The 57,671-nt window shown below is 70.2% G+C and carries 50 protein-coding genes; 16 read left to right on the top strand and 34 right to left on the bottom strand.

The window, feature by feature from the left end; genetic code table 11:
- Window positions 1–235 precede the first annotated feature (235 nt).
- The 8 genes from ISU10_RS07400 to dnaA all read right to left on the bottom strand — a co-directional run bounded on the left by ISU10_RS07400 (window position 236) and on the right by dnaA (window position 11,850).
- On the bottom strand, window positions 236–1,036 hold the full coding sequence (locus tag ISU10_RS07400) for a DUF3566 domain-containing protein (RefSeq protein ID WP_228500053.1): 801 nt from the start codon (window positions 1,034–1,036) through the stop codon (window positions 236–238).
- Entirely contained in the window at window positions 1,036–3,627 is a 2,592-nt protein-coding gene (gene gyrA / locus ISU10_RS07405; RefSeq protein ID WP_370864973.1) for a DNA gyrase subunit A, read from the bottom strand. The genes ISU10_RS07400 and gyrA overlap by 1 nt, the downstream gene beginning before the upstream one ends.
- A 159-nt stretch (window positions 3,628–3,786) precedes the next feature.
- Window positions 3,787–5,841: a DNA topoisomerase (ATP-hydrolyzing) subunit B gene (gyrB, locus tag ISU10_RS07410; protein WP_194695871.1), complete on the bottom strand. Its 2,055-nt coding sequence runs from the start codon at window positions 5,839–5,841 to the stop codon at window positions 3,787–3,789.
- Between the two features lie 353 nt (window positions 5,842–6,194).
- On the bottom strand, window positions 6,195–6,749 hold the full coding sequence (locus ISU10_RS07415) for a DciA family protein (RefSeq protein WP_194695747.1): 555 nt from the start codon (window positions 6,747–6,749) through the stop codon (window positions 6,195–6,197).
- On the bottom strand, window positions 6,739–7,896 hold the full coding sequence (gene recF, locus ISU10_RS07420) for a DNA replication/repair protein RecF (protein ID WP_194695748.1): 1,158 nt from the start codon (window positions 7,894–7,896) through the stop codon (window positions 6,739–6,741). The genes ISU10_RS07415 and recF overlap by 11 nt, the downstream gene beginning before the upstream one ends.
- Before the next feature lie 6 nt (window positions 7,897–7,902).
- On the bottom strand, window positions 7,903–8,796 hold the full coding sequence (gene gnd / locus ISU10_RS07425; protein ID WP_194695749.1) for a phosphogluconate dehydrogenase (NAD(+)-dependent, decarboxylating): 894 nt from the start codon (window positions 8,794–8,796) through the stop codon (window positions 7,903–7,905).
- Between the two features lie 38 nt (window positions 8,797–8,834).
- Window positions 8,835–9,974, bottom strand: a complete 1,140-nt coding sequence (gene dnaN / locus ISU10_RS07430) for a DNA polymerase III subunit beta (protein WP_194695750.1) — start codon at window positions 9,972–9,974, stop codon at window positions 8,835–8,837.
- Window positions 9,975–10,377: 403 nt separating this feature from the next.
- Window positions 10,378–11,850 carry a chromosomal replication initiator protein DnaA gene (gene dnaA / locus ISU10_RS07435; protein WP_194695751.1) on the bottom strand — a complete coding sequence of 491 codons (1,473 nt, stop codon included), beginning with the start codon at window positions 11,848–11,850 and terminating at the stop codon, window positions 10,378–10,380.
- 471 nt (window positions 11,851–12,321) lie between these two features.
- Between dnaA and rpmH the strand changes: the two genes are divergently transcribed.
- The 8 genes from rpmH to ISU10_RS07475 all read left to right on the top strand — a co-directional run bounded on the left by rpmH (window position 12,322) and on the right by ISU10_RS07475 (window position 17,600).
- Complete coding sequence (gene rpmH / locus ISU10_RS22945) at window positions 12,322–12,459, top strand: 50S ribosomal protein L34 (RefSeq protein ID WP_370864924.1); 138 nt, start codon at window positions 12,322–12,324, stop codon at window positions 12,457–12,459.
- A gap of 32 nt (window positions 12,460–12,491) precedes the next feature.
- Complete coding sequence (gene rnpA / locus ISU10_RS07445; protein WP_194695753.1) at window positions 12,492–12,866, top strand: ribonuclease P protein component; 375 nt, start codon at window positions 12,492–12,494, stop codon at window positions 12,864–12,866.
- Complete coding sequence (yidD, locus tag ISU10_RS07450; protein WP_194695754.1) at window positions 12,863–13,093, top strand: membrane protein insertion efficiency factor YidD; 231 nt, start codon at window positions 12,863–12,865, stop codon at window positions 13,091–13,093. Before rnpA ends, yidD begins: the two co-directional genes overlap by 4 nt.
- A 47-nt stretch (window positions 13,094–13,140) precedes the next feature.
- Window positions 13,141–14,130, top strand: coding sequence for a membrane protein insertase YidC (gene yidC / locus ISU10_RS07455; protein ID WP_370864974.1), 990 nt, complete (start codon window positions 13,141–13,143; stop codon window positions 14,128–14,130).
- Between the two features lie 173 nt (window positions 14,131–14,303).
- Entirely contained in the window at window positions 14,304–14,759 is a 456-nt protein-coding gene (locus tag ISU10_RS07460) for a Jag family protein (protein WP_228500107.1), read from the top strand.
- A 62-nt stretch (window positions 14,760–14,821) separates the two neighbouring features.
- Window positions 14,822–15,505: a 16S rRNA (guanine(527)-N(7))-methyltransferase RsmG gene (gene rsmG, locus ISU10_RS07465; protein WP_370864926.1), complete on the top strand. Its 684-nt coding sequence runs from the start codon at window positions 14,822–14,824 to the stop codon at window positions 15,503–15,505.
- Window positions 15,506–15,687: 182 nt separating this feature from the next.
- On the top strand, window positions 15,688–16,623 hold the full coding sequence (locus ISU10_RS07470) for a ParA family protein (RefSeq protein WP_370864927.1): 936 nt from the start codon (window positions 15,688–15,690) through the stop codon (window positions 16,621–16,623).
- Entirely contained in the window at window positions 16,620–17,600 is a 981-nt protein-coding gene (locus tag ISU10_RS07475) for a ParB/RepB/Spo0J family partition protein (RefSeq protein WP_194695757.1), read from the top strand. The genes ISU10_RS07470 and ISU10_RS07475 overlap by 4 nt, the downstream gene beginning before the upstream one ends.
- An 80-nt stretch (window positions 17,601–17,680) precedes the next feature.
- On the opposite strand, the gene ISU10_RS07480 is transcribed toward ISU10_RS07475, so the two are convergent.
- Genes ISU10_RS07480 through ISU10_RS07490 form a run of 3 tightly spaced genes read right to left on the bottom strand, consistent with a single transcriptional unit; the run spans window position 17,681 to window position 20,761 of the window.
- Window positions 17,681–18,427 (bottom strand): lysophospholipid acyltransferase family protein, encoded by a 747-nt coding sequence (locus tag ISU10_RS07480; protein WP_194695758.1) that lies wholly within the window; start codon window positions 18,425–18,427, stop codon window positions 17,681–17,683.
- 34 nt (window positions 18,428–18,461) lie between these two features.
- Window positions 18,462–19,421, bottom strand: a complete 960-nt coding sequence (locus tag ISU10_RS07485) for a D-alanine--D-alanine ligase family protein (RefSeq protein WP_194695759.1) — start codon at window positions 19,419–19,421, stop codon at window positions 18,462–18,464.
- Window positions 19,418–20,761: an aminotransferase-like domain-containing protein gene (locus tag ISU10_RS07490; protein ID WP_194695760.1), complete on the bottom strand. Its 1,344-nt coding sequence runs from the start codon at window positions 20,759–20,761 to the stop codon at window positions 19,418–19,420. Before ISU10_RS07490 ends, ISU10_RS07485 begins: the two co-directional genes overlap by 4 nt.
- Before the next feature lie 65 nt (window positions 20,762–20,826).
- On the opposite strand from ISU10_RS07490, the gene ISU10_RS07495 reads away from it, so the two are divergent.
- A complete protein-coding gene (locus tag ISU10_RS07495; RefSeq protein ID WP_194695761.1) occupies window positions 20,827–21,513 on the top strand; it encodes a GNAT family N-acetyltransferase in 687 nt (228 codons plus the stop codon).
- Window positions 21,514–21,554: 41 nt separating this feature from the next.
- Here ISU10_RS07495 and trxA read toward each other — a convergent pair whose 3' ends face one another.
- The 7 genes from trxA to ISU10_RS07525 all read right to left on the bottom strand — a co-directional run bounded on the left by trxA (window position 21,555) and on the right by ISU10_RS07525 (window position 30,704).
- A complete protein-coding gene (gene trxA / locus ISU10_RS07500; protein WP_370864929.1) occupies window positions 21,555–21,887 on the bottom strand; it encodes a thioredoxin in 333 nt (110 codons plus the stop codon).
- 69 nt (window positions 21,888–21,956) lie between these two features.
- Window positions 21,957–22,967: a thioredoxin-disulfide reductase gene (trxB, locus tag ISU10_RS07505; RefSeq protein WP_194695762.1), complete on the bottom strand. Its 1,011-nt coding sequence runs from the start codon at window positions 22,965–22,967 to the stop codon at window positions 21,957–21,959.
- Window positions 22,968–23,173: 206 nt separating this feature from the next.
- Window positions 23,174–23,887: a hypothetical protein gene (locus ISU10_RS07510; protein ID WP_194695763.1), complete on the bottom strand. Its 714-nt coding sequence runs from the start codon at window positions 23,885–23,887 to the stop codon at window positions 23,174–23,176.
- Between the two features lie 80 nt (window positions 23,888–23,967).
- Window positions 23,968–24,642, bottom strand: coding sequence for an RNA polymerase sigma factor SigM (gene sigM, locus ISU10_RS07515; protein WP_228500055.1), 675 nt, complete (start codon window positions 24,640–24,642; stop codon window positions 23,968–23,970).
- Window positions 24,639–26,639, bottom strand: coding sequence for a protein kinase family protein (locus ISU10_RS22950; RefSeq protein WP_370864931.1), 2,001 nt, complete (start codon window positions 26,637–26,639; stop codon window positions 24,639–24,641). Before ISU10_RS22950 ends, sigM begins: the two co-directional genes overlap by 4 nt.
- Window positions 26,640–26,688: 49 nt before the next feature.
- Window positions 26,689–28,389, bottom strand: coding sequence for a murein biosynthesis integral membrane protein MurJ (gene murJ / locus ISU10_RS07520; RefSeq protein WP_194695765.1), 1,701 nt, complete (start codon window positions 28,387–28,389; stop codon window positions 26,689–26,691).
- Between the two features lie 8 nt (window positions 28,390–28,397).
- Window positions 28,398–30,704: a DUF6049 family protein gene (locus ISU10_RS07525; protein ID WP_194695766.1), complete on the bottom strand. Its 2,307-nt coding sequence runs from the start codon at window positions 30,702–30,704 to the stop codon at window positions 28,398–28,400.
- Window positions 30,705–30,843: 139 nt separating this feature from the next.
- Here ISU10_RS07525 and ISU10_RS07530 point away from each other — a divergent pair, with 139 nt between their 5' ends.
- The 3 genes from ISU10_RS07530 to ISU10_RS07540 all read left to right on the top strand — a co-directional run bounded on the left by ISU10_RS07530 (window position 30,844) and on the right by ISU10_RS07540 (window position 35,001).
- Window positions 30,844–32,280 carry a CCA tRNA nucleotidyltransferase gene (locus ISU10_RS07530; protein ID WP_194695875.1) on the top strand — a complete coding sequence of 479 codons (1,437 nt, stop codon included), beginning with the start codon at window positions 30,844–30,846 and terminating at the stop codon, window positions 32,278–32,280.
- An 89-nt stretch (window positions 32,281–32,369) separates the two neighbouring features.
- On the top strand, window positions 32,370–33,959 hold the full coding sequence (gene aceB, locus ISU10_RS07535) for a malate synthase A (protein WP_194695767.1): 1,590 nt from the start codon (window positions 32,370–32,372) through the stop codon (window positions 33,957–33,959).
- A gap of 136 nt (window positions 33,960–34,095) precedes the next feature.
- Window positions 34,096–35,001, top strand: a complete 906-nt coding sequence (locus ISU10_RS07540; protein WP_370864933.1) for an alpha/beta fold hydrolase — start codon at window positions 34,096–34,098, stop codon at window positions 34,999–35,001.
- Window positions 35,002–35,090: 89 nt separating this feature from the next.
- Here the strand turns inward: ISU10_RS07540 and ISU10_RS07545 are convergent, their stop codons facing one another.
- The 5 genes from ISU10_RS07545 to ISU10_RS07565 form a co-directional block, all read right to left on the bottom strand.
- Window positions 35,091–35,768, bottom strand: a complete 678-nt coding sequence (locus ISU10_RS07545; RefSeq protein ID WP_194695768.1) for a phosphatase PAP2 family protein — start codon at window positions 35,766–35,768, stop codon at window positions 35,091–35,093.
- Window positions 35,769–35,838: 70 nt separating this feature from the next.
- Window positions 35,839–37,152 carry a guanine deaminase gene (locus tag ISU10_RS07550; RefSeq protein WP_194695769.1) on the bottom strand — a complete coding sequence of 438 codons (1,314 nt, stop codon included), beginning with the start codon at window positions 37,150–37,152 and terminating at the stop codon, window positions 35,839–35,841.
- Between the two features lie 7 nt (window positions 37,153–37,159).
- A complete protein-coding gene (gene xdhC, locus ISU10_RS07555; RefSeq protein WP_194695770.1) occupies window positions 37,160–37,978 on the bottom strand; it encodes a xanthine dehydrogenase accessory protein XdhC in 819 nt (272 codons plus the stop codon).
- Window positions 37,975–40,236, bottom strand: coding sequence for a xanthine dehydrogenase molybdopterin binding subunit (locus ISU10_RS07560; RefSeq protein ID WP_194695771.1), 2,262 nt, complete (start codon window positions 40,234–40,236; stop codon window positions 37,975–37,977). The genes xdhC and ISU10_RS07560 overlap by 4 nt, the downstream gene beginning before the upstream one ends.
- Window positions 40,233–41,654, bottom strand: coding sequence for a xanthine dehydrogenase small subunit (locus ISU10_RS07565; protein ID WP_194695772.1), 1,422 nt, complete (start codon window positions 41,652–41,654; stop codon window positions 40,233–40,235). Before ISU10_RS07565 ends, ISU10_RS07560 begins: the two co-directional genes overlap by 4 nt.
- 152 nt (window positions 41,655–41,806) lie before the next feature.
- On the opposite strand from ISU10_RS07565, the gene ISU10_RS07570 reads away from it, so the two are divergent.
- Window positions 41,807–42,745 (top strand): hypothetical protein, encoded by a 939-nt coding sequence (locus tag ISU10_RS07570; protein ID WP_194695773.1) that lies wholly within the window; start codon window positions 41,807–41,809, stop codon window positions 42,743–42,745.
- Between the two features lie 33 nt (window positions 42,746–42,778).
- Here the strand turns inward: ISU10_RS07570 and ISU10_RS07575 are convergent, their stop codons facing one another.
- The 6 genes from ISU10_RS07575 to ISU10_RS07595 all read right to left on the bottom strand — a co-directional run bounded on the left by ISU10_RS07575 (window position 42,779) and on the right by ISU10_RS07595 (window position 47,956).
- Window positions 42,779–43,600 (bottom strand): bifunctional allantoicase/(S)-ureidoglycine aminohydrolase, encoded by an 822-nt coding sequence (locus ISU10_RS07575; RefSeq protein WP_194695774.1) that lies wholly within the window; start codon window positions 43,598–43,600, stop codon window positions 42,779–42,781.
- Window positions 43,597–44,934, bottom strand: coding sequence for an allantoinase AllB (allB, locus tag ISU10_RS07580; protein ID WP_370864936.1), 1,338 nt, complete (start codon window positions 44,932–44,934; stop codon window positions 43,597–43,599). Before allB ends, ISU10_RS07575 begins: the two co-directional genes overlap by 4 nt.
- Window positions 44,924–45,220 (bottom strand): hydroxyisourate hydrolase, encoded by a 297-nt coding sequence (gene uraH, locus ISU10_RS22955; protein WP_228500061.1) that lies wholly within the window; start codon window positions 45,218–45,220, stop codon window positions 44,924–44,926. The genes allB and uraH overlap by 11 nt, the downstream gene beginning before the upstream one ends.
- Window positions 45,221–45,222: 2 nt before the next feature.
- Window positions 45,223–45,657, bottom strand: coding sequence for a 2-oxo-4-hydroxy-4-carboxy-5-ureidoimidazoline decarboxylase (locus ISU10_RS07585; protein ID WP_194695776.1), 435 nt, complete (start codon window positions 45,655–45,657; stop codon window positions 45,223–45,225).
- Window positions 45,654–46,526 carry a factor-independent urate hydroxylase gene (gene pucL, locus ISU10_RS07590; protein ID WP_194695777.1) on the bottom strand — a complete coding sequence of 291 codons (873 nt, stop codon included), beginning with the start codon at window positions 46,524–46,526 and terminating at the stop codon, window positions 45,654–45,656. Before pucL ends, ISU10_RS07585 begins: the two co-directional genes overlap by 4 nt.
- Before the next feature lie 191 nt (window positions 46,527–46,717).
- Complete coding sequence (locus ISU10_RS07595; RefSeq protein WP_194695778.1) at window positions 46,718–47,956, bottom strand: DUF6986 family protein; 1,239 nt, start codon at window positions 47,954–47,956, stop codon at window positions 46,718–46,720.
- Between the two features lie 41 nt (window positions 47,957–47,997).
- Here ISU10_RS07595 and ISU10_RS07600 point away from each other — a divergent pair, with 41 nt between their 5' ends.
- Window positions 47,998–48,708 carry an AIM24 family protein gene (locus ISU10_RS07600; protein WP_194695779.1) on the top strand — a complete coding sequence of 237 codons (711 nt, stop codon included), beginning with the start codon at window positions 47,998–48,000 and terminating at the stop codon, window positions 48,706–48,708.
- Window positions 48,709–48,761: 53 nt separating this feature from the next.
- Here ISU10_RS07600 and ISU10_RS07605 read toward each other — a convergent pair whose 3' ends face one another.
- The 3 genes from ISU10_RS07605 to ISU10_RS07615 all read right to left on the bottom strand — a co-directional run bounded on the left by ISU10_RS07605 (window position 48,762) and on the right by ISU10_RS07615 (window position 51,231).
- Window positions 48,762–49,409, bottom strand: a complete 648-nt coding sequence (locus ISU10_RS07605) for an RDD family protein (protein ID WP_194695780.1) — start codon at window positions 49,407–49,409, stop codon at window positions 48,762–48,764.
- A 116-nt stretch (window positions 49,410–49,525) separates the two neighbouring features.
- Window positions 49,526–50,611 (bottom strand): inositol-3-phosphate synthase, encoded by a 1,086-nt coding sequence (locus tag ISU10_RS07610; RefSeq protein ID WP_194695781.1) that lies wholly within the window; start codon window positions 50,609–50,611, stop codon window positions 49,526–49,528.
- A 26-nt stretch (window positions 50,612–50,637) separates the two neighbouring features.
- Window positions 50,638–51,231 carry a PadR family transcriptional regulator gene (locus ISU10_RS07615; protein ID WP_194695782.1) on the bottom strand — a complete coding sequence of 198 codons (594 nt, stop codon included), beginning with the start codon at window positions 51,229–51,231 and terminating at the stop codon, window positions 50,638–50,640.
- A gap of 272 nt (window positions 51,232–51,503) precedes the next feature.
- Here ISU10_RS07615 and ISU10_RS07620 point away from each other — a divergent pair, with 272 nt between their 5' ends.
- Window positions 51,504–53,816 carry a transglycosylase domain-containing protein gene (locus ISU10_RS07620; RefSeq protein WP_228500064.1) on the top strand — a complete coding sequence of 771 codons (2,313 nt, stop codon included), beginning with the start codon at window positions 51,504–51,506 and terminating at the stop codon, window positions 53,814–53,816.
- A gap of 12 nt (window positions 53,817–53,828) precedes the next feature.
- A complete protein-coding gene (locus tag ISU10_RS07625) occupies window positions 53,829–55,274 on the top strand; it encodes a glycosyltransferase family 87 protein (RefSeq protein ID WP_370864940.1) in 1,446 nt (481 codons plus the stop codon).
- On the opposite strand, the gene ISU10_RS07630 is transcribed toward ISU10_RS07625, so the two are convergent.
- Both ISU10_RS07630 and ISU10_RS07635 read right to left on the bottom strand, forming a co-directional pair.
- Complete coding sequence (locus tag ISU10_RS07630; RefSeq protein ID WP_194695783.1) at window positions 55,235–56,314, bottom strand: alanine racemase; 1,080 nt, start codon at window positions 56,312–56,314, stop codon at window positions 55,235–55,237. The genes ISU10_RS07625 and ISU10_RS07630 overlap by 40 nt on opposite strands.
- Window positions 56,311–57,516 (bottom strand): lipid II:glycine glycyltransferase FemX, encoded by a 1,206-nt coding sequence (locus tag ISU10_RS07635; RefSeq protein WP_370864941.1) that lies wholly within the window; start codon window positions 57,514–57,516, stop codon window positions 56,311–56,313. The genes ISU10_RS07630 and ISU10_RS07635 overlap by 4 nt, the downstream gene beginning before the upstream one ends.
- Between the last annotated feature and the right edge of the window lie 155 nt (window positions 57,517–57,671).

Raw genomic sequence — 57,671 nt, forward strand, 5'->3', positions numbered from 1 at the left:
GACTCGCGGCGCAACCCTCCTCAACCAGCGGGACTCGATCACCGACGTACGGGGCGCTGGGTTTCGAGACGGTTGCTAGCGCAACCTCCTCAACCAGCGGGACTCGCGGCGCAACCTCCTCAACCAGCGGGACTCGCGGCGCAACCCTCCTCAACCAGCGGGACTCGATCACCGACGTACGGGGCGCTGGGTTTCGAGACGGTTGCTAGCGCAACCTCCTCAACCAGCGAGGCGACTAGTGCTCGTCTTCGACCAGGGTGATGTCGATGCCGCCGAGGAGGGCGGCGGCCATGTTGTAGAGGAAGGCGGCCAGGGTGGCGATCGCGGTCAGGAGTACGACGTCGATCACGGCGACGAGCATCGTGAAGCCGATGACGCGGTCGGTGCCGAGGTAGTCCTGGATGGTGAAGGGGTTGGTGGCCTGTTCGCCGACGACGTCGCGCACCGTGGAGTTGATGGAGTCCCAGACTCCGGCGGCGCCGAGCACCGACCAGACCATCAGCACGGACACGATCGTCACGACACCCAGCGCGATCGACAACAGGAACGCTGTCTTCATCACCGACCACGGGTCGATGCGGGTCAACCGGAGACGGGCGCGCCGCGGTGGGCGCTTGACCTTGGCGGCACGCGTCTGGCGTGGGGCAGCGGCCCGCTTGGCGGGCTCGGCAGGCGACTCGTCGACGGCGGCGGGCGGCAGCACCGCGCCCTGCTGGGTCGAGACCGGGGGCGCCTCAGGCGCGGCCGTCGAGGCCTGGATCGGCGGACGAACGGCGGTCTGGTCGTGGCTGCCGTTGAGCCGCTCGGCCGGAGGATTCGACTGGCGGACCGAGGTCAGCTTCTCCTGGAGCCGGTCGGCCAGCGAGGGCTTCGTCGAAGCAGTGTCCGTGGAGGCGGTCGCCTGCGGTCGGTATTCGGGTCGAGCCTCCGCCGGCATCGGCGGGAGCACCGGAGCACTCGCGGGGCCGGTCGACTGACTGGGTGCGTCCAGTCCGGTCAGTCGCCGCTGCGTCTGCTCGGTCGGTCGCTCCGTCATCAGGCCTCACTCTCGGGTGGGGAATCGGCCTCCATCTCATCGATTGTTGCATCCGGACCCTGATCGTGCGATTCCTGACCAGCCTCAATCGGGGCGTTCTCGTCCGCATCGGTCTCGCCTGTGATAGGGGCGTCCTGGTCGTCGGACTCGGGCGTCTCGACAGACCTCGCTACGACCGCGACCGCGTCCCCGTCCTTGGGCGTCACGAACTTCACGCCCATCGTCGAACGACCGGTCGCCCTGAAGTCGTCGTTGATCGGGCTGCGCACGACCTGGCCGCCCGCGGTGATCGAGAGCACCTCGTCACCGTCGACCACGATGAACGCGCCGACCAGGTTGCCGCGCTCCTCGTTGGCCAGCGACATCGTCTTGATGCCGATGCCGCCACGCGACTGCAGTCGGTAGTCGGTGATGCGTGAGCGCTTGGCAAAGCCGCCGTCGGTGATGGTGAAGACGTACTGCGGGCGGGCCGCCGCGCGCTCCTCGAGCGCGACCTGCTCGGCCCGGATCACCGACATCGACAGCAGCGAGTCGCCGGCGCGGAACTTCATGCCGCCCACACCGGAGGTGGCGCGACCCATCGGGCGCAGCTGGGTGTCGTCGGCGCGGAACCGGATCGCCTGACCCTTGCGCGAGACCAGCAGGATGTCGTCGTCGGGCTCGACCAGCTCGGCACCGATGAGCTCGTCGTCCGCCTCGCGGAAGTTGATCGCGATCACGCCGGCCTGGCGCGGGCTGTTGTAGTCGCCCAGGCGGGTCTTCTTGACCAGGCCGCTGCGAGTCGCCAGCACCAGGTAGGGAGCCTGCTCGTAGTCGCGGATCGCGAGCACCTGCGCGATGTCCTCGTCGGGCTGGAAGGACAACAACCCCGCGACGTGACCACCGCGAGCGTCGCGCGCGGCCTCGGGCAGGTTGTAGGCCTTGGTGCGGTAGACGCGGCCGGCCGTGGTGAAGAACAGCAGCCAGTGGTGGTTGGTGGTCGCGATGAAGTGCTGGACGACGTCGTCGCCGCGCAGTACGGCGCCGCGCACACCCTTGCCACCACGGCGCTGTGAGCGGTAGGCGTCGGCGCGGGTGCGCTTGGCGTAACCGCCGCGGGTGATCGAGACGACCAGCTCCTCGTCGGGGATCAGATCTTCCATCGAGAGGTCGCCGTCGGCGGCGATGATCTGGGTACGGCGGTCGTCGCCGTACTTCTCCACGATCTCGGCCAGCTCCTCGCTGATGATGGAGCGCTGGCGCTCCGGCCTGGCGAGGATGTCTTGGTAGTCGGCGATCTCGAGCTCGATCTTGGCCAGCTCGTCGACGATCTTCTGCCGCTCGAGGGCGGCCAACCGGCGCAGCTGCATGTCGAGGATGGCGTTGGCCTGGAGCTCGTCGATGTCGAGCAGCTCGATCAGGCCCTGCCGCGCATCGTCGACCGCGGGGCTGTTGCGGATCAGCGTGATGACCTCGTCGAGCATGTCGAGAGCCTTGACCAGGCCGCGGAAGATGTGGGCGCGCGCCTCGGCCTCGCGGAGCAGGAACGCCGTGCGGCGACGGATCACGTCGACCTGGTGCTCGACCCAGTGACTGATGAACTGGTCGATGGTCAGCGTGCGCGGCACGCCGTCGACCAGAGCCAGCATGTTGGCCGAGAAGTTGGTCTGCAGCTCGGTGTGCTTGAGCAGGTTGTTGAGGACCACGCGGGCCACGGCGTCGCGCTTGAGCACCACGACCAGGCGCTGGCCGGTGCGCGAGGAGGTGTCGTCGCGCACGTCGGCGATGCCCTGCACGCGGCCGGTGTCGGCGAGCTCGGCGATCTTGAGCGCGAGGTTGTCGGGGTTGACCATGTAGGGCAGCTCGGTGATCACCAGGCAGGTACGGCCCCTGGCGTCCTCGTCGATCTCGATGACGGCGCGCTGGGTGACCGAGCCACGACCGGTGCGGTAGGCCTGCTCGATGCCCTGGCGGCCCACGATCAGTGCTGCGTTGGGGAAGTCGGGACCCTTGATCCGCTCGATCAGCGCGTCCTGGAGCTCCTCGCGCGTGGCGTCGGGGTGCTCCAGCGCCCACTGGGCACCGTCGGCGACCTCACGCAGGTTGTGGGGCGGGATGTTGGTGGCCATGCCGACCGCGATGCCGGCCGACCCGTTGACCAGCAGGTTGGGGAAGCGCGCCGGCAGGATCGTGGGCTCCGAGCTGCGCCCGTCGTAGTTGGGCTGGAACTCGACGGTGTCCTTGTCGATGTCGCGGACCATCTCCATGGCCAGCGGCGCCATCCGGCACTCGGTGTAGCGCATCGCGGCCGCGGGGTCGTTGCCCGGCGAACCGAAGTTGCCCTGGCCGTGGATCAGCGGGTTGCGCATCACCCACGGCTGCGCCAGGCGCACCAAGGTGTCGTAGATCGCGGTGTCCCCGTGGGGGTGGTACTGCCCCATCACGTCGCCGACGACGCGCGAGCACTTGCTGAACCCGCGGTCGGGCCGGTAGCCGCCGTCGTACATCGCGTAGAGGACGCGGCGGTGCACCGGCTTGAGCCCGTCGCGTACGTCGGGCAGCGCGCGCCCGACGATCACCGCCATCGCGTAGTCGATGTAGGCGCGCTCCATGGAGGTGCGCAGCTCGACCTCGTCGATGCGACCGCCAGGCGGTGGCGGCCCTGCTGGTCCCGTGGGCGTTTCAGTCACGATTGCGGCCTCTCGGCTTGTCTAGCGAAATTCGAAGAGAGTCGGATAGTGGTCTCGCGACAGCTCGACCACCCATGGACGTCAGATGTCGAGGAACCTGACGTCCTTGGCGTTGCGCTGGATGAAGGAGCGCCGCGGCTCGACGGCCTCACCCATCAGGATCGAGAACGTCTCGTCAGCCAGGGCGGCGTTCTCCAGGGTCACCTGCAGCAGCAGCCGCTGGTCGGGGTCCATCGTGGTCTCCCACAGCTCGTCGGCGTTCATCTCGCCGAGGCCCTTGTAGCGCTGGACGGGGTTCTCCTTGGGGAGCTTCTTGCCGGCCTCGAGGCCGGCCCGCTGCAGGGCATCGCGCTCGGCGTCGGAGTAGACGAACTCGTGCTCGTGGGGCTTGTTCCAGCGCAGGCGGTAGAGCGGCGGCTGGGCCATGTAGACGAAGCCGTGCTCGATGAGCTTGGGCATGAACCTGAACAGCAGCGTCAGCAGCAAGGTGTTGATGTGGTGACCGTCGACGTCGGCGTCGGCCATCAGCACGACCTTGTGGTAGCGGAGCTTGTCGATGTCGAAGTCGTCGTGGACGCCGGTGCCGAGCGCGTTGATGATCGCCTGGACCTCGTTGTTGGCCAGCACCTTGTCGATGCGGGCCTTCTCGACGTTGAGGATCTTGCCGCGGATCGGCAGGATCGCCTGGATGCGCGGGTCACGGCCCGACTTGGCCGACCCGCCCGCCGAGTCACCCTCGACGATGAAGACCTCGCACTCCTCGGGGTTGGTCGACTGGCAGTCCGACAGCTTGCCGGGCAGGTTGCCGCCGCCGAGCAGTCCCTTGCGCGAGCGGGCGAGCTCGCGCGCCTTGCGGGCGGCCAGTCGAGCGGACGCCGCGGCCTGGGACTTGCGGACGATGTCCTTGCCCTCGGCCGGGTTCTGCTCGAACCACGCGCCGAGCTCGTCGTTGACGGTGCGCTGGACGAAGCCCTTGGCCTCGGTGTTGCCGAGCTTGGTCTTGGTCTGGCCCTCGAACTGGGGCTCGCCGAGCTTGATCGAGACGATCGCGGTCAGGCCCTCGCGGATGTCGTCGCCGGAGACGCGGTCCTCGGCCTTCTTGATCAGGCCCCACTCCTCGCCCCACTTGTTGACCAGGCTGGTCAGCGCGGAGCGGAAGCCTTCCTCGTGGGTGCCGCCCTCGTGGGTGTTGATGGTGTTGGCGAAGGTGTGGACCGACTCGCTGTAGGAGACGTTCCACTGCATCGCCACCTCGAGGCTCATGTGCTGGCCCGACGACTCCGGGGCCTCGGCCTCGAAGGAGATGATGGTCGGGTTGGCGGCTTGCTTGGAGCGGTTGAGGTGCTCGACGTAGTCGACTAGGCCGCGGTCGTACTTGAAGACCTGCTCGCTGCCGCCGCCCTCGGCGCGATGCATGGCGGCGCTGTCGGGAGCGTCGACGTCGTTGGGAACGGTGTCGTCTTGTACGGCGTCGGCGATCTCGGCTGCGTGCTCGCGCTCGTCGCGGACCACGATCTCCAGGCCCTTGTTGAGGAAGGCGTACTCGCGCATGCGGGTGGTCAGCGTCTCGAGCGAGTAGGTCGTGGTCTCGAAGATCTCCGAGGAGGCCCACCAGGTGACGGTGGTGCCGGTGCCCTCGCCGGGCTCCAGCGCGCGGACCTGCTCGAGCGGCCCGTCGGGGTCGCCGAGCTGGAAGGTCTGCCGCCAGAGGTGTCCGCGGTTCTTCACCTCGACGATCAGTCGGGTGGACAGCGCGTTGACGACCGAGACGCCCACGCCGTGCAGACCGCCGGAGACCTTGTAGCCGCCGCCGCCGAACTTGCCGCCGGCGTGGAGCAGGGTCAGCGCCATCGTGACCGCCGGCAGCTCCTGGCCCGGCGCGGTGTCGGTGGGGATGCCGCGGCCGTTGTCGATGACCTGCACCCCGCCGTCGGCACGCAGGGTGAGCACGATGCGGTCGCAGTAGCCGGCCAGGGCCTCGTCGACCGCGTTGTCGACGATCTCGGTGATCAGGTGGTGCAGGCCGCGCTCGCCGGTGGACCCGATGTACATGCCGGGGCGCTTGCGGACGGCCTCGAGACCCTCGAGCACGGTGATGGCGGAGGCGTCGTAGTCGCCGTTGACGTCCGCCGGGATGTCATCAGCGGTGACCTCGGCCGGGGTCTCGGGCTGACCTTCGGGCGCCGAGGCCTCGGGAGGAGCGGCCGGCTGCTGGACGTCGTCTGCGGTCGGTTCGTCGCTCACACGCACCTCTTCGTATCCACCCCTGACATGACTCGGGTCGCGGCGGTGGAGGCGCGCGACCCGACGGCCATGATAGCCCGTGGAGGGCCGCATTCCACGCCGCCATCCACAGGGACGGGGTGATCCGGCGACGAAATTGCCCGGGAGCGGCTCGGAAAGGCCGTCGCAGCGGCCTGACAGGGGTGCGTTGGACTCCCTATACGTCTGCGCGGGCCGCAGATCGGCTCTGCGGCGCTGGGGGCAGCTCAGCCGTAGGTGTCGCGAGGGCCCCGCCCGTCACGCACCGAGCGGAGGCCCTTCTTCCAGCTCGGCAGGTGGGGGCCGGCGATCTCGACCAGGGTGACGGTGCCGTGGCCGAGCTCGACGTTGAGGCGCTTGACCAGCTCGGGTGCGAGGTACTTCAGCTGGGCAGCCCAGGCCGTGGAGTCGGTGCGCACCGAGAGCACGCCGTCGCTGAAGGACTCCGGCATCACGTGCTGGGCCACCTCGTCGCCGACCAGCTCGGCCCACCGGGCGAAGACCCCGGCCACCCTGAGGTCGACGTCCCACCCGTGGTCCTCGACCAGCCTGCCCACGGTCGCGTCGAGCAGCTGGGGGTCGCGGTCGTCGGGGAACGCGCCCGAGGAGCGCGACCTGCCCGTGCGGCGGTCGGTGCCGGCCGAGGTGCGGTTGCGGCGAACGCGCTTGGCCGGCGAGGACCTTGCCGTCGCGCGGGCGAGGTTCTTGGCCAGCTCGAGGCCGTCGGCCCGGTGCTCAGGAGGGGGGCCAGACTCCGGTGTTGCGGGCTCGTCACTCGACACGGGTCACCTCCCCACCGCTGACCTTGAACCGGGTGCCGGCCAGCTTCTCGGGCACGTCGTCGTCGACGGCGGCGGTGACCAGCACCTGCTCGGCCCCCGCCACCAGCTCGGCGAGCTGCGAGCGGCGTTCGGAGTCGAGCTCGGCGAAGACGTCGTCGAGCACCAGGATCGGGTCGTCGCCGTCGGCTCGCAGCAGGTCGTAGGAGGCCAGCCGCAGCGCCAGCGCGAACGACCAGGACTCCCCGTGGCTGGCGTAGCCACGCACGGGCAGGCGGGTGCTCGTCTCGTCTGGCCCTCCGAGGCCGAGGCTGAGCACCAGGTCGTCGCGGTGCGGGCCGACCAGCGACAGGCCGCGATCGAGCTCGTCGTTGCGCCGCTCGACCAGGGCATCGAGCAGCGCCTGGGTCAGCGCACCCCGGTCGGCGAGGTCCTCGGGCAGCTCGAAGGACGACTTGTACGTCGCCTCGGCGGCATCGCGCGAAGCCCCGCGCGCGACCGTGGCGTAGGAGTTGCCGAGGTAGGGGCGCAGGTCCTCGACCAGCGCGAGTCTCTCGGCCAGGATCTCGGCACCGACCCGGGCCAGGTGGGAGTTCCAGACCTCGAGGGTCGACAGGGTCGAGTCCGCGGCTCGGCCGTGGGCGCGGGCCGTCTTGAGCAGCGTGTTGCGCTGCCTGAGGATCCGCTCGTAGTCGGCCCGGACGCCGGCCAGCCGAGGTGTGCGCAGCACCAGCAGGTCGTCGAGGAACCGACGGCGCTCGGCCGGGTCGCCCTTGACCAGCGCGAGGTCCTCGGGCGAGAACACCACGGTGCGGACCAGCCCCACCAGGTCGCGCGTCTTGGGCAGCGGCGACTTGTTGACCCGGGCCCGGTTGGCCCGCCCGGGGTTGATCTCCACCTCGAGCACCGCAGTACGCCCGTCCTTGACCACCGCGGCCCGCACGATCGCCTGGTCCGCCCCAGCGCGCACCAGCGGGGCGTCGGTCGCGACCCGGTGGGAGGTCAGCCGCGAGAGGTAGTCGATGGCCTCGACGAGGTTGGTCTTGCCCTGGCCGTTGCTGCCCACGAACGCGGTCGGGCCGGGTTCGAGGACGACCTCGACGTCGGCGTAGGAGCGGAAGTCGTGGAGGACCAGGTGGGAGACGTGCAAGTGGGGCTAGCCGCCTGCGGAGGTCACGGCATGGCCGCCGAACTGGTTGCGCATCGCCGCGATGGCCTTCATCGCCGGGCTGTCGTCTTGCCGCGAGACGAAGCGGGCGTAGAGGGCGGCGGTGATCGCGGGAGTCGGGACGGCGTTGTCGATGCCGGCCTCGACGGTCCAGCGGCCCTCCCCGGAGTCCTCGGCGTAGCCGCGGATCTTGGAGAGTCCGGGGTCCTCGTCGAGCGCGTTGACCATCAGGTCGAGCAGCCACGAGCGGATCACCGTGCCCTCGCGCCAGGAGCGGAAGACCTCGGTGACGTTGTCGACGAGCTCGACCTTCTCCAGCAGCTCCCAGCCCTCGGCGTAGCTCTGCATGATGGCGTACTCGATGCCGTTGTGGACCATCTTGGAGAAGTGCCCGGCGCCGACCTTGCCGGCATGGACGCAGCCGAACTGACCGTTGTCGTTGGCGGGCGGCTTGAGCGCGTCGAAGGCCGGCTGCACCTTGGCGATGTCGTCGGCCGAGCCGCCGTACATCAGGGCGTAGCCGTTCTGCAGACCCCAGACCCCACCGGAGACCCCGCAGTCGACGAACCCGATGGACTTCTCGGCGAGCATCGCGGCGTTGGCCTGGTCGTCGGTCCAGCGAGAGTTGCCGCCGTCGACGACGAGATCGCCCTCGCCGAGGAGGTCGCCGAGTTCCTTGATGACGTCGCGGGTGATCTGGCCAGCGGGCACCATCACCCACACGACCTTGGGAGACGGGAGCTTCTCGACGAGGTCGGCGAGACTGGTCGCGTCGGAGATCTCGGGGTTGTGGTCGTAGCCGATGACCGTGTGGCCGGCGTTGCGCAAGCGGGTGCGCATGTTGCCGCCCATCTTGCCGAGGCCGACGAGTCCGAGCTCCATGCGTGTTTCTCCCTCTGGCTGGTGGGACGTCCTGGGACCTAGGACAGCAGGCGACGCGGCATGAGCAGGTAGCGGAAGCCGGGGTCGTCCCCGTCCTCCCCGATCGAACCACTGATCACGACGGGCTTGGAAGCCTGGGTGAAGGCCAACTCCACGACGGCCTCGTCGATGGCGGTCAGCCCGTCGAGCAGGAACTGCGGGTTGAAGCCGGTCGTCAGGTCCTCGCCCTCGATGGTGGCCTCGATCGACTCCGAGGCCTGGGCCTCGTCACCCGAGCCGGCGTCGAGGGTCAAGACGCCGTCGGAGAAGGCCAGTTGCACCGCGGTGTTGCGCTCGGCGACGAGCGCGACCCGCTTGACCGACTCGACCAGGGCGATCTTGTCGACCAGCGCCGTGGTGGTGTGCTCGCTGGGGAACAGGCTGCGGACCTTGGGGAACTCACCGTCGAGCAGCCTCGTGGTCGTGCGGCGGGTGCCCCCGGGTGCAGAGCCCTCGAAGCCGATGATGCCCTCGCCCGCGCCGCCGGAGGACAAGGCGATCGTGACCTCGGGACCGGCGGTCAGGGACTTGGCCGTGTCGCCCAGCACCTTGGCCGGCACCAGCGCGGCCATCGAGGCGTCGGGTGAGTTGGGGTTCCAGTCGAGCTCGCGGTGGGAGAGCCGGAAGCGATCGGTGGCCAGCAGGGCGATCGTCGACCCGGAGATCTCCAGCCGCACGCCGGTCAGCACCGGCAGCATGTCGTCGCGACCGGCCGCGGTGACGGCCTGGGCGACCGCGTGGGCGAACTGGTCGCTGGGCACGGTGCCCGAGGCGGACGGCATGTCGGGCAGCGTGGGGTAGTCCTCGACCGGCATCGTCTGGAGGCTGAAGCGGGCCGAGCCGCAGGTCAGCGAGACGCGCGAACCGTCGAGACTCATGTCGACCGGCTTGGCCGGCAGGCTGCGACAGATGTCGGCGAGCAACCGCCCGCTGACCAGGGCCTGGCCCTCGTCGGAGACCTCGGCGGTCAAGGTGGCGCGTGCCGAGGTCTCGTAGTCGAAGGTCGAGAGCACCAGGCCCTCGTGACCGGCGGTGATCAACAACCCGGAGAGCACGGGGGCGCTGGGGCGAACGGGCAAGCTGCGGGCCGCCCAGGCAACGGCATCGGCGAACGAGTCGCGATCCACGCGGAACTTCACTCGTGGTCCTTCGAGGTCGAGGTGGGGAAGGCAGTCCGGGCTCGAATCCTGCCACGCGGCGCCGACACAGGGGAGTGCCGGCTCATCGAGGTGGTCTTCGGGAGGCGCTCATCCCCAGGAACGTGCCAGGTGCTTCGTTCACCGGGCATGACCAGAAATAGAGGTTGAGAGTCGCAGTAGCAGCGGTGGAAAGTGTGGACAACTCGTGTCGGCGCAGGTCAGCGGTCCTTTTCTCGTCCCCAGCGGCTGTGCACGAGCCGGTGGGCCAGCCAGGTGTGCTGGGGGCGAGGTGGCCGGCGTCACGGCGTCGTCCCCAGCTGTCCACATGTGCTGTGGACGAATGGCGGCGAGTCGCACGATGTCGCGCACATCTTGCACGCATGTGATTCACGGGTGGTTCGCCTCAGTTCTGGCGGGCGTGCATCTTGATGCGGTTGGTGAGCTCGGAGACCTGGTTGAACACCGCTCGCCGCTCGGCGAGCAGCTGGTTGATCTTGCGGTCGGCGTACATCACGGTCGTGTGGTCGCGGTTGCCGAACTGGGCGCCGATCTTGGGCAGCGACAAGTCGGTGAGCTCGCGGCACAGGTACATCGCGATCTGACGAGCCATCACCAGGTGCCGGCCGCGGCTGGGCCCGGTGATGTCCTCGATGGGGAGCCCGAAGTACGCCGAGGTCTGGGCGATGATCAGCGACGCGGTGATCTCGGGCTCGCCACCCTCGGGGATCAGGTCCTTGAGCACGATCTCGGCCAGGGTCATGTCGACCTCCTGGCGGTTGAGGTTGGCGAACGCGGTGACGCGGATCAGCGCTCCCTCGAGCTCACGGATGTTGGTCTGGATCTTGGAGGCGATGAACTCCAGCACGTCCGGCGGTGCGGTCAGGCGGTCCATGGCTGCCTTCTTGCGCAAGATCGCGATGCGGGTCTCGAGGTCGGGGGGCTGGACGTCGGTGATCAGGCCCCACTCGAACCGGTTGCGCAGCCGGTCCTCGAGCGCCTCGAGCCGCTTGGGGGCACGGTCGGAGGTGAGCACGATCTGCTTGCTGGCGTTGTGGAGGGTGTTGAAGGTGTGGAAGAACTCCTCCTGGGTCTGGGTCTTGCCCTCCAGGAACTGGATGTCGTCGATGAGGAGCACGTCGACATCGCGGTACTTCCTCTTGAACCGGTCCTGCCGGTCGTCGCGGATCGCGTTGATGAACTCGTTGGTGAACTCCTCGCTCGAGACATAGCGCACCTTGGCCCCGTTGTAGAGGCTGCGGACGTAGTGGCCGATCGCATGGAGCAGGTGGGTCTTGCCGAGGCCGGAGTCGCCGTAGACCAGCAGCGGGTTGTAGGCGCGCCCCGGCGCCTCCGCGACCGCCACGGCCGCGGCGTGGGGGAACCGGTTGGAGGAGCCGATGACGAAGGTCTCGAAGGTGTACTTCGGGTTCAGCCTCGTCTCGAGCACCGACCGGGTCTGCTCGACCGGCTCGTCCCCGGCGTAGGACGGGGTGAGCGGCGGTCCATAGGTCGACTTCTCGACTTGGTGATGTGTCGATGTGTCGACATGGCGGCTTTCGGTGGGACTGGTGGTCTCGCGCTCCGAGACCAGGCTGGGGTTGACGGTGACGCCGAGGCGGATCTCCCGACCGAACGCGGCAGTCAGGCCCTCCTCGATCTGCGCGCGCAGTCGGCCCTCGAGCTGGGTGCGGGTGAACTCGTCGACCACCTCGATGATCGCCTGGTTGCCGTGGAGGGTGACCGGCGCGCTGGCCTCGAGCCAGGCCCGTTGGTTGGGTTGCAGGTCGCCGACGACCGACCACCACGCCTGCTCGAGGTCTTGTCCGGCCTGTCCCGCCTGCCCACGGTGTCCGGCCACGTCCTGGTGGTCTTCCATGCGCTCTGCCCGCCGCCCTTCAGTTCTGCCGATCGGAACTCCACATCCTTCTCCACAACCTGTGAAGGAGGTTGCGACGAACCGTGGTCCCCACCGCGCCGTGGTCGCGAACGACCGCTTCCGGATGAATCTGCGCAGGTCAGCGGACCAGGGCGGGGAATTGCCCGAGGTTGCCGAGAGGAGCGGAGCCGGAGGTGATGGGGGACGGCGGGGAAACTCGTCGGGCCCGAACCTAACCCTGTGGACAACGGCCCGGCAAGCCGTCATCCACAGGTAGACGAGACGGTTCGGCCGAGGGACGATGCCGTGGTTTGACCCTGTGGAAGAGGCTCGCGTACCGTTGGCCGGTCACCTGCCGTGGCGCCCGCGTCGAGCCGTGTCCCGATGTCCCTGTCGTCATCGGCTTCGCTCGCCGGCGGTGACCACCGACCATGCCCGGGGCCCTCGGCCCGCAACACACCGGAGAGATTCGTGACCAAGCGCACGTACCAGCCGAACAACCGCCGCCGCCACAAGGTCCACGGCTTCCGCCTGCGCATGCGCACGCGAGCCGGTCGCGCCATCCTGGCTGCGCGCCGCCGCAAGGGCCGCAACAAGCTCGCCGTCTGATCCGCCCAGACTCGCGATCAGGGCGGGCGTCCATGTTGCCCCCGGCGTCCCGGCTCACCTCTGGTGAGTCATTTCGCCGATGCGTGCGTCGCGGGAGCCGGTCCAGTTGCCGCACCCTCGTCGTACATCTCGACCGGACCGACGACGGCGACGGGCTTCCGGCTCGCGCGGGGTTCGTCGTCTCGCGCGCCGTCGGCGGTGCCGTCCTGCGCAACCTCGTACGGCGCCGGCTGCGGCACCTGGTCCGCGAGCGCCTCGACGAGCTCCCGGCCTCTTCGGTGCTGGTGGTCCGGGCCAACCCGGCTGCTGCGGCAGCGACCTACGACGAACTTCGTCGCGACCTGGGTCGTTGTCTGGAGCGGATACGACCGGTCACCCCGGCCGTCGTCGGCGGGGAGCCATCATGAAGTACGTCCTGATCGCCTTGCTGCGGGGCTACCGTGCGGTGATCAGCCCGTTGTACGGGCAGGTGTGCCGCTACCACCCGTCGTGCTCGGCCTATGCACTCGAGGCCGTGCAGGTGCACGGCAGCATCCGCGGCAGCTGGCTGGCGATCCGTCGCCTGTCTCGCTGCCATCCGTGGGCTGCGGGCGGTTATGACCCCGTTCCCTCCCGACCCACCACCCCGGTGTAGGAGCCTTCCTCGTGCTTGACTTCCTCGGCCAGATCGGCCACCTGATCATGACGCCGCTCTACTACGCGGTGTCGGCGGTGATGGTGTCGTGGCACTGGCTGCTCAGCCAGATCGGCTTCGACCCCGACGGTGGGTCGACCTGGGCGCTCTCGATCGTGGGGTTGACCCTGGTCGTCCGCGCGGCGTTGATCCCGCTGTTCGTCAAGCAGATCAAGTCGAGCCGCAACATGCAGCTGATCCAGCCCAAGGTCAAGGAGCTGCAGAAGAAGTACGGCCACGACCGCGAGCGGCTCGCCCAGGAGACGATGCAGCTCTATCGCGAGTCGGGCACCAACCCGTTCGCGTCGTGCCTGCCGATCCTGATGCAGATGCCGATCTTCTTGTCGCTGTTTCGCATGCTCGACCAGGCCGCCAAGAAGGGCAAGGCGCACGGGTTCTTGACGACCGACCTGGCGGAGTCCTTCGGCCAGTCGAAGCTGTTCGGTCACATCCCGTTGAAGCTCACCTTCGTCAACAACGACGGCAACGCGGGCGTCATGGTCGTGGCCGCCTTCCTGGTCCTGGCGATGACGGCGACCACGTTCATGACCCAGCGTCAGCTGATGAGCAAGAACATGCCGGCCGACGCGCTGACCGGGCCCTACGCCCAGCAGCAGAAGATGCTGCTCTACGTCTTGCCGGTGGTCTTCGCCGTCGGTGGCGTGGCCTTCCCGATCGGCGTACTGCTCTACTGGACGACCTCGAACCTGTGGACGATGGGCCAGCAGTTCTACGTCATCCGCAACAACCCGGCGCCGGGTACGCCGGCGTTCTTCGCCAAGCAGAAGCGCGACGCGGCGAAGGGTGCCAAGCACGGTGAGGACCCGGTGGAGCAGGTGCCCACCGTCGAGGAGACCCCCGAGGCACCCAAGCCCGCGGTCCGGCAGCAGCCGAAGAAGCAGTCGCGTCAGCAACGTAAGAAGGGTGGCGCGACCCCGCAGGGGCGCCCCCAACCGACCGATCGGGGCGAGCCCCACAGTCAGGGAGACACCGCATGAGCGACCAGAACCAGAGCATCACCGAAGTACGCGACGACACCGACGAGTCGGCGGCGCCCGACCTCGCCGAGGAGGTGTCGCAGCAGGTATCCGCGGAGGCTCAGGACGGGGAGGCCGGCGAGGCTGCCGGCGACGGGGAGGCTGACGACGACGCGGTCGAGGGCAGCGACCGGCTGCGTGCGCTCGAGCGCGAGGGCGACGTGGCGGCCGACTATCTGGAGGAGCTGCTCGACATCGCCGACCTGGACGGCGACCTGGACATGGATGTCGAGGGTGACCGAGCCGCGGTGTCCATCGTGGGAGCCGACCTCAACCAGTTGGTAGGACAGCGTGGCGAGGTGCTTGACGCGCTGCAGGAGCTCACCCGGCTCGCGGTCTATCGCGAGACGGGCGAGCGCTCCCGACTGATGCTCGACATCTCCGGCTATCGCGCCGACCAGCGCGCTCGCCTCGTGGCCCTGGCGCAGGAGTCGGTGGCGCGGGTCAAGGAGACCGGCGAGCAGGTGGCACTCGACCCGATGTCGCCGTTCGAGCGCAAGGTCGTGCACGACGCCGTTGCCGAAGCTGGCCTGACCTCGGAGTCCGAAGGCGTCGAACCTCGTCGGTTCGTGGTGGTCCTGCCGCTCTGAGTCGAGCCTCCGTGCCAGATGTTTCACGTGAAACACCCGCCGTACCTCCCGAGGCACGGCGGGTGTTCAGTCATGACCGGCTGGCGCTGGCGATCGAGTACGCCGAGCTGCTGGCAACCGACGGCGTGACCCGGGGCCTCATCGGTCCTCGGGAGCCCCCCCGCCTGTGGGAGCGGCACCTGCTGAACTGCGCGGTGCTCGGCGAGATCGTGCCGCAGGGCGCGACGCTGGCTGACGTCGGGTCTGGTGCTGGGCTACCGGGTCTGGTGCTGGCGATCGCTCGGCCGGATCTGCAGGTGACGCTGGTGGAGCCACTGCTCAGACGGACTCGCTTCCTCGACGAGGTGGTAGCCCGGTTGGGCCTGAACTCCCAGGTCAGCGTCGTGCGGGGTCGCGCCGAGGACCTGGCTGATGAGACGTCTTTCCACATCGTCACGGCCCGGGCCGTCGCCCCACTGGAAAGACTGGCAAGGTGGTGTCTGCCCCTGGTCAGCTCGGGTGGGGAGTTGATCGCCATGAAGGGCGCAGGGGTGGAGGCAGAGGTGACGCAGGCTGAGGCCGACTTGCGGCGGCTCGGGAGCTGGCCGGTCTCGATCGTCCAGCTCGGCACTGACGTGCTGGCCGAACCCACGTGGGCGGTCCGCCTGTCTCGGCCCGAAACCGGGCCGGTAGGTTGGCGCGACCGAGCGTCGAACGGAGCCGCCCCGCGTGGCCGACGAACGAGGAAGCAGCGGAGGAACCTGTGAACGACGCGACCGGACTGGGTTGGCCCAGCGAGGTGCTGACGGACCCTAGTCAGTTATCCACTGGTCTGGGGTGGCCGGCTGAGCGTAACCGTCCACAAGAACCGGGGGTTTCTCCACAGGGTGACACCGATTCCCCTGGGTCCGTTTCACGTGAAACATCTCCGCTCTCCGTCTCTCCCCACGTGCAGACGGCAGGCGAGCTCAGCGACATCACGCCGGCTTTCGACGACGAGACCACGCCTCTGGCCCGCGCCGCCGAGAACTCGGTGATCGCCCGACTGGGCGCTCGCGCCCGCGTGTCGATGCCGCGACCCGAGAGCACTCGTGTCGTGGTCGTTGCCAACCAGAAGGGCGGGGTCGGCAAGACCACATCGACGGTCAACATCGCGGCAGCCTTGGCGCAACTGGGTCAGCGCGTGCTGGTCCTCGACCTGGACCCGCAGGGCAACGCGTCGACAGCACTGGGTGCGGCCCACAGCCGGGGCGTTCCGTCGACGTACGACGCCCTCGTGGACGGCACGCCGCTCGCCGAGATTGCCGTCGCCACCGAGGACCTGGCCAACCTCTGGGTGGTGCCCGCGACCATCGACCTGGCCGGTGCCGAGATCGAGCTGGTCAGCGTCGTCGCCCGCGAGAATCGGCTGGCGAAAGCCCTGGCGGCTCACCCCGCCATCGGCAGCGCGGAGGCCGCCGGCGAGGAGCGGCTCGACTACGTGTTCATCGACTGCCCGCCCTCGCTGGGGCTGCTCACCCTCAACGCGCTGGTCGCCAGCGCGGAGGTGCTGATCCCGATCCAGGCCGAGTACTACGCCTTGGAGGGCCTCGGTCAGCTGCTCGAGACGATCGAGATGGTCAAGGCACACCTGAACCCTCGGCTCGTCGTCTCGACGATCCTGATCACCATGTACGACGCCCGGACCCGTCTCGCTGCCGGCGTTGCCGACGAGGTGCGCGAGCACTTCGCCGACCAGGTACTGAAGACCACGATCCCGCGCTCGGTGCGGGTCAGCGAGGCGCCGTCCTACGGCCAGACGGTGATGACCTACGACCCGGCGTCGCCGGGTGCGCTGTCGTACCTCGAAGCCGCGCGCGAGTTCGCTCGGCAGGTCAGCGCATGACCCGTGAACGCCCGGTCCGCCGGGGTCTGGGCCGAGGCCTCGGATCGCTGATCCCGACAGCCCCCGTGGAGACCGATGGCCCAGACGTCACTGGCTCGACGGAGGCGTCGCGCGAGCCGGAGGAGACGGCGGGCAGCAGCGGTCCGGATCTGGTCGTGCCCGAGGGCAGCTGGTTCGCCGAGCTGCCGGCAGAGCAGATCGTGCCCAACCGGGTGCAGCCTCGTCAGGTCTTCGACGAGGACGCGATGTCCGAGCTGGTGCACTCCATCCGGGAGGTGGGTCTGCTCCAGCCGGTCGTCGTACGTCGTCTCGAGGCCGACCGCTACGAGCTGGTCATGGGGGAGCGGCGGTGGCGAGCGGCCCAGCAGGCCGGGCTGGAGCGGATCCCGGCCATCGTGCGGGCGACCGACGACACCGACATGCTCCGCGACGCACTGCTGGAGAACCTGCACCGCTCGCAGCTCAACCCGTTGGAGGAGGCGGCTGCCTATCAGCAGCTGCTCGAGGACTTCTCCTGCACGCACGAGGAGCTCGCCGAGCGGATCGGTCGTTCGCGACCCCAGATCTCCAACACCATCCGGTTGCTGAAGCTCTCCCCACCCGTGCAGCGACGCGTGGCCGCGGGGGTGCTCAGCGCCGGCCATGCCAGGTCGCTGCTGGGCGTCGACGACGCCGAGCGACAGGACCGGCTGGCCGCTCGGGTGGTGGCCGAGGGCATCAGCGTCCGAGGCCTGGAGGAGATCGTCGCGACGGGTGGCGGCGAGGCCGCGAAGACACCAGCGGCCAGGCGCAACAAGCCGGTCGCGCCCGGCCTCGACGACCTCGCCGAGCGGTTGTCCGACCGGCTCGAGACACGCGTCAAGGTCGACCTCGGTCGGCACAAGGGCAAGATCACCGTGGAGTTCGCTTCGCTCGATGACCTGCGTCGCATCGTCGACATCATGGACCCTCGCAACCGTTCAGACCGTCCGATCTAGCCGCTGACCTGCGCAAACGTGTGAATGTCGACAAAGGGATAAATCGCCATATACCTATGTCACTTCATCGATGAACGGACTCAGGTCGGTCGGTGACCTGCCCGGCGCGCAGCGCGTTCCGCGGCGTCGAGCCGTACTGACTCCTCCAGGGTCGGCGCGCTGCCACCATGGGACGCCGGCACCCACCACGCCCCCGGAAGGTGCTGTGGGTAGCTGCGGATCGCGCCGTCCAGCAGCTCACTGAGAGCGGCCTTCAAGGCTGCGGTGTCCGGCCGGGCCTCACCGGTCAGCGGCACCGGTGGACCGAGCGTGATGGTGATGGCCTTGCCACGGGAGAAGTCCCGTGGATGGTCCTTGGTCATCATCCGCTGCGTGCCCCAGACCACGACCGGGACCAGGGGTACTCCGGCCGCGTGCGCGATCCGGGCCGCACCCGTCTTCAGCTGCTTGATCTCCATGGCCCGCGAGATGGTGGCCTCGGGGAAGATGCCGACGATCTCGCCCCGGCGCAGGTAGTCCAACGCCACCGCCAGCGACGACTCCCCGTCGGCCCGGTCGACCTCGATGTGTCGGCAGGCCCGCATGATCGGGCCGGTGATGCGGTGGTCGAAGAGCTCGCGCTTGGCCATGAAGCGCGGACGCCGCCCGATCCGCACGACCGGCAGGCCGCCGTAGATGAAGTCGACGTAGCTGACGTGGTTGAGCGCGACGAGGGCGCCGCCTCGGCGGGGCAGGTTCTCCAGGCCGCTCATGGTGATCGACTGACCGAGCGCCCGGAAGCCGAGTTTGGCTGCCGCGATGATCGCTGAGTACGTCAGCTCGGTCATGGGGCTCTTCCTACGTCTGGGCCTACGTCTGGGCCTATGTCGTGGTCCGCGCGTCGCGGGCCATCGCGGCGCGTACCAGCGATGCCAGCACCTCGCCCAGGTCGAGGCCGGCGGCCTCGACCGAGAGCGGCACCAGCGAGGTCTCGGTGAACCCGGGCGCGACGTTGACCTCGAGGAACCTGACGCTGCCGTCGTCGCCGACGATCAGGTCGGAGCGGGACAGGTCGCGCAGGCCGAGGGCCTGGTGAGCTGCGATCGCGACCCGCGCACACTCGGCCAGGACGTCATCGGGCAGTGCCGCCGGCACCGTGAACTCCGTGGACCCGGCGGTGTAGCGGGCGGTGTAGTCGTAGATCGGTCCGTCGGGCCTGATGGCCACGGCCGGCAGGTCGCGAGGTCCGGTGCCGTCGTCGATGACGGGTACGGCGACCTCGGTGCCGCCGATGTAGCGCTCGATGAGGGCGACGGGACCGTAGGCGAAGGCACCCACCATCGCGTCGGGCAGCTCGGTCTCGGTGCTGACCAGGGCACAGCCGAGCGCGGATCCGGAACGCGCAGGCTTGACCACGAGCGGCAGCCCGAGGCGATGCAGTACGGCGTCCATCACCTGGGCGGCCCCGAGCTCGCGAAACGACTCATGGGGCAGGCACACGGACTCCGGCGTCACGATGCCGACCCGCTCGACGACCGACTTCGCGACCGGCTTGTCGAAGGCCGTGCGGCAGGCGGCCGGTCCGGAGCCGACGTAGGGGATGCCCAGGAGGTCGAGGACCTCCCGGATCGCGCCGTCCTCGCCGTTCTCGCCGTGCAACATCGGCAGCACGCACGACGGAGGCTCCGCGGCCAGGGTCGAGAGCAAGGAGCCGTCGACGTCGCGCTCGACCACCTCGAGGCCCACGCCGCGCAGCGCCTCGGCGGCGCGTCGCCCCGAGCGCAGCGACACGTCACGCTCGTGGGACAGACCTCCGGCAAGGACGACCACGGGGTGGTTCATGACAGGTCCGTCCCTGGACCGTCGTACCCGGACCGCGGTAACGGGTGCTCGCCTTGCGGTGGCTTCGCTCCGAACGTCGCGCGCAGCTCCATCTCCTCCTCGAGGACGCCGGCCAGGCGGCGCACCCCCTCCCGGATCCGCTCCGGGGTGGGGTAGCAGAACGACAGTCGCAGCGAGCCCGAGCCGAACCCGTCGGCGAAGAAGGCGGTGCCCGGCACGTAGGCGACGCGGGCGGTGACCGCGCGCGGCAGCATGGCCTTGGCATCGATGCCCGGGGGCAGGGTCATCCAGACGAAGAAGCCACCGTGCGGGACATTCCACCGGCAGGCCGCAGGCATGAAGTCACCCAGTGCCTCCACCATGGCGTCTCGGCGCTCGCGGTACATCTCGCGCAGCTGCTTGATCTGGCCCTTCCAGTCGTGGGCCTGGAGGTAGGCGGACACCGCCATCTGGTTGAACGCCGGCGGGCACAGCGTCGCCGACTCCTGAGCGAGCACCAGCTTCTCCCGGACGGCGTGGGGGGCGAGCGCCCAGCCGACGCGGAGGCCGGGAGAGAAGGTCTTGGAGAACGAGCCGAGGTAGATGACACCCTCGGCGTCGTCGGCGCGCAGTGCCCGCATCGGCTCGGAGTCGAAGCCGAGCAGGCCGTAGGGGTTGTCCTCGAGGACCAGCACGTCCTCGCTCCTGCAGATGTCGAGGATCTCGGCGCGCCGCGCCGCGGTCATCGTCACGCCGGCGGGGTTGTGGAAGTTGGGGATCGTGTAGAGGAACTTGATCGTCTTGCCAGCGGCCCGGGTCGCCGCGATCGCCTGCCGCAGGGCGTCGGGCACCAAACCGTCGGCGTCCATCTCGGCGTGCACCACCTGGCACTGGAAGGCCTTGAAGACGCCGAGCGCACCGACGTACGACGGGGCCTCGCAGATCACCACGTCGCCCGGGTCGCAGAAGATGCGGGTCACCAGGTCGACGGCCTGCTGGGAGCCGACGGTCACCACGACGTCGTCGGGGTGGGCGTTGATGCCCTCGAGGGCCATCACCTCGCAGATCTGCTCGCGAAGGGTCGGGTCACCCTGGCCGGAGGAGTACTGCAGCGCGACCGGCCCCTGGTTGGCCACCAGGTCGGCGATGGCACCACCCACGACGTCGAGCGGGAGGCCGGAGATGTTGGGCATCCCGCCGGCCAGCGAAACCACCTCGGGCCGGGAGGCCACGGCGAACAGCGCGCGGATCTCGGAGGCGGTCATGCCCGCCGTACGCGCGGCATAGCGGTCGACGTAGCTGTCGAGCCGGGTACGGCCCGTCGTCGCCGGGGCCGACGGGCCAGTCGGGGGATGGTCCATAGCGTGACTAGCATGAACGATCGCAGGGGCCGTTCGCAGCATGGTCCGGGCCTTGAGGAGGTGGCATGAGTCGCAAGGTGACCAGGCTCACCCTCGACCACCTCGACGAGCTGACGGCGCCGTGCCGCTCGTGTGTCTTCTGGCAGCTCGACCCGGTGCGCCGCGAGCGGGTCCGTGACACCCATGGGGCCTACGCCGACGAGGTCGACGCGTGGGTCTCGCTCGTCTTGCGCGAGTGGGGCTCGTGCGGCCGGGTCGTGCTGGTCGACGGAGTGGCCAAGGGCTTCGCGCTCTATGCGCCGGAGGCCTTCTTGCCGGGCGCCGCATCGTTCGCCACCGCCCCGGTGTCGGCCGACGCCGTCTTGCTCACCCAGGTGTACGTCGCTCCCGACGCGCGGCACGGCGGCCTCGGCCGGATGCTGGTACAGGGGATGGCCCGCGACCTCGTCGAACGCGGCATCAAGGCGGTCGAGGCCTTCGGTGACACCCGGGGCGATCCCGGATGGGACAGCCATCAGGCTCCGCGCGACCATCCCCGCGGCAGTCGGTGTGTCGCGTCGGTCGACTTCTTGGGCAGCGTGGGCTTCAAGACCCATCGGCCCCATGCCCGCAACCCGCGGATGCGGATGGACCTCAGGTCGTCGCTGCGGTGGCGCGACGAGGTCGAGGCCGCCCTGGAGAAGCTGATCGGGGTGGTGCGTCCGGCCCCGAAGCCGTCACCAGAGCGGCGCAGCGGCGAACTGCCCGGTTGAGGCCGCCGGTTGAGGCTGCCCGCTTGAGACTGCCCGGCTGATCAGGCCTCGATGAACTCGCTGAGCTCGTTGAGGATCGCCGCCTTGGGGCGGGCTCCGACGATCGAGCGGACGACCTCGCCGTTCTGGTAGACGTTGATGGTCGGGATGCCGTTGACCCGGTAGGAGAACGGCGTCACGGGGTTCTCATCGACGTTCATCTTCAAGAAGGTCATCTTGTCGCCGTGGGTGCCGGCGATCTCGTCGAGGATCGGGTCGACCTGACGGCACGGGCCGCACCACTCCGCCCAGAAGTCGACGAGGACGGGCTTGTCGGACTTGAGGACCTGGGCCTCGAACTCTCCGTCGGTGACGGCTGCCATGTGCTGTGCCACGAGGGTTTACTCCTTGGTTTCAGACGTTCTGTCTCGGTCAACAGGTCGCCGGGGGGCTTTGTTCCGGGCTCAGGCGCCGGCGCCGACGGACTGGCTCTCGCGAGCGGTCTCCTCGGCCGAGCCGGCTGAGGAGGCGTGGTGGTCGAGGGCGGCGATGTAGCGCTCGGCGTCGAGCGCGGCCGCGCACCCGGTGCCGGCGGCGGTGATCGCCTGACGGTAGTGGTGGTCGACGAGGTCGCCGCAGGCGAAGACGCCGGGCAGGTTGGTGTGGGTCGAGGGGTGCTGGACCAGGACGTAGCCGTTGTCGTCGAGATCGACCTGGCCGGTCAGCAGCTCCGAGCGTGGGTCGTGACCGATGGCGATGAACAGGCCGGTCGCGTCGAGGTTGCGCGTCTCGCCGGTGACCGTGTCACGCAAGGTGACCGACTCGAGGCGGTCGGTGCCGTTGATCGCCGCGACCTCGGAGTTCCAGACGATGTCGAGCTTGGGGTCGGCGAAGGCCCGCTCCTGCATGATCTTGGAGGCGCGCAGCTCGTCGCGACGGTGGATCAGGCTCACCTTCGAGCCGAACCTCGTCAGGAAGGTCGCCTCCTCGATCGCCGAGTCGCCACCGCCGACGACGGCGATGTGCTGCTCGCGGAAGAAGAACCCGTCACACGTCGCACACCACGAGACACCGCGGCCCGAGAGCTCCTCCTCGTGGGGGAGTCCGAGCTTGCGGTAGCCCGAGCCCGTGGCCAGGATCACCGATCGCGCGGTGTAGGTGTCGGTCGAGGTCTTCACGACCTTCACCTCACCCGAGAGGTCGACCTCGACGACGTCGTCGGCGACCAGCTCGGCCCCGAACCGCTCGGCCTGCGCGCGCATCTCGTCCATCAGCGCCGGGCCCATGATGCCGTCGCGGAAACCCGGGAAGTTCTCCACCTCGGTGGTGTTCATCAGCGCGCCGCCCGCAGTCACGGAGCCCTCGAACACCAGCGGCTGCAGCGAGGCCCTCGCGGCGTAGACGGCCGCGGTGTAGCCCGCCGGCCCGGAGCCGATGATGATCACGTTGCGGAGGTCGGTCTGGAGATCGGTCATGAGCGTTGCGTCAACTCCTGGAACTTGCTCGAGAGGTCCGCCGACTCGATCGGCCGGACACGCTGTGCAACCGATGGTAGGCGAGCGGAATTCCCCGTGGGGCGCCGTCCGGGCGTGGCGACCGGGGCGTTGCGGTTTGGTCCCCCACCGCAGTCACAGGGGCCCCAGGAGTGCAGTTCCTGACCACTTCCTGGGGGCGGCACGCCTCAGGGTGCGGTCAGCGTGATCGAACGCCGCGCCTGGGTGTCGCCGCACAGGTAGAGGTCGACGACCTGGACGTCGCCGGAGGGCACCCGGAGTACGACGACCGCGGGCGCACCGTCGTACTCGGCGGGTACGAACTCGCCGGCGCCGACGTCGACGGTCAGGCAGCCCTGGCCGTCGTAGAACTTCTGCACGTCCTTGGAGGAGTCGCCCAGCTCGGCCCGGAGCCTGCGGACGTCGGCGCCGAAGCGGTGGGAGCGGATCTTGACCGGGCTGGCCAGGTTCGGGGAGTCGCCGGGCGCACTCGTCAGCCCGTCCTCGCTGCCTGAGCCCCCGCCCTCATCGGCAGCGCCCCCGCCGTCAGCGGCTTCGGGCTCCTGGGCCGACATCGCCGAACCCCCATCGGCGTCTCCCTGGCCGCCTTGCGGCAGCACCTGGCTGATGCCGACCCCCGCCACGATGACGGCCGCGGCGGCGACCAGGAGCTGCGCGGCCGTGCGCCGGCGGCGAGCGGCCAGGTCGACCACCGGGGTCGGTGGGGGAGCTGGCAGTGCGGCGGGGCGATCGGCGACCAGGTCGGCGAGGACGCCATCGAGCCGCGCCACGATCTCGGCCGGGATGGGCTCGGTGTGCCGGGCCTCGGCGAGGAGGCGCCGGATGCGTTCGTCGTCGGCAGGCGGCAGCGGGCTCTCGCGCAGCTCGTCGTCAGGCGACATGGACTCCTCCTCTCGGGCGGCTGCTGGGAACAGGGGTGGGATCGGGTGCGGACGTGACCAGACGCCGGTGCGGCGGATCGTCAGCCCGCGGGCGGCGGCCCGCGGGGCTGGTCATCGGTTGGGACGGGTCGGTCGTCGGCCTGGTTCCCGTCGTCGGGGGTCACTGCAGTGGGATCCAGGTCACTCAACAGCTCGTGCAGCCGGGCCCGGCCGCGGAAGCAGCGGGACTTCACCGTGCCCTCCGCGCAGCCGAGCATGGCGGCCACCTCGTGGACGGGGTAGCCCTCCATGTCGACCAGCACGAGCGCCGCGCGCTGGGCGGGCGGCAAGGACTCGAGCGCGCTCAGCACGCGACGACGTCGCTCCGCGGCCACGCTCAGGTCGCCCGGGTCGTGGGTGCCGTCCTGGGTGACCAGCGATCCCCGACCGCCGCGGTCCTCGAGGTCGTCGGGCAGCGGCTCGGCCCGGCGTACCTTCGCGGCGCGGATGCGGTCGAGACACGCGTTGACCACGATCCGGTGCAGCCAGGTCGTCACCGCTGCTTCGCCGCGGAACGAACCGGCCCTCCTGAAGGCGGCGATCATGCCGTCCTGCAGCCCGTCGGCGGCGTCCTCGCGGTTGCCCATCGTGCGCAGGGCGACCGCCCAGAGCCGGTCGCGGTGGCGGGCGAAGAGCTCGCCGAACGCATCGGGGTCGCCCTCGACGTGAGCTCGCAGGAGGTCGGCGTCGGACGAGACGCTCAGCTGGTCATTCAACTGGGTGTCCCCAGCACCGAGACCTCCGCGACCTCTCCGCGGAAGCCTCCGTCCACCTGGGGCAGCGAGGTCAGCCACACCACGACGTAGCGTCCGGCGACCGGCTCGTCGAGCGTGACCGACAGCTCTGGTCCGGTCGCGGTCGCCGTGGCTGCCGGCGAGAGCCCGCGCACCCCGCGCGGCGCGGTGTCGGTCACGTAGACCGAGACACTCGTCGGCGCACCGCCCAAGGTGAGGTCGACCTCGCTGACGCCGCCGGTCGCACCGAGGTCCAGCACCAGGCCGACGCCGGTCTTGAGCCCGCCCGGACCGAGCTGCTGGCTGTACGTCGAGGTGTGCCATGCCGTGGCCGGGTCGCCGTCGACGACCAGTGGCGCCTCGTCGGGGTTCTCCTCCGGTGGGTCGGCTTGCGGGTCGAAGTCGTCGGCCGTCACGTCGGAGTACGTCGTCGGGCCGGCCTCGGTGGTCTGGCTCGTGGTCGGCCCGGTCGTCTGGCTGGGCTCGTCGTCGGGCTCCGCGCCCAGCGGGGTGCGGCCGCGGCCGACGTTGAAGGCCACCACCACCGCCAGGAGCACCAGCGCGAGTGCCGCCACCAGCGCTGCAAGCCAGAGCCAGCTGCGGCCCGGGGTGTCCTCGGGCTCGTCGTAGTCATCGACGGGCTCGATGACGCCGCTGCCGGACATGGTCACGGGATGGCCGGTGCCGGTGCTGGTGTCCCACGGCCAGTAGCCGGGGTCACCCGGCCCGGGGGGCGCGCCGGAGGCGCCGACCGGAACACGTGGCTGGCGGACCGGGGCGCCGTCGGTCGGGTCGGGCGCGAACAGCGGGCGCTCCGGGAGGTCGTCGAAGGGAGGTGGCGGCGGCGGCTTCTCGGCCCGCTTGGCCAGCCAGCTGACCTCGCCGTCGTCGTCGAAGATCGGGATGCCCGCCTCGGTCGGCCGCTCGGTCGCCTCGGGAGGAGGGGCGACCTCGGTGGGCGGCTCGGGGTCGGGCTCCTGATGGGCAACCAGGTCCGGGTCCGGTGCGCTCGCCGCGACATCCACGACGGGTTCGGGCTCGGGAGCGGGTTCAGGGAGTGGGCCAGCGACGGGTGGCAGCGCGACCGTCGTGGTGGAGGTCATCGTCGGCAGGGAGGGTCGCTGTCCTGCCTCGCGGCGGCGGATCGCGGCCACCTCGGCGTCGGCCAGGCCCGACGGGTCGCCGACGAACTCGCGCAGCGCCTCCCCGATGCCGCCCGCGGTGGAGAGGTCGTAGGTGCCCCGCGCGTGTGAGCCGGGGGCGCCCCCGTCGGGGTTGAGGACGGCATCGCAGAGGGTGTCGAGGACACGAGGGACTCCGGCCCGCACCTGCCGCGGACGCAGGATGCGGCCATGGGCCTGTGGCGCAGCCCGCACGACGGAGCCGGCCATGCCCGGCCAACGGGCGGTCAGCGCGGAGTAGAGCAGCGCGGCGAGGCCGGTCACGTCGCCCGACGCGCGGCCCGCCGGCAGGCCGTGGAGCGCGGCGTCGACGGCGAACCCGATCACCCGGACCGAGCCGGTGCGGTCGATGAGCACGTTCTCCGGGACCAGGCGTCCGTGGGCGACCCCGGCGGCGTGGGCCGCCTCGAGGGTGGCGGCCACCTCGCCGATGATCCAGGCAGCCCGTCGGGGTGCGAGCGGACCCTCGTCGGCCAGCAGGATGTCGAGCGAGATGCCGGTCGCCCACTCGTTGACGACGTAGCACAGCGCCGTGCCGTCACGTGCCGTCCGGTCGGGGGTCTCGTCGACGTCGAGCACGCGCAGGATCCGCCGGTCCACGACCCGCGCGGAGGTGCGGGCGGCCTCGCGCAGCAGCTCGGCGCGTGAGTCGTCGCCGCGGATGATGTGCACCGCCACGGAGCGGTCCAACGAGGTGTCGTGGGCTCGGTAGAACAGCCCGCCAGCACTCTCGTCGAGCAGGTCGATGAGCCGGTAGCGCTCAGCCAGGACATCGCCGGGTCGGATCGCGTGGGGCACGGTCCTCCTCCCAGGCCGCGGTGTCGGTTGACTGCTCATCGTAGGTGCGTCAGCGCCGTGCGGCGGGCCGACGCAGCCGCCCTGCGAACGTGTCGATGACCTCGGTCACCTCTGCGAGCCGCATCAGCCTGGCCAGCACGAGGAAGACCAGGACGTCGGCGGCGGCGACCAGGGCCAACCTGGCCACCGCGGCGAGGTGGCTCGGGTCATCGCGCCCGGGCAGCGTCATGGCCACGCCCCAGGCTGCGAACGTGGCGATCCCGGCTGCGATGACCACGCGCACCAAGAACCGCACGAGTACGGCGGACTCCAGCTGCCCGCTGCCGGCGGCGAGTCTGCGGCGCAGCACGAGGTAGGACACGAGCGAGCCCACGACGTACGACGCGGTGTAGGCGACGACGAGCGCGGGTGCTGTGTGCACCGGGTCGGTCAGGCGCACCAGCACGATGGCCGCGGCGATGTTGGTCGCGGCCACGACGCACTGGATGAAGAAGACGGTGCGGGTCAGCTCGAGCGCGTAGAAGCCGCGCAGCACCAGGTAGTGGACGGTGAAGAACACGATCCCCACGCCGAACAGCGAGAGCGAGAGGACGTAGAGCGTGTAGGTGCTGCTCGCTGCGCCCCAGTCCCACAAGACGGCGGCCAGGTCCGGGGCGACGACAGGAAGCAGTACGGCGAAGGGCACCACCACCGCCAACGCGGTGCGCAGCACGCGCGACAGGCTGCCGCCGAGTGCCCGGAGGTCGCCCCTGTTGCCTTGCGCCGACAGGAGCGGGAGCAGGGCGGTGGCCAAGGAGACGGTGACCACGGCGTGGGGGACCATCACGATCAAGAAGGCCTGCGAGTAGACCGTGTATCCGGTCGCGTCACTGTCGCCTCCCGAGCCCACTGCCTGCGCCGTGCCACCTGACGCCAGCCGCACGACGACGGCATAGGCAACCTGGTTGACGATCACGAACAGGACCGTCCACAGGCCCAGGCGCAGCGTGTGTCCGAGGCCCGTGCCGCGGAAGTCGAAGCGGGGCCGGTAGCGCACGCCGGCCGCCTTGAGGAACGGCACCAGCACCAGCAGCTGTACGGCGATCCCGGCCGTCGCGCCGACGCCGAGCCAGGCCTCCTGGGCGGGGCTGTAGGCAGAGAGCAGGTCGGCCTTGGGCACGGGACCGTAGAAGACGAGGTAGCCGACCAGGACCGCGATCGAGACCAGGTTGTTGGCGATGGGGGCCCACATCATCGGTCCGAAGCGGCGCCGTGCGTTGAGCACCTGTCCCAGCAGCACGAACATCCCGTAGAAGAACACCTGGGGCAGGCAGAAGCGCGCGAAGGCGATCACCGAGTCGCGCTGCTCGGCCAGCTCCGGGCGGTCGTAGTCGGGTGACAAGAAGATGCCCATCACCCAGGGCGCCGCCACCACGAGCAGCACGCTCACCGCGCCCAGGAAGAGGGCGGCCAGCGTGATGATCCGGTTGGTGTAGGCCTCGCCGCCGTCCGGGTCCTGCGACATCGACCGCACCAGCTGGGGCACCAGCACGGCGTTGAAGATGCCGCCGGCCAGCAGGATGTAGAGCATGTTCGGCACGGTGTTGCCGATGGTGAACAGGTCGGCGTGGAGCAGGTTGCCCAAGGCCGCGGCCAGCAGCAGCGACCGCAGGTAGCCGCTGAACCTCGAGACGAGGGTGCCCGCGGCCATCACGGCGCTGGAGGTGAGCACGCCCTCCTGGTCCTCGCGCGTGTCGGTGGACTCGGGCATCGACCGGCTCATCCGGTCGGCGCCGGCTCGCGGACCGCCGCGCCAGCCGGGTCGTCCGAGCTCGGCTCGTCGTCGCCGTCGTCATCCGGCGGGGTGCCTCCGCCGCGGATGCGCCGGATCAGGCGCAGCACGATCGCGATCAGCAACAGCGCCAGGGCGCCACCCATCACCAGCCAGATGACGTCGCTGACCTGGGCCGCGCGGACGGGTACCCGCGCGGTCGACCCGAGGGGCTTGCCCTCGAGGTCGGTGACCTCGAGGGTCACGTTGTGCACCCCGAGCTTGCTGGTGGAGGCCTCCAGCAGCCTGGTCGTCGTGGAGTTGGCGTCCAGCTCCAGCTTGTCGGGCACCTTGATCTCCATCGGCGGCTCGGAGGTGGTCGTCAGGCGCACCGTCACCGGCTGGTCCAGCCCGTTGGTGATGGTGACCGAGAACGGCCCCGACTCGCTCGACAAGATCACCCTGCTCGGACCTGAGACCGTGATCGCGCCGAGACGGCTGCGCACCCACACCCCGGTGTTGAGGGTCGCCAACCGGTAGCGGTCGGGGTTCTCGCGGGCGAAGTACGACACGTTGGCCAGGGCCTCGCTGCGGATCCGCGTGGCCAGGTTGTTCTTGACGTTGATCACGCCCTGCAGGCGCCGCGCCTCGGAGTCCAGGTCGTCGAGGGCGGCGAACGCTGCGTCGTCGACCTCGTGGTTGACCTGCCACACCGGGTAGGTGAAGCGATCCGCCGCGAGCGGGCGACCGGGCACCGCGGCCGCCTCGGCGAGGGACGTCATCCGCATCCACGGCACGTCGAGGCCCTCGAAGAACTCCGAGTAGTCGTCGGCCCCGGGCGGGTCCCAGGCGGGCGGGAAGACGACGACCAGGGGCTGCTGCGCCGGTGCGGACATCCGCACGGCGGCCTCACTGAGGATGCGCTGACGCATGGCCACCGGCGAGACCGGGTCGTTGGGGCCGGGGCCGCCGAGCAGCACGTCGGCGGAGAAGAAGACGACCTTGCGCCCCTCGTAGGTCGCCACGCTCGGCGCGGTGCCCCGGTTCACCGCGCGATCCGACATCAGCACCGTCGTGTCGTCGTCGGCAAGCGCGAGGGCGGCGTCGTCGAGGAAGCCGTTGGGCGGGGCCATCGCCGGCGTCATCGGGGCCTGGTTGACGCTGAGCACGTCCCCGGAGCGCTCCCGCGCGTCGGTGTAGGCCTTGGTGGAGCGCTTGGCCGCAGCGGCCACGTCGACGTCGCCCCATGGCAGCGCCAGTACCTGCTTGCCGGTGACCGCCTGGTTGAGCTTGACCAGCCATCGGGTGGCGGTCCGCGACTCGAGGGTGTCGGCGGGTGAGGGTTCGGTCGGGTCGGGGCTGGCGCCGTCGGAGGGCGACTGGTCATCGGTCTGGTCATCGGTCTGGTCGCCGGTCTGGTCGCCGGTCTGGTCATCGGGCTGGCCCGTCCCGCCATCGCCCTCGCCGACGGGGGTGCCCTGCCCGGACTGGACGAGCTCGCGCGGCCGGTTGCCGTCGGCGAGCTGCCGGACGGCGTCGGGGACGGCCGGGTCGACCAGCCAGGTGACGTGGCGCCCTCCGGCTGCCAGGCCGAAGTCGAGCACCGAGGACAGCTGGCCGCCGTCGTCGATGGTGTCGAGCCAGTCGTCGACCTCGCTGAGGGTGCCGTCGGAGCCGTGCGTCACCGGGTGGCGTACGGGCAGCACCAGCGCGGTGTCGATCGGCTCGCCCCGGCCCTGTGGTGGGACGTACGGCAAGAACGTCCGGGCCCGCCCGTCGGCCACCAGGTCTCGACCGTCCGCGTTGGTGCCGAGTGCGTGGACGCCGAACCAGTAGACGCCGGCCTCGTCGACTGCCAGGTCGGAGACGGGCACCTGGTCGCTGTAGGGCAGCGAGGCGCCGGGCGCGAGCTCGAGGATCGTCTCGAAGGTCCCCGGCAGCGTGATCCGGTCACCCACAGGCTGCTCGGCGTCGCGGGTGATCTCGAAGGCCAGGTCATCGCTCGTGGTGATCGGGTCCGCGGCGATGAAGGTGTAGACCGCGATGTCGGCCCAGGTCTCCTCGGAGTTGTTGGTCACCCACCCGCTGACCTTCACCTTGCCCGAGTGTGGGCCCGACTGCGGGATCGAGGACGGCGAGAGCCGGTCGATGGTCAGCGAGAGGGGGGCGCCCTGGAGTGACTCGTCGGCTGCTGCGGCTGGCGCCACGACGGGCCCCACGACTGGCCCCACGACTGGCCCCACGACTGGCAGCCCCAGGCCGACCGCCGAGACGACAGCCGCCAGCGCAGGCAGCAGCATCGTCCGTCGGGGCACCCGTCGAGAGTAGTGCGACGAGCTGCGCTGGTCGGGGTGCGGCGAGAGCGAGCCTCGAAACCAGGATCGCCCGCGATGTCCTCTAGGCTGGCTGGCCGTGTCCGACGCCGACGAGTCACTCCCGGGGCCCCCCCTTCGGGTGGCAGATGTCGAGCGTTCGGTCCGCGAGGAGCTCGACCGGATCTCGCCGGTCCTCGACCCGCTGGGCGAGATGTTCGCCCAGGCAGGTCACGAGCTCGCGCTGGTCGGTGGACCCGTGCGCGACGCCATGCTGGGCCGCGCCCACAACGACCTCGACTTCACCACCTCCGCCCGACCCGAGGAGACCGAGCGGCTCCTGGGCCGCTGGGGTGACGCGCTGTGGGACATGGGGCGCGACTTCGGCACCATCGGCTGCCGCAAGGGACCCTGGCAGGTCGAGGTGACGACGTACCGTTCCGAGAGCTACGACCCGACCAGTCGCAAGCCCGTCGTCGACTTCGGGCACAGCCTGACGGGCGACCTGGGGCGCCGCGACTTCACGGTCAACGCGATGGCCGTCTCCTTGACCGACGGTTCGGGGCGCGAGCTCGTCGATCCCTACGGCGGGGTGGTCGACCTCGCCACGCGGGTGCTGCGGACGCCCGGTCGGCCCGAGGACTCGTTCTCCGACGACCCGCTGCGGATGATGCGCGCGGCGCGGTTCGCCGCCCAGCTGGCCTTCGAGGTCGACCCCGCGGTCGTCGAGGCGATGACCGCGATGGCCGAGCGCATCTCGATCATCTCGGCCGAGCGGGTGCGCGACGAGCTCAGCAAGCTGGTGTTGGCGCCGTACCCCCGGATCGGGCTGCGTCTTCTCGTGGAGACCGGGCTGGCAGCCCTGGTGCTGCCCGAGCTGCCGGCGCTGAAGCTGGAGCGCGACGAGCACCACCGCCACAAGGACGTCTACGAGCACACCCTGACCGTGCTCGAGCAGTCGATCGACCAGGAGTCGCGGCTGGCAGACCTCTCCGGGGGCGGACCGGACCTGGTGTCCCGCCTCGCGGCTCTCATGCACGACATCGGCAAGCCGCGCACGCGCCGGTTCGTCGACGGTGGCCAGGTGACCTTCCACCACCACGACGTGGTCGGCGCCAAGATGACGCGCAAGCGACTCCAGGAGCTGCGCTTCTCCGGCGACACGGTCGAGGCCGTGGCCAAGCTGGTCGAGCTGCACCTGAGGTTCCACGGGTACGGCGACGGCGAGTGGACCGACTCCGCCGTCCGCCGCTACGTACGCGACGCCGGCGACCAGATCGAGAGACTGCACGTGCTCACCCGGGCCGACTGTACGACCCGCAACCGCAGGAAGGCCGAGCGCCTGCGGCGTACCTACGACGAGCTCGAGGCCCGTATCGCCCGGCTCTCGGAGGAGGAGGAGCTCGCCTCGATCCGCCCCGACCTCGACGGCACCCAGATCATGGAGATCCTCGGCATCCCGCCCGGCCGCGACGTCGGCGCCGCCTACAAGTTCCTCCTCGAGCTCCGCCTCGACAACGGCCCGATGACCGAGGAGGCCGCTCGCGCCGCCCTGCTGCAGTGGTGGGCCTCGAGATAGTCCGGTACGAACCGAACCCTCGATCGCGGCATCGAGGGTTCCGTTCGTACCGGACTATGCCCCCGTAGAGGCCTGGCTACGCTGCCGAGATGAGCAGCATCGAGGTGCAGGGCCCGGCCGTCGACCGCTCCGAGGAGATCCTGACGCCGGGTGCCCTGACGTTCCTGGGCGAGCTCCACCACAACTTCAGTGCTCGCCGTGACGAGCTGCTGAGGGCCCGGCGTACGCGTCGCGAGCGGATCGCGGCCGGCGAGCGACCGCGGTTCCTGGAAGCGACCGAGGAGATCCGTACGTCGGACTGGCAGGTCGCCGCGGCCCCTCGCGACCTCCAGGACCGCCGGGTGGAGATCACCGGCCCGACCAGTCGCAAGATGGCCATCAACGCCCTCAACTCGGGCGCCAAGGTGTGGCTGGCCGACCTCGAGGACGCCAACACCCCGCACTGGCGCAACGTGGTGGAGGGGCAGGTGAACCTCTACGACGCGGTCCGCCGCACCATCGCCTTCACCTCACCCGAGGGCAAGGGCTACGCGCTGACCGATCCCGAGCACCTGCCGGTGATCTTGCCGCGGCCGCGCGGCTGGCACCTCGACGAGCTGCACCTGACCATCGACGGGCACCCCCTCGTCGGTGGCCTGGTCGACTTCGGTCTGTACTTCTTCCACAACGCGCGGGAGCAGCTCTCGCGCGGGAGCGGCCCGTACTTCTACCTGCCGAAGCTGGAGTCCCATCTCGAGGCCCGCCTCTGGAACGACGTCTTCTGCTTCGCCCAGCAGGAGCTCGGTCTCCCTCAGGGCTCGGTGCGGGCGACCGTGCTGATCGAGACCATCACCGCCGCGTTCGAGATGGAGGAGATCCTCTGGGAGCTGCGCGACCACGTGAGCGGCCTCAACGCCGGAAGGTGGGACTACCTGTTCTCGATCATCAAGAACTTCCGCGACTCCAGCGGCTTCACGCTGCCCGACCGCAGTGCGATCACGATGCGAGCGCCGATGATGCAGGCCTACAGCGACCTGCTGGTCGCCACGTGCCATCGACGTGGCGCGTTCGCGATGGGCGGGATGGCGGCGTTCATCCCCTCGCGCAAGGACGCGGCTGTCAACGAGGCGGCGTTCGCCAAGGTGCGCGAGGACAAGACCCGTGAGGCGGACGCAGGCTTCGACGGCTCCTGGGTGGCCCACCCCGACCTGGTGCCGGTGTGCGCGGAGATCTTCGGCGAGGTGCTGGGTGACGCACCCAACCAGCTCGACCGGCAGGTCGACGTACGCGTGCGGCCCGACGACCTCCTGGCCGCCGACGAGACCCCCGGCGAGCGCACCCTCGACGGCCTGCGTCTCAACGTGAACGTCGGCGTCGCCTACGTCGCGGCCTGGCTGGCCGGCAACGGCGCGGCCGCGATCCACCACCTGATGGAGGACGCCGCGACCGCCGAGATCTCGCGCTCGCAGATCTGGCAGTGGACCCACCACGCAGCGCGGCTCGCCTCCGGCGAGACGGTGACCCGCGAGCTGGTCGAGGCCGTCGTCGAGGAGGAGCTACGCAGCCTGCGCGAGTCCGGTTGGTACGCCGACCACCTCGACACCGCTGCCCGGATCTTCGCCCAGACCGCCCTCGACGACACCTTCGTCGACTTCCTGACCCTGCCGGCGTACGACGCTGTGCTGGCGGCCGGGGGTTAGGGATTACCCGGCTGACCGGGTAATCCCCGGGTTGTCGGCTCAAACATTGGCCGACAACCCACAGTTTCCCCGGCTGGCCGGTGAATTTCCTCAGGCCCCGGTGTCGAAACGTACGGCTGCCGAACGATGCGTACGCGTGACCGCGACCAAGGAGACCACGATGACCGAGACCCACACCCTCGAGCTGCCCGACGTCGACCTCGTGTACGACGTGCACGGGCCGGTCCCGACGACGGACGGCCGTCCGCTGCTGTTCATGATCGGCCAGCCGATGCAGGCGGACGGGTTCGCAGATCTGGCCGCGCAGTTCCCGGACCGCACGGTCGTGACGTACGACCCGCGCGGCCTGGGCCGCAGCAGCGTACGCCGCGACGGACGCGACGATCAGACCCCGCAGGACCAGGCCGACGACCTGCACGCCCTGGCCCGATACCTCTCCCCTGACGCCAAGGTCGACGTGTTCGGCTCGAGCGGCGGTGCCGTGGCCGGACTCACGTGGGTCTCGCTGTACGCCGACGACGTGGCCACGCTGGTCGCCCACGAGCCGCCGGCGACGTGGGTGCTCCCGGACGCAGAGGCGGCGGACCGGGCGTTCCGCGGCGTCCGGTCGGCGTACCAGGACAAGGGCTTCGGCGCCGGCATGGCGACCTTCATCGGCGTCACGATGTGGCAGGGCGAGTTCACCGACGACTTCTTCGCCCGGCCGGCCCCCGACCCGGCGAAGTTCGGGATGCCGAGCGAGGATGACGGCAGCCGCGATGACCCGCTGCTCTCGGAGCGCTCGCTCACCGTGACCCGCTACGAGTTCGACCTCGACGCGATCGCGTCCGCCCCGACCCGCGTCGTACTCGGCGTCGGCGAGGAGACCGGCGACGCGATCACCTCCCGGACCGCGCGGGCCGTGGCCGAGCGGCTGGGCGACGACGTCGTGATGTTCCCCAGCCACCACGGCGGCTTCGTCGGCGGCGGACCCGAGAACCCGTACGCCGGCAAGCCCGAGGAGTTCGGCGTCGTACTTCGCCGGGTGCTCGACGAGGGCTGACGGAGGGCTGACGGACGGGAGACATGTAACGCGGTGTTACAGGTCCTTGGCACGCGCCGCGCCGCTTGGGCAGATGGGCTAACCCCGCGTTACATGCTCGGGCGCGCCGACTCGCGACCACCCGGCAGCAGCACCCGAGCCACGACCAGCAGCCACACGGAGGCGTAGACCACGCTGGTCAGCGCGTCGGTGAGGTGGTGCGCGCCGAGGTAGAGACGCGAGAGCAAGGTGCCGACCGGCAGCAGGAGCAGGAGCAGCGCCACCCAGCGCGCGGCCCGGAAGTACACCCAGATGAGCACCACCGCGCCCGCCCAGCACACCAGCGATGTCGCGACGTGACCCGAGGGATAGCTCGCATCGGGGGCCAGGCCGGCGTCGAGCAGCTTGACCGGGGGCCGGTCACGCGGGATCAGCTCGGTGCCGAAGAAGTAGAAGCCGCCCAGCCCCGCCTCGATGATCGCCACCAGCAGGATCGGCCGCCAGGTGCGCTTGACCAGGCTCACGACCAGCCCGATCAACGTGAACGTCGAGGCCCCGACGATCGTCTCGCCGAGGAACGTGCCGGCGTTCGCGGCATCCGTTAGCTGGGAGGTCCGCTCGCCGACGAACCACCGCGCGAGGCGGTCATCGGTCGGCTCGATCGACGACTCGAGCGGGTGGGTCAGCAGCCAGCCCCACGCCAGGATCAGTCCCATCAGGACCAGCCACGTGACGACGGAGACGGCGGCGACCCGCTTCCACGACGAAGGGGAGGAGGGGGAGGACATGCGCGCATCCTTCCGAGCAGGCCCCGGCCCGCACTCCACCCCGTCGGGTGTCCGGCCGACCCGCGATTCGTCAGCGATCCTGCGGGTGCCCAGCGCGGGAGAGCTGCTGACGAATCGGGGTGCCGGCGACCCACGTCCCCCGTACGTCGGCGGGGCCGGCCAGCGCGAAGGCCTTGGCCAGGGCGTCGTCGGGGGAGTCGGCGTGGCGCAGCGCGACGTCGAGCGTCGTGCCGGGGGCAGGTGAGAGCCAGAGGGCGTCGAACTCCTTGCCGACCGACAGGTCGCCGGTGACACCGGCCAGGCCGAGGGCCTCGGCGCCGGCCGCCGTCGCGAGGTGGAGCAGGTGGCTGACGCCCAGCCGGTGGCCCTCCCGGCCGAGGAGCTGCTGGTTGAAGTACGCCTGCAGGGCCTCCTTGAACAGCGAGAACCCGGTGCCGGCCCCGACGTCCGAGCCGAGCGCGACCCGCACGCCGTATGCCAGGTGCGCGCCGAGCGGGAACATCCCGCTGCCCAGCGCCGCGTTGCTGGTCGGGCAGTGCGCGACGGCGACGCCCCGCTCGCGCATCAGGCGCAGCTCGCCGCGGGTCGGGTGCACGTCGTGGGCCAGGACCGAGCGCGGTCCGAGCAGGCCGTGCTTGTCGTAGCTGGTCGCGTAGTCGCATCCGAACAGGTCACGGACCCCGCGGATCTCCTCGGGGTTCTCGTTGATGTGGGAGGTGAAGAATGCGTTGGGTACGTCGGCCAGCAGCGCCCCGGCCGACTCCAGCAGCCCGTCGCTGCAGGAGAGCGAGAACCGAGGCGTGACCGCGTAGCGGGAGCGTCCGGTCCCGTGCCACCTCCGCGCGAGCGCAGAGCCTTCGGCATAGGCACGGTCGGGGTCGGTGAACAGGTCCTCACGCAGGATGCGGTCGCTGAGCACCAGTCCGCTGGTCACCCGTAGCCCGATCCGTGCGGCTTCGGCGAACATCGCATCGACCGCCCCGGCGAAGTGCGAGCCGAACACGAGGGCCGTGGTGGTGCCGGCGCGCGCGAGGCCGCCGAGGAAGTCGGCGGCGACCCCGGCGGCGTACGACGTGTCGGCCAGCCGCGCCTCCTCGGGGAGCGCGCACTTCTCCAGCCAGTCGAGCAACGGCATGCCGAGGCCCCCGATCACGCGCACCTGCGGGAAGTGCACGTGCGTGTCGACGAACCCGGGCAGCACCAGCCCGTGGCGCAGGTCGACGACCTCGTCGTCCGGGTGGTTGCGCAGGATCGCCTCGGCCGGACCGCGCGCGACGATCACGCCGTCGCGCACGTAGATCGCGGCGTCGGCCTCGGCACGCAGGTGGTGTCCCTTGAACGGACTGTCCGGCGTGTCGAGGAAGGTGCCCCGAAACAGCGTCACGAGAGGGTCACCGGCGGGCGCTCTCGCGTTCGAAGGCAGCCAGCAACGCCGCAGCCACGGACAGGGCGATCGCCGCCGGCTCCTTGCTCGTCGTGATGCCGGGCATGCCGATGGGCAGCTCGATGCGGTCGACCGCCGCTCGGTCGTGGCCGTCGGCGAGCAGCCGCGCGCGGAACCTCGCCCACTTCGCCGAGGAGCCGATCAATCCGATCGGGCCCAGGTGGTCGAGCCGGATGGCCGCGTCGCACAGGGCGATGTCCTCGGCGTGGTCGTGCGTCATCACCAGTACGTGGCTGCCGGCAGGCAGCTCGGCGAGAACCAGCTCGGGGAGCACCGGCACGGCATGCACGTGCACGACGGCGACGCTGTCGGCCAGTGGCGCGAGGGTGCCGTCGGACAGGTGGTCGGCGCGCGAGTCGACGAGGTGGAGGTCGAGGTCGTGGCGAGCCAGGATGCGTGCCAGCTCGAGACCGACGTGCCCGACCCCGAAGATCGCGACGCTCGGCACCACCGGCAACGGCTCCAGGAGCACGCTCACCTCGCCGCCACAGCACTGCACGCCGTGCTGGAGGGGGGCCTTGTCGGACAGGTGGCTCTCGAACGTCTCGGGCCTGGTGCCGCCGGAGTCGAGCAGCGCGCGGGCCCGGCGTACGGCCTCGGCCTCGAGGTTGCCGCCGCCGACCGACCCGCTGGTGGTCCGCGCCGTCACCACCATCTTGGCGCCGGCGTCGCGAGGTGCGTGGCCACGGGCGTCGGTGACCGTGACGAGTACGCCGGCCTCGCGGCGCGACCGCAGGGCCGCGACCTCCTGCCACCAGGTGCTCATGATCGCGCCTCGTCCAGCGCCCAGTAGACCGCCTCGGGCGTCGCGGGCGAGGCCAGCTCGACCGAGACGCCGGGGGGTCCGAACGCCGCACACGCCGCCCGCAGGGCCTCGCGCACCGAGAACGCCAGCATCAGCGGTGGCTCTCCGACGGCCTTCGAGCCGTAGACCGCGCCGTCCTCGTGGGCGTGCTCGAGCAGCTTCACGTGGAACTCGGTGGGCGTCTCGGAGAAGCTCGGCAGCTTGTACGTCGATGCGGACTGCGTACTGAGCCGGCCCCTGGTCGGCTTGTCGGAGGTGTCCCAGCGCAGATCCTCCAGCGTCAGCCAGCCCGCCCCCTGCACGAACCCGCCCTCGACCTGGCCGAGGTCGACGAGCGGTGAGAGCGAGTCGCCGACGTCGTGCACGATGTCGACGCGGCGCAGGTCGTAGGCGCCGGTGAACCCGTCGACCTCGACCTCGGCGACGGCGGCGCCGTAGGCGAAGTACTTGAACGGCGAGCCCGTCATCGTCGTGACGTCCCAGCTGAGCCCCTCGGTCCTGTAGAAGCCGGCCGCCCAGAGCTGGATCCGCGCGTGGTAGGCGAGCCGGACGAGCTCCTCCCAGCTGGCCTCGGGGTTAGCCGCACGCAGCTCGGTGAGTCGGCCGAGGATCTGCTCGCACGCGTTCTTGACCGCGCCGCCGTTGAGGTCGGCGCCGGCACTCGCCGCGGTCGCCGAGGTGTTGGGCACCTTGTCGGTGCGAGTCGGTGCGAGCCTGACCTTGCTGAGGGGCAGGCCGAGCGCCGTCGCCGCGACCTGGAGCATCTTGGTGTGCAGGCCCTGCCCCATCTCGGTGCCGCCGTGGTTGATCAGCACCGAGCCGTCCTTGTAGACATGCACCAGCGCGCCGCCTTGGTTGAAGGCGGTGAAGTTGAACGAGATCCCGAACTTCACCGGCGTGATCGCCAGACCCCGCTTGGCATGTGGGTGCTCCTCGTTGAACGTGCGCACCTCGCGCAGGCGTTCGTCGTACGTCGCGCTCTCACGCACCTGGTTCCACGCGAGCACCATGCGTTCGGGGTGGCGCACCGGCTGGCCGTACGGCGTGGTCTGGCCCTCGACGTAGAAGTTGCGGCGGCGCAGGTCGTCGGGCTCTGCCCCCAGCAGCGGCGCGCACCGGCCGAGGATGTCCTCGATCACCAGCATCCCCTGGGGTCCGCCGAACCCGCGGAAGGCCGTCTGCGAGGTCTTGTTGGTCCTCGCGATCCGCCCCTGCACGCGGATGTCGGGGACCCAGTAGGCGTTGTCGACGTGGCACAGCGCGCGTGAGAGCACGGGCTCGGACAGGTCGAGGCTCCAGCCGCCGTCAGAGGTGAGGGTCGCGTCGAGGCCCACGATGCGCAGGGCGTCGTCGAAGCCGACCCGCCAGGTCGCGTGGAACCCGTGCCGCTTGCCCGTCATCGTCATGTCCTGCTGACGGGTCAGCCGCAGCCGGACGGGTCTCCCGGTGAGGGTCGCGCCGAGGGCGGCCACCGCCGCGAGCCCGTGGGGCTGCATCTCCTTGCCGCCGAACCCGCCGCCCATCCGCAGGCACTGGACGGTGACGCGGTTGCTGGGCAGGCCGAGGACGTGGGCGGTGATCTCCTGGGTCTCGGTCGGGTGCTGCGTGCTGGACTGCACGAACACCTGGCCGTTCTCGTCGACCGTCGCCAGTGCGCAGTGCGTCTCGAGGTAGAAGTGCTCCTGGCCGGCGAAGTCGATCTCGCCCTCGAAGACGTGTGCTGCGCTCGCCAGTGCGGTCTCGGCGTCGCCCCGGGCCATGACCGGCGCCATGCCCTGGTAGCTCGCGGCCTCGATGGCCTCGACCACCGTGAGGATCGCGGGCAGTGGCTCGTAGTCGACCTCGACCGCCAGCGCCCCGCGTCGCGCGGCTTCCAGGGTCTCGCCGAGCACCCAGCAGACCGCGTGCCCGAAGTACTGCACCTCGTCGGGGAACAGCGGCTCGTCGTGCTTGATGCCGGCATCGTTGATCCCGGGCACGTCGCTGGCGGTGAGGACGCGGACCACGCCGGGTACGTCGTGGGCGCTGCTCGTGTCGAGGCGGGTGATGCGCGCGTGGGCGTGGGGTGCCTGCACGGGATGGGCGTGGAGCACACCGTGGTGGCGACCCACGAGGTCGTCGGTGTAGAGCGCGTGCCCCGTCACGTGCAGCGCGGCGCTCTCGTGCTCGATCGCCTGCCCGACGACGGGGTTCGCGGGACGTTCGCTGAGGCTGCTCATGACACGGACAGCTTCCGCAGGGAGTTGCCCAGCATCTCGGACCGGAACCTCGCGCTCGCCCGCATGTCGTCGATCGGCGTCCCCTCGCCGGCCAGCACGCGCGCGGCCGCCTCGACCGAGTCGGCGTCCCAGGGCCGCCCCTCCAGGGCCGCCTCGGTCGCCAGCGCACGGATCGGCGTGGCGGCCACTCCGCCGAGCCCGATCCGCGCCTTGCTCACCGTGCCGTCCTCGATCTCGAGCGCGAACGCGACGGCCACCGAGGAGATGTCGTCGAAGGGCCGCTTGGCGATCTTGTGGAAGGCCGTCGTGGTGCTGGCCGGGAGAGGTACGACGACCTCGGTGATCAGCTCGTCGCTGTGCCGGACCGACTCGCGGTAGCCGGTGAAGTACTCGCTCAACGGCACCGTGCGGGTGCCTGCGGTCGATGCCAGCACGACGCTCGCCTCCAGCGCGAGCAGCACCGGTGGTGCGTCGCCGATGGGCGAGCCCGTGCCGAGGTTGCCGCCGAGCGTCGCGCCATTGCGGATCAGCCTGCTCGCGAACTGCGGGAACAGCGCCGCCAGCAATGGCAGCCTGGTCGCCGACACGGCCAGCCTCCGCTCGATCTCGCTCAGCGTGAGCCCAGCGCCGATCCGCAGCTCGCCGTCGCTGGTTGAGGAGGTTGCGCTAGCAACCGTCTCGAAACCCCTCAGCCCGTCCAGCCTGTCGACGGCCACCACGAGCGAACCTCGAGCACCCTTGAGGTTGACGTCGACCCCCCAGTCGGTGGACCCGGCGACCACGGTCGCGTCGGGCTCCTCGGCCAGGATCGCCAGCGCCCGCTCGAGGCTGGGCGGCCTGATGAACCTCGACTCGGCGTCGCGCAGCCCGGTCGGTACGGCGGCCGGCGCGGCCGTCGTACGCCGCCTGGCCATCGGGTCGTCGGCGTCCGGTGCCCCCAGGGCGTCGGCCGCGTCCTTGATCGGCCGGTAGCCCGTGCAGCGGCACAGATTGCCGCTCAGGGCGTGGATGTCGAAGTGCCCGGCGTGACCCGGCCGGTCGGCGCGGTAGTACTCGGCCGCCATGCTGCACACGAACCCCGGCGTGCAGTACCCGCACTGAGACCCGCCGCGCACGGCCATCTCGTGCTGCACGGGGTGCAGGTGCTCGGGTGTGCCAAGGCCCTCGGCCGTCACGACCTCCTGACCGTCGAGCGCGGCCGCGGGTACCAGGCAGGAGTTGAGCGCCGTCCACTCCGTGGTGTCGCTCCCGTCGGGGGACGGCCGCGCGACCAGCACCGAGCACGCCCCGCACTCACCCTCGGCGCAGCCCTCCTTGGCCCCGGTCAGCCCACAGGCCCGCACGAAGTCCAGGAGGTTGGTGTGCAGCGGCACCCCGTCGAGCGACCGCTCCTCGCCGTTGACGACGATCCCCGCCATCCCCACCTCCCTTGGTCGTCGAAGGTTCAGTGTGCCCTGAGAAGGGGGATCTGCCGAGCGTGTGGAGCACGTGCTGCTTCACAGACTCGGCCGATGCCGAGGCTGTCCACAGGCCCGCTGCAGGGAGCACCGAACTCCATCAGGCTGGTCGGGTGAGCAGCCTCGACGACGTGATGCGACACCAGCGCGGCGTCGTTGCTCGCCGGCAGGTCGAGCAGGCTGGTGAGCGAGCCGCTGACATCGCGCGCCGACTGCGCAGGCGCGAATGGGCGCTGCTGTTGCCTGGCGTGTACGTCGACCACACCGGGCCACCGTCAGGCGAGCAGCGTGCCTGGGCGGGGGTTCTCTACTACGCGCCGTCCGTCCTGGCGGATGAGTCCGTGCTGACCCCGCCCGGCCAGGAAGGTCCGATCGTGCTCGCGGTCGGCCGACAGCGCAATGTCCGTGCCCGGGAGGGCTATGCCGTGCGCTGGGTGGTCGACCTGCACTCCACGTCGCTGCTCAACGTCTCTCCGCCCCGGATGCGCATCGAGGACGCCGCCTTGAGGGTCGCGGCGCGTGCGGAGCGTGAGCTGGATGCCGTGCAGACCGTCGTCTCGGTCATCCAGCGGCGGCTGACCACGGGTGACCGCATGGTCGCGGCTCTCGAGCGGCACCCGCGGTTGCGTGGCCGGGTCCTCCTCGGCGAGGTCGTCCGCGACGCCGCCTGTGGGTCTCACTCCGTACTGGAGCGCGAGTTCCTGCGGCGAGTCGAGAGCCCGCACGGCCTGCCCGCGTCGTGCCGCCAACACCGCAGTACGGTCGGCTCGAAGGTGCGCTACGCCGACGCGAGCTATCCGGACTTCGACACCGATGTCGAGCTCGACGGCTGGCTCTTCCACCGAGGTGCCCAACGTCATCACGACCTCCAACGCGACCTTGACTCGCTGGCTGCAGGACGGCTCACCATCAGGTTGGGCTGGGGTCAGGTGTTCGACGGTGCCTGCCAGACTGCGGCGCGCCTCGGCACTGTGCTGGCCGCCCGAGGCTGGCGCGGTCGGCCGGTTCCCTGTGGTCCGGGCTGTCCGGCCGGGCATGTGCCGAGCCTATGAAGCACCAGGTGCTCCGCAGGCTCGGCAGATGGGTCAGGTGAGGGGGGCGTGGCGGTTGACGTCCTTGTAGAGCAGGTAGCGAAACGGGCCCGGGCCGCCGGCGTAGCAGGCCTGGGGGCAAAAGGCGCGCAGCCACATGAAGTCGCCGGCCTCGACCTCGACCCAGTCGGTGTTGAGGAGGTAGACCGCCTTGCCCTCCAGTACGTAGAGGCCGTGCTCCATCACGTGGGTCTCGGGGAAGGGGATCGTCCCGCCGGGCGCGAAGCTCACGATGTTGACGTGCATGTCGTGGCTCAGGTCGTCGGTGGGCACGAACCTCGTCGTCGACCACACCCCGTCGGTGCCGGGCATCTCGACCGGCTCGACGTCGCGCTCGTGGGTGACGAGCACGTCCGGCTCGGGGAGTCCCTCGACGCGGTGGTAGGCCTTGCGGATCCAGTGGAACGTCGCCGTCGCCTCGGAGGCGTTGCGCAGCGACCAGTCCGCGACCTGCGGGAGGTAGGCGTAGCTCCCGGGCTCCAGCTCGTACGTCGACCCGTCGGCCCGCAGGCTCAGGTGCCCGTCGACGACGAACAGCACCGCCTCCGCCTCCGGGTCCGCCTCGGGGTCCTCCGAGCCGCCGCCCGGGGCGACCTCGGCGACGTACCAGCTGAACGTCTCGGCGAACCCCGACAGCGGCCGCGCGAGCACCCACATCCGCATCCCGTCCCAATCGGGCAGGTAGGACGCCGTGATGTCGCTCTGCGTGCGCGCCGGGATCACGGCGTACGCCTCGGTGAACCGCGCCCGGCCGTCGCCACCGGTCGTGAGCGCGGTCTGGGGCGGCAGTCCGCCTCGAGGTACGTGATAGGTCACGGCGTCTCCTCTCGTGCCAGCAGTCGTCCTCGCGGCCCATCCTCGTCGCCGACGGGTACGCCGCGCAGCCAGGTCTCGCGTACCTCGCCGACCAGCTCGAGGCCGGCGTAGGCAGAGACGGGGTTGCGGTGCTTGAGCCGGACGGGGTCCACGACGAACGAGGCGTCGGGCGCGAACCGCACGAGGTCGGCCTGCGCGCCCACGGCGATCCGGCCCCGGTCGGACAGGCCGACCCGTGAGGCGGGCGTGGACGCCATCCATCGCACCACGTCGACCAGCGAGCAGCCGCGTGCGCGTGCGCCGGTCCACACGGCCGGGAGTCCGAGCTGCACCGAGGAGATGCCGCCCCAGGCCCGGCCGAAGTCGCCCTCGCCGAGCCGCTTGAGCGTGGCGGTGCACGGGGAGTGGTCCGAGACCACCATGTCGAGGTCCCCGGCTTCCAGGGCGGACCACAGCTGCTCGCGGTTGCCGGCCTCACGGATCGGCGGGCAGCACTTGAACTCGGTCGACCCGTCGTCGATCTGCTCGGCCGCGAAGGTCAGGTAGTGGGGGCAGGTCTCGACCGTCACGTCGGCGCCCGCCCGCTGACCGACGCGGATCGCCTCGAGTGCCGTGGCGCTGCACAGGTGGACGACGTGGGCCTTCGCGCCGGACTGCAGGGCCTGTCGTATCACCCGGGCGACCGCGACGTCCTCGGACTCGTGGGGACGCGAGGCGAGGAACCCGCTGTAACGCGGCCCGTCGACCAGGTGCTCCTCGATCAGCGCTCCGTCCTCGGCGTGCACGACCATCAGCGCGCCGATCCGTGCGCACTCTCGCATCGCGGCGCCGAACGCCGCCTCCTCGAGGTGGGGGAACTCGGGGACGCCCGAGTCGAGCAGGAAGCACTTGAACCCGAAGACGCCGGCGTCGTGCAGCGCCGCCAGGTCGGCGAGGTTCGAGGGGACCGCCCCGCCCCAGAACCCGACGTCGACGAAGCACTGGCCCTCGGCTGCTGCCCGCTTGATCTCCAGCGCCGCCACGGTCGTGGTCGGCGGGATCGAGTTCAGCGGCATGTCGAGGATCGTCGTCACGCCGCCCGCAGCGGCCGCCGCGGTCGCGGTCGCGAACCCTTCCCACTCGGTGCGGCCCGGTTCGTTGACGTGCACGTGGGTGTCGACCAGCCCGGGCAGCAGCACCTCGTCGTCGTCGAGGGTGACCGATGTCGCCGCCGGAAGCTCCTCGTCGTACGACGTCACGGCGACGATGCGGCCCCGCGAGATGCCTACGGACACGGGGATCTCACGCCGCCCGACGACCGCCCGCCGGGCCTTGACCACGAGGTCAGCTGCCACGGTAGGTCGAATAGCCGTAGGGCGAGAGCAGCAGCGGCACGTGGTGGTGGCGCTCGTCGGTGACGGTGAAGACGACGACCACCTCGGGGAAGAAGACCCCGTTGGTCTCGAAGCGCAGCGCATAGCGGCCCAGGGACAGCTCGCCGCCCAGCGAGCCGACGCGGCCGTCGGCGTCGGTGACGCCGGAGTCGAGGACCTCGCCGGCGCGGTTCTCCAGTCGTACGGCGATCCCTGCCGCCGGACGACCGGCGGCCGTGTCGAGCACGTGGGTCGAGAGCGTGGCCATGACTAGCGTCCTTCCAGGCTCTGCAGTCGGAGCAGGGCGATCTCCCTGAGGTTGTCGACGGTCTCCGCGCGTTCGGTGGCGTCGTCGTTGCCGAGCCGGCGCTCGAGCTCGGCCAGGATCTCCTCGGCGTCACGACCGGCCGCCCGGATCAGGAAGACCCGGTCGAACCTGGCCTCGTAGGCCGCGTTGCCGGCGACCAGCCGCTCCGACGGGGAGACCCCGGCCTGCTCCCTCTGCGACTGCGTCCCGCCGCGCTCGCCGATGCGCGGATGAGCCGACAGTGCCTGCTCGAGCTCCTCGTCCGAGAGCGCACGAGCCGCCGCGTCCGCCGCAGCCAGCAACGCCGAGCGGTCGGCGTAGGGACCACCGGACAGCACCTGATCGGCCCACCGTGGCACCGACAGGCAGCCCAGCAGCTGCTCGCGGGTGGGGTTCATGCCGGGGGCTCCCTGAGCACCGTGCACTCGATCAGCCCGTACGGGCGGTCCGCGGCGATGAACACCTCCCCGTGGTTCTCCACGGGCACCTCGAAGCCGGAGAAGTCCACGAGGAAGTGGTGCCTGTTGGGCGCGGAGAAGGAGATCTCGGCGATCCCGGGCAAGGTGTCCACCACCGCCGCGCCCATCACGTAGAGCGTCTCCTGCAGCGCCCGCGAGTACGTCGTGGCGAACGTCGAAAGCAGCACGTCGCGCACGTCGTCGTACGACGAGTTCCAGTCACGTCGGTGGTCTGACTGGCTTCGGTGGTCGAGCTCGTCGAGACCATCGTGTCGCCACTGCGCCACCAACGACGTCGCCAGGATCCGGTCGTCGGTCTCGGCCAGCGTCGTGAACTCGTCGACCAGGAACCCCTTGAACTCGGAGTCCGTGGACTTCATCACGACCAGGTCGCGGAAGCCGGAGACGACGCTCGCGGTGTCGCGGCCGACGGTGACCACGCACGTGCGGGTCTCGCCACCACGCCTGAGGAACGCGTGCGATCCGAGCCGGTCCCACGCGTACTGTTCGACGCGCACCTCCGCCTCCCGTGCGGCAGGTGTGGCCTCCAAGAGCCGGCGGGCCAGCGCCAGCGCGTAGTCCTCCGGGGAGGAGACGCCGTGCAGCTTGGCGTAGGCGAACGCCGTGTTCTTCTGCGTGTCGGTCGGCAGCACCGCGGCCTGGTCGCCGTCGATGTGCGCCCCGGCGAAGTCCCCTCGCAGCGAGCTGCTGACATTGAGGTCGACGATCTCGTGGTGAGGGCTGTCGCGGATGATGCGGACCACGCGGCTCTCGGCCTTGCCGTACTGGTTCGCTCCCAGCGTCGCCATGGGCCGACACTAGCCACTAGCGTGCGGCCGTGGCTGGCTCGCCGCCGGGTGATGACGTACTCGCGGAGCGCCTGCGAAGCCTCCGCGCCGCCCCTCGATGCGGCGGCGAGGAGCTTGTAACGCGGGGTTATGCCATCCCCCCAAGCCTCGCGGCACGTGCTCGGGACGCATAACCCCGCGTTACAAGCCGCTCAGCGCCGCGCCAGGGCGCGCAGGCCGGCGGCGTCGAGACCGCATCCGTCGGTGACCTCGGGGGCGTCGACGGCGCCGCAGTCCAGACCGCGCAGCACGAAGTCAGCCAGGGCGCGAGCGGTGGCCGGCTCGTCGGCGATGCCCGAGGACCGTTGGTCGGTGTAGTCGCGCAGGCGTGCCAGGGCGCGGGGCAGGCTGGTGCGGAAGAAGGCGTACGTCGCGGCGTACCTGGTCGGCAGGTGGCCGGGGTGCAGGTCCCAGCCCTGGTAGAAGCCGCGCTCCAGGGACCGCGTGACCAAGCGGTGGTGGTTGAGCCAGGCCTCGTGGACGGAGTCGCCGTCGCCGACGGGCAGCACGTTGGTGGAGCCGTCGGACAGGCGTACGCCGGTACCCGCCGCGGCCGCCTGCATGACGAGCTTGGCGTGGTCGGCGACCGGGTGCTCCAGCGACTGCTGCGCGGCCGCGATGCCGCAGAACGCGGAGTAGTCGTAGGTGCCGTAGTGCAGCGCGGTCAGGCGGCCACCGGATGCGTGTACCATCCGCGCGACGAGCGCCGTGCCGTCAGGACCCAGCACGGACTGCGGGGTCTCGACCTGGATCTCGAAGCGGATCGCCTGGGCGGCCAGGCCCAGCTCGTCCTCGATCGTCGAGGCGGCGTGCACGAACGCCGCGACCTGCTCGGTGCTCGTCACCTTGGGCAGCGTCACCACGAACGCGTCGAGCTCGCCCCTGGCCTCGGTGAACGCGGCCAGGAAGCGCGTCAGGGTGCGCACGCCTCGAGCCCTGGTCGGCTTCTCGAAGGACTTGATCCGGATACCGGAGAACGGCGGTCCCGGGTCAGGCTCTGCCTGCTGCGACTCGGCGAGCGCGTGCGCCGTCGTACGCGCGTGGTCGTCCTCGGCGGCCTCGTCGTGCCCGACGTAGCCGTCCTCGAAGTCGATGCGCAGGTCCTCGACGGGCTCCTCGCGCAGCTTGGCCGTGACCCGCCGGATGATGTCGGCGTCGGCGACGACGAGGGCGAACTTGTCGGCGTGCTCGTCGATGAGCCCGGCCGCCTGCGCTCCCCACTGCTGGGCCGTGTCGGCGGCGTACTGGTCGGCCGGGACGTACGCCGTGTGCACCGGCTGCCGGCCAGGCCGCTCGCCCGGATAGCGCGACGCCAGCGCCGCGTCAGCCTCCGCCAGCCGCTCGTCGAGCTCCGTGGCGAGGCGGGCGCTGAGCTCGTCGGGATCGATCATCCGGCCATGATCGGCCATCGGGTGCATCTACTCTTCACCGCATGCAATCTGAGCTCTTCGACCAGAGCAACCTGGAGAACCAGTCCCAGCAGCGTTTCGCGCTGCAGAACAGCCAGCTGCTGCGCGTCTCCCTGGGACCTGACGTGCTGGCGGTCAAGGGCGCGATGGTCGCCTACCAGGGGCGCGTGGAGTTCTTGCACGAGAAGGCCGGCAGCGTGGGCAAGCTGCTCAAGAAGATGGTCACCTCCGAGGACATGCCGCTGATGCGGGTCACCGGACAGGGCGAGGTCTTCTTCGCCAGCGACGCCGGGTACGTCTACCTGCTCGAGCTCGGCGGCGACGCGATCAGCGTCAACGGCCGCAACCTGCTCGCCTTCGACGCAGCGATGACCTGGGACATCAACCGGGTCAAGGGCGCGGGCATGATGGCGGGCGGTCTGTTCAACACCACCGTCTCCGGCCAGGGCACCGTGGCGCTGTGCACGGTCGGCAAGCCGGTCGTGCTCGACTGCGCCAGCCAGCCGACGTACGTCGACGTGCAGGCGTGCGTCGCCTGGTCGGCCAACCTGGTGCCCAACGTGGTGAACTCGATGAAGTTCTCCTCGATGATCCGCGGCGGCTCGGGTGAGGCCTTCCAGTACGCCTTCCACGGTCCCGGCTTCGTCGTCGTCCAGCCCAGCGAGTGGACGCCCCCGACCCACAACACGGGCGGTGGTGGCGGCGGCATGATCGGCAACCTGCTCAACGGCTGAACGCGACCGTCACTGGTCGGACCGGACGACCGGCCCGACCAGCAGGTCGAGACTCAGCCCTTGGTGACCGAGGTGTTGGCGAACTTGTCGTGCCAGCCGCGCTTGAGCGGGTCCTGGCTGATCGTGACGGCGATGGCGATGGCGATCACCAGGCTGGCCAGGCTCAGCAGCACGCCGATCACCGGGATCACGCTGGCGATGCCCACGACGTACCAGATGTTGCGGCGCATGGCCTCGTCGGTCGTGGGGTTGCCACCCGACGCACCGTGGACCTTCAGCCCCATGATCTGCTTGCCGAGCGTCTGGCCGCGGTTGGACTCCAGGTAGATGTAGTAGCCCAGGTAGGCGATGCCACCGAGCAGGCCACCCACGACGGTGCCGAGCGCCGCACCGAGCGCGAAGCTGACGACGCCGAAGATGATGCCGTCGATCAGCCGGGCCAAGAACCGGGGGAGCACCCCGGCCGGCTGGGCCCCCGCGACCGGCGGTGGACCCATGGGAGCGACCGGGTAGGGGTCGGCGCCGTAGGGGTTGCTGCCCGTCGGAGCCGCGCCGTACGGCGACTGGCCGGCGGTGGGCGGGTTGCCGGCGTAGGGGTCGGCCGGCGGTGGCGGCTGGGAGGCGTAGGGGTTCGGCGGGGGCGGCGGAGTACTGCCAGCCCCCTCGGGTGTGTCCGACGGGGGCGGCGGGGTCTCTGTCATGGGCTGAAGGTAGTCCAAAAGCACCGACCCGCCCAGGCATTCCTGGACGGGTCGGTGCGATAGGTCGACCTGGCGCGAGACGAGTTGCCCTCGTCCCTCGGGCTACCTCTTCGGGCTCACTCCTCGCCGGCGATGAAGGCCTCGACGCGGCGGCGGCCCTCGTCGTCGGGCAGCTGCACGGGCGGGGACTTCATCAGGTAGGAGGACGCCGAGATGATCGGGCCACCGAGGCCGCGGTCCTTGGCGATCTTGGCGGCGCGGACGGCGTCGATGATGATGCCCGCGGAGTTGGGGGAGTCCCAGACCTCGAGCTTGTACTCGAGGTTGAGCGGGACGTCGCCGAAGGCGCGGCCCTCGAGGCGGACGTAGGCCCACTTGCGGTCATCGAGCCACGCGACGTAGTCGGACGGGCCGATGTGCACGTTGCGGTCGTGGGTCTTGCCCGCGAGCTCACCGTGCAGGTTGGAGGTCACGGACTGGGTCTTGGAGACCTTCTTGGACTCCAGGCGCTCGCGCTCGAGCATGTTCTTGAAGTCCATGTTGCCGCCGACGTTGAGCTGGTAGGTGCGATCCAGCGCCACGCCACGGTCCTCGAACAGCTTGGCCATCACGCGGTGGGTGATGGTCGCGCCGACCTGGGACTTGATGTCGTCGCCGATGATCGGGACGCCGGCGTCCTCGAACTTCTTGGCCCACACGGGGTCGGAGGCGATGAAGACCGGCAGCGCGTTAACGAACGCGACACCCGCGTCGATGGCGCACTGGGCGTAGAACTTGTCGGCCTGCTCGGAGCCCACCGGGAGGTAGCTCACGAGCACGTCGGCCTGGGTGTCCTTGAGGACCTGGACCACGTCGACCGGGTCGGCCGCGGACTCCTCGATGGTCTCGCGGTAGTACTTGCCGAGGCCGTCCATCGTCGGGCCACGCTGCACCTCAATGCCCAGCGTGGGCACCTCGGCGATCTTGATCGTGTTGTTCTCGGAGGCGTTGATGGCCTCGGAGAGGTCCTTGCCGACCTTCTTGTCATCGACGTCGAAGGCAGCGACGAACTGCAGGTCGGAGACGTGGTAGTCACCGAAGGTGACGTGCATCAGACCCGGCACCGTGGTGCCCGCCTCTGCGTTGGCGTAGTACTGAACGCCCTGGATGAGGGACGTGGCACAGTTGCCAACGCCCACGATTGCTACTCGAACCGATCCCATGCCGGGTCTTCCTCTCTTCACTCGTCCTAGGACGTCTCGGCCGCCGGCGTGGGAGCCGGGGTGTTGAGCTGGGTGCTCTTCGGTGGGGTGACGGGTCCTGCTGACCGCTCAGGGCCCCTCGTGTCGTTGTTGCGCTCTGCGTTGATCAGGTCGGTCAGCCACCGCACCTCACGCTCGACCGACTCGATCGCGTGGCGTCGCAGCTCGCTGAGGTAGCGGTCGTCGCCACCCACCGCCCGACGCTGGCGGTCCAACCGCTCCTGCAGGCGGGTGCGGCGGCCCTCCAGGATGCGCAGCCGGACGTCGGCGCTGGTGCGGGAGAAGAACGCGAACCTCATGTTGAAGCTCTCGTCCTCCCACGTCGACGGCCCGTCGTCGGTCACCTCGGTCGCGAACTCCTCGCGGCCCTTGTCGGTGATCTGGTAGGTGATCCGCTGACGCATCGAGACCGAGGCCGGGTTGGTGACCTCGGTGATCACGCCCGCGCGAAGCATCCGCTTCAGCGCGGGGTAGAGAGAGCCGTAGGACAACAGACGCGTCCACCCGAGCAGCAGGTTGAGCCGCTTGCGCAGCTCGTAGCCGTGCAGGGGCGACTCGTGGAGCAGGCCCAAAACGGCCATCTCCAGCGCTGCACCCTTGCGTTGCACGTGTGCCCCCACTATCGGTTCACTCTATCGGCCGGACCTATCGGCCGAATGTATCAAGACGATACATCGATGTCGAAATGGACCACGAGAGCAGAAGGTCACCGGCTGGGGTGACCGCGGTCCCCGCGCGGCCGGGACGGACGTACTCCGCGTCACGCGCGCGTTGGTTGGGAGGGCGCGGGTACCGGCCCGTACGCTCGTGAAGCCTGTGTGAGTGGCCCTTCCCCCGATCTGGAGTCGATGAGTTGAGCAAGCGTCGCGCCGACGGCCCTGCGGTCAAGCGCAAGCCCCAGCGCCCGAGCCGAGGGTCGGGCAAGAAGCCGGGCCAGAAGCCGAAGACGATGAAGCGACGGCTCCTGAAGGTCGTCAAGTGGCTCACGATCGTCGGGCTGGTGTTCGCGCTGACGGGCGTCGGGGCGTTCTACTACGCCTACACGCAGACCGACATCCCCAACCCCAACTCCGACTTCCAGACCCAGACCACCAAGATCTTCTACGCCGACGGCAAGACCGAGCTCGGCACCTTCGCCAAGCAGAACCGCGAGTCGATCCCCTACTCCGAGATGCCCGACAACATCAAGCAGGCGGTGGTCGCGGCCGAGGACCAGAGCTTCTGGACCAACCGCGGGATCGACCCCAAGGGCATCATCCGGGCGGCGTTCAGCAACGCCCGCGGCAACTCCACGCAAGGTGCCTCGACGATCACCCAGCAGTACGTCAAGATCCTCTACCTGACCCAGGAGCGCTCGCTCAAGCGCAAGCTCAAGGAAGCCTTCCTCTCCTTGAAGCTGCAGCGCACGCAGAGCAAGCAGCAGATCCTCGAGGGCTACCTCAACACGATCTACTTCGGGCGCGGCGCCTACGGCATCCAGGCCGCGTCGATGGCGTACTTCGACATCCCGGCCAAGGACCTCAACCTCAAGCAGGCAGCAGTGCTGGCCAGCGTCCTCAACGACCCCAACGACCTGGACCCCAAGGAGGGCAAGGACGCGAAGGCCGCTCTGCTGGGCCGCTACCAGTACGTCCTCGACTCGATGGCCAAGACCGGTGACATCACCGCGGACGAGGCCGACCAGGCACGCGCCAAGCTGCCGAAGTTCCCCAAGATCGAGGCCTCCAGCTCCTACGGCGGCCAGAAGGGCCACATGCTCCGCCTGGTCCGCAACGAGCTGGAGCAGATGGGCTACACGCCGGAGGAGATCGACGGCGGCGGGCTGCGGGTCACCACGACGTTCACGCCGTCGGCGATGAAGGCCGCCGAGGAAGGCGTGCTGGCCGAGCGGCCCGAGGGCTTCAGCGACAAGAAGCTCCACATCGCCGCGGCCACCGTCGAGCCGGGAACCGGTGCGCTCCTCGGGTTCTACGCCGGCCAGGACTACCTCGACTCCGAGATCAACTGGGCCGTGGCAGGCGGCATGGTCGGCTCGACGTTCAAGCCGTTCACCCTCGCGACCGCGATCAAGGCCGGCTTCTCGCTCAAGGACACCTTCGAGGGCAACTCGCCCTACGAGTTCCCCGACGGCCTCGAGGTGCGCAACGAGGGCGGCGGTGACGGCAACGACTACGGCGCCAGCGTCAGCGCGGTCAAGGCGCTCGAGGAGTCGATCAACACCGCCTTCGTCGACATGTCGGCCTCCATCCCCGATGGCCCGGAGAAGATCCTCAAGACCGCCAACCAGCTCGGCATCCCGCCGGCCAAGGCCAACGAGAAGTACCCCGGCATCCCCCGCACCAGTCGCGACCTCAGCGGCGACGACGCGCTGATCACCTTGGGCCGCGGCCGGATCAGCCCGATCAACATGGCCAACGCCTACGCGACCATCGCCAACAACGGCGTGCGCGCCAACGTCCACGTGATCAAGAAGGTCGAGGACTTCACGGGCGAGGAGACCAAGACCTACGAGGTGGTCAACAAGGACGCTCTCGACCCCGACATCGACGCCGACGTGTCCTACGCCCTGCAACAGGTCGTCCAGAACGGCACCGGCAAGGCCGCCCTCGCGCTCGGCCGTCCGGCTGCGGGCAAGACCGGCACGGCGACCAACGACAAGGACGAGGTGTCCTCGGCGTGGTTCGTCGGGTTCACCCCGCAGCGATCGACGGCGGTGATGTACGTCCGGGGTGACGGTGACGACCAGCTCGACGGCTGGCTGCCGTCGTACTTCGGCGCCGACTACCCCGCCCGCACCTGGACCGCGATCATGCAGCAGGTCATGGACGGCATGGACGTCGTGCAGTTCCCCGAGCCGGCGTACGTCGACGGTGACGCGCCGACCGACGGGCACGAGCCCGCGCCGCCCACGCCGACCAAGAAGCCGACCAAGAAGCCCAGGCCGACCGAGACCACGACCGGGCCGACCGAGGAGCCGACGCCGACGCCGACCCCGACGCCGACCCCGACGCCGAGCGAGACCGTGACCATCCTGCCGACACCGACCGGCCCGAACCCGAGCAACAGCCCCACCCAGGGCGGGGCGACCTCGGCGGCCGCCTACTCGCTGCTGCCGTCGAGCTCGTCGACCCCTCGTAGCCGGTCGTGGTTCCTCACCTACGTGTGATGGGGTAGGCGCGTGCCCGACGACCGTCAGCCCCGCGGGCAGATCGATGGGGCTCCGTCGGTCGAGGACCCTTCGGTCCGCGCGCTGAGCGAGGTCGTGGGTGGCCCGGTCGGCAGCCGCGCCGGCCGGCACCCGTGGTGGACGCCTGTCCGGGTGCTGCTCGCGCTGACGGCTGTGTGCTTCGCGCTGGGCATGGTCAAGGACGGGCCCTGCTACCGGGCGGAGTGGAGCGACTCGCAGGTCAACTACACCAACATGTGCTACTCCGACCTGCCCTATCTCTACACCGGGCGCGGCTTCGCCGAGCTGCACTGGCCCTACACCGACGACCCGGGCGTGCGCTCGCGCTACCAGGCGATGGAGTACCCCGTCGTCATCTCCTACTGGGCCTGGTGGGCAGCGGAGGTCACCCAGCGCCTACGAGGATCACCCGACGCCCAGGCGCGCGCCGGGATCCCTGTCGACAGCCTCGGCGGCGATCCCGAGGTCCACTCCGAGATGCTCACCTTCGTCGCGGTCAACGCGGTGGGCTTCGCAGCGCTGGCGCTGCTGGCCGCCTGGCTGCTGGCGGGCGTCAACCGTCGGCGGCCGTGGGATGCCGCGCTGTTCGCCGTCTCGCCGACCCTGGCGCTGACCGGGTTGGTCAACTGGGACATGGTCGCCGTGGTCGCGGTCGCCGGTGCCCTCTGGGCCTGGTCGCGCGACCGGCCCGTCCTTACCGGCGCGATCGTCGGACTGGGCATCGCCGCCAAGCTCTACCCGCTGTTCCTGCTCGGCGCGATCTTGGTGATCTGCCTGCGCAACCGCCGCTTCCGCGAGCTCGGGCAGGCGTGGGGCATGGCAGCCCTGACCTGGGTCCTGCTCAACGCCCCGGCCTACCTGGCCGGTCCCGAGGCCTGGAAGACCTTCTGGCGGTTCAACTCCGAGCGCGGGGCCGACCTCGGCTCGATCTGGCTGGTCCTCGACCAGCGCTTCGACTGGTCGACGTCGGCCGACACGATCAACCTGTGGTCGTGGCTGTTCTTCGGCAGCTGGTGCGTCGGGGTCCTGGTGCTGGGGTTGAGCGCACCCTCGACGCCGCGGCTGGCGCAGCTCGGCTTCCTCGTGGTCGCGGGCTTCCTGCTGGTCAACAAGGTCTACTCGCCCCAGTACGTCCTGTGGCTGCTCCCGCTTGCGGTGCTGGCCCGGCCGCGACTGCGCGACCAGGTGATCTGGCAGCTGAGCGAGGTCATCTACTTCGCCTGCGTGTGGTGGTACCTCAACGGGTCGTTGGCACCCGGTGACGGCGGCGACGCGGAGTTCTACTGGTTCGCGATCGGCCTGCGGATGGCCGGCGAGCTCTACCTGGTCGCCGTCGTGGTGCGCGACACCTGGTGGCCCAGCCACGATCCGGTGCGGCCCAGGCGGGCGCCGCGGGGTCAGGTGACGACGACGCGGTCGAACGCCGTAGCGGTGTAGCGCACCCGGACGTCGACCTGGTCGCCGACCGCGGGGACGTGGGCACCCGACGGCAGGAACAGCATCGAGGCCTGCATGTGGGGCGGCTCGGCGAACAGCCGCTGCTTGCCGTCGATGGTGAAGGGCGAGCGCACGAAGCCCGCCGCGTCGAGCCCGCCGCGCGCCAGGGTGGCCGCGCGGGCCTTCAACGACGAGTCGCCCGTGGGCGCCTCCAGCCCGATGCCGTGGGCGGTGCCGCCGGTCACGACGACGATGTGCCCGGACTTCGGGGCGCTGCGTCCGCGGTAGCCGAAGTGGTCGCCCCGCTCGACGGCGTGCACGTCGAGGACGGTGGCCGTGACGTGGAGGGCGTCGCGCACGCCGAGCCACAGGTTCGTGCCGACGCGAGGCCGGATGTCGAAGTCGGCGTGTGTCGAGCGCAGCCGGGCGAGCTCGTCGTCAGTGAGGTGGGAGACCCACAGCGTCGTGCGTCGCCCCTCGCGAACCAGGCCCGCGGCGACGACCTCGTCGACCAGCCGGCGTACTTCGCTCAGGTGCGAGCCGCTCGCGAGCGGGAGGTGCAGCGCGATCCCGGTCAGGTGCCGCGAACCCCGGAACAGGCCCAGCGGTCCGAGCTGCTCGGCCGCTGCACGCAGGCCGGCCGGGTCCAGGCCGTGACGCAGCATGCTGGTCACGACCTCCAGTACGAACCTCGCGTCGGGGTCGTGGGCGCGCAAGGCACCGAGGTCCTCGGCGCGGGAGACCGTGTGGACCAGGCGCTTGCGTACGTCGGCCGGCACCTCGAGCGCGGCCCCGAACGGTCGCCACGGCGTCAGCACCAGCAGGTCGCCGCCGTAGCGGCTGGCCACCTCGGGCAGCTCGTCGTAGGTGCCCACCGCCAGCGTGTCGACGCCCAGCCAGGCGGCCTTGCGAGCCAGGCGGCCCAGCCCGAAGCCGTAGCCGTTGCCCTTGGCGACCGGCACCAGGCCGGGCTGGGCGGCCGCCACGGCGCGCAGGTGCGCGCGCCAGCGGTCACCCTCGACGGTGAGGGTCAGGCTCACCGCCCCCGCCTCCTCATCGCCAGCTGGAAGGCGCGGTAGACGAGCGGACGCAGCGGGAGGTCCCACTCGCCGGCGTACTCGACGGCCTCGCCACCCGTGCCGACCTTGAACTGGATCAGCCCCGCGTGGGGATCGTCGGCGTCGAGGGTGTCGGTGATGCCGCGCAGGTCGTAGACCGTGGCACCGTCCGCCAGCGCGGCGCGCATCATCGCCCACTGCACGGCGTTGGAGGCTCGCACGTCGCGCTTCTCGGTGGACGAGGCGCCGTAGGAGTACCACGCGTGGGTGCCGACCCGGACCGCGATCGTGGCCGCCACCAGGTCGCCCTCGTGGTGGGCCAGCCAGAGCGTGAACCGCCGGGGGTCCTCGGCCGTCATCGCCTCGGCCATCGTCACGAAGTACGACAGCGGGCGGGGCGTGAAGTGGTCGCGCGCGGCCGTGTGCACGTAGAGGTCGTGAAAGGCCTTCAGGTCGGTCAATCCGCTGGTTGAGGAGGGCGCGCCAGCGCCCGTCTCGAAACCTGCGCGCGTGATCTCGACACCCGACTTGTCGGCCTTCTTGATGTTGCGGCGCCACTGCTGGTTCATTCCCGCGAGCACGTCGGCCTCGGTCCGCGGGTCACCGTCGGCGCCGACGAGCGGGACCTGGAAGTTGTAGCGCGGCTGGCCGGCCGCGAACCCGCCTGCCCCACCGCCTTGCAGCGACCAGCCCAGCTGGCGCAGCGCGGAGACTGCTCGCGCACCGACCGGCTCGCGGTGGGTGGGAGCGAGGTCGTCGAGGCGGCGTACGGCGGGATCGGCGATGCCCTCCTTGACCCGCGCGGCGGACCATCGGCGCGTGACCACCGCGGGACCGATGCGCACCGCGAACGCACCCTGCGCCTTGAGGTGCTTGGCCATCGGCCGGAGCCAGGCACCGAGGTCCTCGGCGCCCCAGTCGATGACCGGACCTTCGGGCAGGTAGGCCAGAGTGCGGTCGATCCTGAGCCGGGAGAGGGGTGAGGGGACGGGGATGGCCCGGTGCAGCACCAGGCCGGCGCCGACCAGGTCGTCGCCGGCGAACCAGCCGAGCGACTCCGCACGCCACTCCGGCTTGACCTTCGCCCACGCGGGCGTCTGGAGGAAGCTGGTGGTCTGCTGGGCGCGGACGAACGCCAGGTGCTGCTCGGGGCTGATCGCCCGCACGCTCAGGTCGCTCGTCACCCGTCGAGGCTACCGATCGAGGCGTCCGATGCCGCAGCCGCGCCGGACAGGCGAGCTCTGTTCGCCATGGAGAACAGAGAACCGCGGTGGTGCGAGCCTCTCTCTCGCAGCCACCGCGGTCCTCAGGGCAGGCCCTTTCGGGCGGCCCAGCTCGT

It is taken from the genome of Nocardioides agariphilus (assembly GCF_015352445.1).
Taxonomy (GTDB): Bacteria; Actinomycetota; Actinomycetes; order Propionibacteriales; family Nocardioidaceae; genus Nocardioides; species Nocardioides agariphilus.

Excerpts from the sequence above, each read along its gene's own strand:
- ISU10_RS07560 (WP_194695771.1), bottom strand. The coding sequence starts at position 40,236 with ATGAGCAGCCTCAGCGAACGTCCCGCGAACCCCGTCGTCGGGCAGGCG.
- ISU10_RS07495 (WP_194695761.1), top strand. The coding sequence starts at position 20,827 with ATGAGTCGCAAGGTGACCAGGCTCACCCTCGACCACCTCGACGAGCTG.
- ISU10_RS07480 (WP_194695758.1), bottom strand. The coding sequence starts at position 18,427 with ATGACCGAGCTGACGTACTCAGCGATCATCGCGGCAGCCAAACTCGGC.
- ISU10_RS07595 (WP_194695778.1), bottom strand. The coding sequence starts at position 47,956 with ATGATCGATCCCGACGAGCTCAGCGCCCGCCTCGCCACGGAGCTCGAC.
- ISU10_RS07610 (WP_194695781.1), bottom strand. The coding sequence starts at position 50,611 with ATGGGATCGGTTCGAGTAGCAATCGTGGGCGTTGGCAACTGTGCCACG.
- ISU10_RS07475 (WP_194695757.1), top strand. The coding sequence starts at position 16,620 with ATGACCCGTGAACGCCCGGTCCGCCGGGGTCTGGGCCGAGGCCTCGGA.
- uraH (WP_228500061.1), bottom strand. The coding sequence starts at position 45,220 with ATGGCCACGCTCTCGACCCACGTGCTCGACACGGCCGCCGGTCGTCCG.
- ISU10_RS07490 (WP_194695760.1), bottom strand. The coding sequence starts at position 20,761 with ATGGACCATCCCCCGACTGGCCCGTCGGCCCCGGCGACGACGGGCCGT.
- aceB (WP_194695767.1), top strand. The coding sequence starts at position 32,370 with ATGAGCAGCATCGAGGTGCAGGGCCCGGCCGTCGACCGCTCCGAGGAG.
- ISU10_RS07510 (WP_194695763.1), bottom strand. The coding sequence starts at position 23,887 with ATGTCGCCTGACGACGAGCTGCGCGAGAGCCCGCTGCCGCCTGCCGAC.
- ISU10_RS07485 (WP_194695759.1), bottom strand. The coding sequence starts at position 19,421 with ATGAACCACCCCGTGGTCGTCCTTGCCGGAGGTCTGTCCCACGAGCGT.
- gyrA (WP_370864973.1), bottom strand. The coding sequence starts at position 3,627 with ATGGAGCGCGCCTACATCGACTACGCGATGGCGGTGATCGTCGGGCGC.
- ISU10_RS07545 (WP_194695768.1), bottom strand. The coding sequence starts at position 35,768 with ATGTCCTCCCCCTCCTCCCCTTCGTCGTGGAAGCGGGTCGCCGCCGTC.
- gnd (WP_194695749.1), bottom strand. The coding sequence starts at position 8,796 with ATGGAGCTCGGACTCGTCGGCCTCGGCAAGATGGGCGGCAACATGCGC.
- murJ (WP_194695765.1), bottom strand. The coding sequence starts at position 28,389 with ATGCCCGAGTCCACCGACACGCGCGAGGACCAGGAGGGCGTGCTCACC.
- ISU10_RS07585 (WP_194695776.1), bottom strand. The coding sequence starts at position 45,657 with ATGAACCCCACCCGCGAGCAGCTGCTGGGCTGCCTGTCGGTGCCACGG.
- ISU10_RS07400 (WP_228500053.1), bottom strand. The coding sequence starts at position 1,036 with ATGACGGAGCGACCGACCGAGCAGACGCAGCGGCGACTGACCGGACTG.
- ISU10_RS07615 (WP_194695782.1), bottom strand. The coding sequence starts at position 51,231 with ATGGCCGTTTTGGGCCTGCTCCACGAGTCGCCCCTGCACGGCTACGAG.
- ISU10_RS07565 (WP_194695772.1), bottom strand. The coding sequence starts at position 41,654 with ATGGCGGGGATCGTCGTCAACGGCGAGGAGCGGTCGCTCGACGGGGTG.
- yidC (WP_370864974.1), top strand. The coding sequence starts at position 13,141 with ATGACGCCGCTCTACTACGCGGTGTCGGCGGTGATGGTGTCGTGGCAC.
- dnaA (WP_194695751.1), bottom strand. The coding sequence starts at position 11,850 with ATGGAAGACCACCAGGACGTGGCCGGACACCGTGGGCAGGCGGGACAG.
- trxB (WP_194695762.1), bottom strand. The coding sequence starts at position 22,967 with ATGACCGATCTCCAGACCGACCTCCGCAACGTGATCATCATCGGCTCC.
- pucL (WP_194695777.1), bottom strand. The coding sequence starts at position 46,526 with ATGGCGACGCTGGGAGCGAACCAGTACGGCAAGGCCGAGAGCCGCGTG.
- ISU10_RS07605 (WP_194695780.1), bottom strand. The coding sequence starts at position 49,409 with ATGACAGAGACCCCGCCGCCCCCGTCGGACACACCCGAGGGGGCTGGC.
- yidD (WP_194695754.1), top strand. The coding sequence starts at position 12,863 with ATGAAGTACGTCCTGATCGCCTTGCTGCGGGGCTACCGTGCGGTGATC.
- rnpA (WP_194695753.1), top strand. The coding sequence starts at position 12,492 with ATGTTGCCCCCGGCGTCCCGGCTCACCTCTGGTGAGTCATTTCGCCGA.
- xdhC (WP_194695770.1), bottom strand. The coding sequence starts at position 37,978 with ATGAGCACCTGGTGGCAGGAGGTCGCGGCCCTGCGGTCGCGCCGCGAG.
- ISU10_RS07600 (WP_194695779.1), top strand. The coding sequence starts at position 47,998 with ATGCAATCTGAGCTCTTCGACCAGAGCAACCTGGAGAACCAGTCCCAG.